Here is a 56680-nt window from a genome sequence, read left to right as displayed (position 1 = left end):
CGAACACGGCCAGGAAGTAGCCCTGGTAGCGGGCGCGCTCACGGGGAGAGACGATATCGCCCATGATGGTCAGCGCCAGCGACATCAGGCCGCCCGCGCCCAGGCCCTGGAAGGCCCGGTATGCGGCCAGCTCGTACATCGACGTCGCCATCGAACAGGCCAGCGAGCCGACCACGAAGATGGAGATGGCGGCCAGGTAGAACGGCTTGCGGCCGTACATGTCCGAGAGCTTGCCGTAGAGCGGTGTGGCCAGGGTCGAGGTGATCAAGTAGGCGGTGGTCACCCACGCCTGTGCCGAATAGCCGTGCAGCTCATCGGCGATGGTGCGGATGGAGGTCGACACGATGGTCTGATCCAGGGCGGCCAGCAGCATGCCCAGGAGCAGGCCGCTCATGATGACCAGGATCTGTTTGTGGGTGAAGCCCGCCGAATTGACTTCGGGCTCCGCCGCTTCCACTTGTGCAGTCACGAATTGTTCTCCGCCGGTGCGTAATAGGATTGAAGGTCTTTGTGGGCCGCCATATCGGCCAGCATGCGTTGCCGGGTCACCTCGTAGCCGTCGACGAAGCGCCGCAACAGATCCGAGAAGATGTCCCGTTCCCCGGGCGTCCAGCCCTCGAGCATCTGCCGCAGCGAGTCGTTGCGCCGCACCCGGATCTGGGCTGCCACCGTGCGACCGGCCTCGGTCACGTCGAGCACGCTGACGCGGCCGTCCGACGGGTCGGCGCGGCGCTCGATGAGTCCGCGCTTGACCAGGCTCGCGACCTGCCGGCTGATGGTGGAGGCGTCGGAGTAGAGCGCCTCGGCGAGTGCTCCCGACCGGACCGGGCCGGTGTGGATGAGCTGGAACAGGATGCCGAAGGCCGCCGGTTCGATCTCGCCGTGGGTCAGGGTCGCGATCTGCGCATTGGTGCGATCACGCAGTTTGGTGAGCCGGGCGATCTCGAATGCGATGGCGTCGATCTGGCCGTCGTCGATGTCGGTCTGGTCGGTAATCGCCGGGTCATCGTCGTTCACGGTCGGTCTCACCTCCTTGCGTAGGGCAACTTCTTGTATCTATCAACTAGTTGTACGACGCAAGTATCCACACATCGTTGCCCTTTGGCAAGTTTTTCCGGAGGTGACTTCTCCGGTATCAGGCCGAAGCGACGGGAGCGGTCACCGCATTCGTGAGTCGTACCAGGTCAGCGGGGGCGAGCTCGATTTCGAGCCCGCGCTTGCCCGCGCTGCACAGGACTCGGTCGAACCCGAGCGCCGACTCGTCGATGACGGTCGGCAGCTTCTTCTTCTGGCCCAGCGGCGACACCCCGCCCAGCACATAACCCGTCGTGCGTTCGGCCTTCGCCTTGTCGGCCATGGCGGCCTTCCCGCCGCCGAGCGCCGCCGCCGCAGCCTTCAGCGACAGCTTGGTCGGCACCGGCAGCACGGCCACCGCGAGTACGCCCGAACCCAGCTCGATCACCAGCGTCTTGAAGATCTGCCCGGCGGTAACCCCGAGCTGATCCGCGAGCGCCTCGACCGCCTCCGCTCCATACGAATCACTGCGCGGGTCATGGGTATACGCGTGTACCCGATGATCAACCTTTGCCTGCACCAGGGCCTTGATCGCGGGGGTCGAAGCAGCAGCCATGGGCTCACCCTAATCACCGAACGCAACCGGATTATCCGTGCTGGGAACAGGGCGGGGGCGGTGTCTGTTGCATGCGGTACGCGCATTCACGAAGGAGGAGTCGGTGACCGTTTTGGTCGAAGAGCGCCCGGCCGGTTTCCTGGTCGAATCCCTGTTCGCGGTAGATTCAATTGCTACGGCGATCGAAGGGATTAGCGTGACGAGCGACGACGAGATGGTCGATCGCCTGCGTGATGACGACTCGGACAGCGAGGGCATCGACGCCGGTGACGATCAAGCGGTCGATTACGACGAAGTGGACGAATCCGGTGCCAGGAGCACCGAATCCGTCGCGGAACTGGCCGCGCGGTTCGAGCGTGACGCGCTCCCGCTGCTGGACCAGCTCTACGGTGCCGCGTTGCGCATGACCCGCAACCCGGCCGATGCCGAGGACCTGGTGCAGGAGACCTTCGCCAAGGCGTATCAGGGTTTCAAGTCCTTCCGTGAGGGCACCAACCTGCGGGCCTGGCTGTACCGCATCCTCACCAACACCTACATCAACTCGTATCGGAAGAAGCAGCGCCAGCCCGCGCAGTATCCGACCGACGAGATCACCGACTGGCAGCTGGCCTCCACCGCCGAGCACACCTCCACGGGTCTGCGCTCGGCGGAGATGGAGGCGCTCGAGGCGCTGCCGGACGACGACATCAAGGCCGCTCTGCAGGAGCTTCCGGAAGAATTCCGGATGGCGGTGTACTACGCCGATGTGGAGGGCTTCCCCTACAAGGAAATCGCCGAAATCATGGGCACTCCCATTGGTACCGTCATGTCCCGACTGCACCGCGGACGCAAGCAGCTGAAGGGTCTGCTGGCCGACGTGGCGCGGGACCGAGGCTTCAACCGGTCGGGCAACGACGCGGCTCGTGAGGAGGTAACCCAGTGAGCGACGACATGGATGATCTGGACTGCTCGGCGGTGCTCGCCGATGTCTGGCTGCTCCTGGACAACGAGTGCGACGCGGCCGTGAAGGATCGGCTGCGCGCGCACATCGACCGTTGCTCGCCGTGCATCGAGGCCTACGGTCTCGAGGAGAAGCTCAAGTCGCTGCTGAACCGCAAGTGCGGCGGCGACCGCGCCCCGGACTCGCTCCGGCAGCGCCTGACCATGGAGATCCGGACCAGCTACACGGTGGTCGAGACCCGGACCGACGCGGCCGAATAAACGCATCCCGAATACAGCTGAGCGGCACCCTTCCCAGTCGGGAAGTGGTGCCGCTCAGCATTTTTCGAGCCAGTTACGGCAGCTCAGGCGTTAGGCCGCTTGCCGTGGTTGGCCGCATTCTTCTTGCGGCCACGCTTCTTACGTCCACGCTTACCCATAGGTAATCTCCCTTCAGTCGGCAGCCATTCTTTCACGTGTGGTTGGCTGTACCTTCAGGGGCTACGGGTCACTCGAACGCGAGAGGTGTACATGGCTGAGGAAGTGAAGGCCGAGATGGTGTCGACGGTGCAGGAGATCCTGGTCGCCGTCGGTGACGCGGTGCAGGCCGACGACCCGGTCGTGATGCTCGAGTCCATGAAGATGGAGATCCCGGTCATCGTCGAGGGCGCCGGCATCGTCGCCTCGATCAACGTCAAGCCCGGCGACGTCCTGCAGCCCGGCGATCTGATCGCCACCATCTCCTGAAGACACCCAGCCCGATCACAGCCCCCGACCTGCTCCTGACGCAGCCTGCCCGTGTCGCGTGGGAACATACACCCGACGTGGGAACCGAGGAGTGTGGGTGAATGTCGACACTGAGTGAGCTACTGGCCGAGCACACGGATCTACCGGGTGCGGCCGTCGATCATTTGCAGCGGGTGGTGGGGGACTGGCAGCTGCTGGCGGATCTGTCCTTCGCGGATCTGCTGCTGTGGGTGGGGACCGGACCGGTCGCCGAGGGCGCGGAGGTGGTGTGCGTCTCGCAGTGCCGCCCCACCACCGCACCCACCGTGCATCCGGAGGATCTGGTCGGCACCCTCGCCACCAAAGAGGCGAATCCGCAGGTGTTCGAGGCCCTGATGAACGCCGACATCGCCCGCACCGAGACCGATACCGCCCTCACCGGCGTCTATCACCCGCATCCGGTGCACGCCATGCGCGAGGCGATTCCGGTGCGGATCGGCGACGACATCATCGCCGTGCTCGGCCGCGATACCGATACCCAGCGCCGCAAGATGCGGTCCAGCCTGGAGATCGCCTACATGTCCTGCGCGGACGACCTGTGCCAGATGGTCGCCGACGGCACCTGGCCCGCGCTCGAGGACCGCACCGGTTCGCATTCCAGCCCGCGCGCCGGCGACGGTTTCATCCGCCTCGACACCGAGGGCACCGTCGTCTACGCCAGCCCCAACGCGCTCTCGGCCTATCACCGCATGGGTCTGCAGAACGATCTGGTCGGCCAGGATCTGGCGCTGACCACGCGCTCGCTCATCACCGACCCGTTCGACGCGCAGGAGGTGGTCGGCGATATCCAGGCGGCCCTGGCCGGAAAGGCCGGTCGCCGAATGGAAGTCGAGGCCCGGGGCGCGACCGTGCTGCTGCGCACCCTGGTGCTGCGCCCGCACGGTGAGCTGGCCGGGGCCGCGGTGCTGGTCCGCGATGTCACCGAGGTGAAGCGGCGCGACCGCGCGCTGCTGTCCAAGGACGCGACCATTCGCGAGATCCACCACCGGGTGAAGAACAACCTCCAGACGGTCGCGGCGCTGTTGCGGCTGCAGGCCCGCCGGACCGAGAACGAGGAGGCGCGGCTGGCTTTGACCGAATCGGTCCGCCGCGTCACCTCCATCGCCTCGGTGCACGAAATGTTGTCCATGTCGGTTGACGAAGAGGTCGATCTGGACGAGGTGGTGGACCGCCTGCTGCCGATAATGGCCGACGTGGCGACCGTCCACACCGCTCGCATCAAGGTGCGCCGCGCCGGATCCCTCGGCGTCTTCTCCGCCGAACGCGCGACGCCGCTGGTCATGGTGCTGACCGAGCTGGTCCAGAACGCCATCGAGCACGCCTTCGACGCCGGCGAGAACGGTACGGTCACAATCCGTTCCGAGCGTTCGGCCCGTTGGCTCGACGTCATCATCAGCGACGACGGCCGCGGTCTCCCGGACGGTTTCAGCCTGGAAGCCTCCGACCGGTTGGGCCTGCAAATTGTCCGCACACTGGTCACGGCCGAATTGGGTGGTTCCATCGGACTTCATCCGGGCGCCGATGTCGGCACCGACGCGGTCCTGCGAGTTCCGTTGGGCCGCCGGTCCGCTCGCTGAAATATAAACCTCGACGCATAAGTTCGGGCGTAGTGAAAAATCTGCGCCCGAACTTTCGTTCGAGAAGAGGGAATCCCGTTGATCGAGAATTTCGCTCTTTACACACTGAAGCCCGGCACCTGTATTGGTGCCGGGCCGAATTACGTTGCGGCCCCGAGGCTGGGATGGGCCGTAACGCCTGTCGTCTTAGCTGGTTAGACGACGGTGCGGGTACGCGTGCGAGCGTTGCGGCGCTTGAGAGCGCGACGCTCGTCTTCGCTCATTCCACCCCACACACCGGCATCCTGACCGGACTTGAGAGCCCAGGACAGGCAGTCGGCAGTGACGGGGCAGCGAGCGCAGACCAGCTTGGCATCGGCAATCTGCGCGAGCGCCGGACCACTGTTACCCACCGGGAAGAACAGCTCGGGGTCCTCGTCGCGACAGATGGCCTTGTGGCGCCAGTCCATTCCTCTGCTCCTTTGCTAGGGCGCGCGCATGGCGCTGCCCTTCGGGTTTGTGGTCCGTTCACTTGTGCGACTCGAATGTTTCCGCACGGTTGCTTGTGAATGCTTTCACGAACACCGTAGATGTCAATAGATACCTGGTGCACCGTGGGGAAGCTCACGCTGTAAGACCCCTACATGGGGGTCCGCCGTGTCATTTGTACTCGGTCGAGCGGGTTTTCGCAGCGCAACAGCTAGGTTTCTCAGGTGTGTCGAACCGGCTAGGGCTTCGGCGCGACCACATCGAGGATATCCGGGACTGCTGTGAAATTCACCATGTTGCGTCGACCGATGAAGTCGCCGTCGATTTGCAAGCCGATCGGTTCCTCCGCCGTGATGGTGACGGCCGGAACGTCGTCCTCGCGAAACAATTTGTGTCCCTTGGGATCCCCCTGGTCGGACAGCAACTGCCGCGCGATCATGAGGGTGGGCATGACGCCCATGGTGCGCATGGCAAACACCCCGAGACCCGATTCGAAGCTGGTGCCGGGGTTGGTGACCACGGGCGTGTTGTCGAGATAAGTCCACGGACTGGCATTGGTCACGAATGCGTAATGCACCTCCGTGACCGGTTCGTGACCTGGAATGTTCAAGGTCACTTGCGGGGCATGGCGTTTCGCGCGGAAGAACTGCTTGACCGTGGTGCGCAGATAACGAGCGGGCGTGGCGGCCTTGCCGTTCGCGCGTTTGTCGTCGATGGCCTCGCACACATCGGCGTCCAGGCCGACGCCCGCGCTGAAGCAGAACCAGCGATCGTCGGCGACGCCGAGACCGATGCGGCGGTCCGCCTCGTCGGAGAGCAGATCGATGAGCTGATTGGTGGCGGTCACCGGATCCGGTTCGATGCCCAGCGAGCGCGCGAACACATTCGCCGAACCGCCCGGAATGACGCCGAGCCGCGGCAGCCATTCGCGCTGCGGCTGACCGGGCAGCGGGAGGAAGCCGTTGATGGTCTCGTTCACGGTGCCGTCCCCGCCGTGCACCACGATCAGATCCATCCGGGTGTCGGCGGCCCAGCGCGCCAGCTCGGCGGCGTGCCCCCGGTGCTCGGTCTGGCGAACGGTGAGCTGGGTGCGGCTTTCCAGTGCGTGAGCGAGCAGATCCCGAGTGGACCGAGTGGTCGAAGTGGCATTCGGGTTCACGATCAGCAGCGTCCGCACCCCCGCAGCCTAGCGAGGTCCGTCGCGACACGACTGCCCGCGTCCCATCGGAAATACGTGGGCGGGTCCAGGATTCGACAACGACGCTCGGTCGTAGGCTGGGCGTCGTGGCTGAGCAGAACAACGGCGAGAACACCCCCGCGGGCGAGACCGAGGTCGTGCCGACGACGGTTCGCGTGGCGGGAGCGCTGGTCGCGCTCGAGGGCGCCCTGGGCCTGGTCGCGATGGTCGTGCTGATCATCGTGGGCGTGAGCGGGTCGGCGCAGAACGCGAAGAACAGCTATCTCACCGCCGGGTACGCGGCCATCCTGGGCGGCGCGGTGCTCGCGGCCGGGATCGGGCTGATGCGCGGGAAGCGGTGGGGGCGGGCGATCGCGACGCTCACGCAATTGCTGCTGCTGGGCGTCGCGTACTACATGTTCACCTCGGACCGGCCCGAGTTCGGTGCGCCGCTGGGGTTGCTGGCGCTGGGTGCGCTGGGGGCGTTGTTCGCGCCGGCGTCGAACAAGTGGATGGCCGCGGGGTACGGCTCGGTCGAGTGAGCGCCGGGCCGCGAAGGGCCGTAATGGTGGCTCAGTGGCTCGTAGACGGATTTTTGGTCGCCCGCCCACCATCCGGTGAGCGGGCGCTTTTCACAACGGCTCAGTCGTCCGCGTGGGTCGCGAGCCGCTTCAGCGCGTCGCCCGCCAGCCGGTAGCCGGTCCACTCCTCCTGGTTGACCGCCCCGATCGACTCGTAGAAGTCGATCGACGGGGTGTTCCACTTCAGCACCGACCATTCGAAGCGGGCGTAGCCCTGCTCCACGCACTCCCGTGCCAGCGCCGCGAGCAGATTCTTGCCCAGGCCGGTGCCGCGGGCCTCCGGCTTGACGTAGAGATCCTCCAGGAAGATGCCGTGCACGCCCTTCCAGGTGGAGAAGTTCAGGAACCAGATCGCGCAGCCGACGATGCCCCGATCGTTCTCGGCCACATGCGCGTAGGCCGCCGCCTTCGGGCCGAACAGGGCCTGCTCCAGCTGGTCCGCGGTGAGCGTGCACTCCTCGCGCAGCTTCTCGTATTCGGCCAGGTCGTAGACCAGCTCCACGAGCGCCGGGATATCGGCGGGGGTGGCGCGGCGGATCATTCTGCGGCTCCTTGCTGCGGGTCGAGCGGCGCAACCAGGTTGTGCGTGAGCACGGTTCGCGCCTGGTGATCGTGTCCCAAGACGGTAACCGCGGCGGTGGACATGAAGAATCGGCGGCCCTCGGTGACGTCGAATTCGCACCAGCGGGCGATGAGCGCGCGGGAGAAGTGGCCGTGGCCGACCAGCACCACATCGCGGGTGGCGAGTTCGGGGATGACGGTGGCCAGCACGTTGTCGGCGCGCTTGCGGACCTGTTCGGCGGTCTCGCCGCCGGGGGTCTCACCGGTCCAGATGGTCCAGCCGGGCGACACCTGCTGGATCTCTGGGGTGGTCAGGCCCTCGTAGTCGCCGTAGTCCCATTCGACGAGGTCGTCGTCGATGACGGCACCGTGCAGCCCGGCCAGTTCGGCGGTGTGCACCGCGCGCTGCCGGGGGCTGGTCAGCACCAGCGGGTTTCGCAAGTCCAAGTCGGACAGCAGCTTTCCGGCGGCGCGGGCCTGCGCCTCGCCGAGCTTCGTGAGCGGGCAGTCGGTGCGGCCGGTGTGGCGGCGCGCGGCCGACCATTCCGTCTCACCGTGTCGCAGCAATACCAGCCGGAATTCGCTACCGCTCATGGCAACGATCATGCCGGACGGGTCAGGGAGTGGGTCCGCCGACGCCGTACACCTGGCCGCCGCGGCGCTCCAGGAAGATGTTGCCCGAGACCGCCAGCGAGATCGGCTCGTTGTGATAGTCGCTGCGCTGCAGCGGGATTCGGCTGGTCTGCGCGCCGGTATTGGGATCCAGCACGGCCAGGCCGTCGGTCACCGGGACCAGCAGCTGCCCGGCCATGAACGCGGGCGTGCCGAGCACGTGCTGGGTGCCCCACAGCGGGTCGAGGGTGGTGGCATTGAGGGCGATCAGGTTCTCGCCGGTGAAGACGAAGAAGCCGGTGGACAGCCGGGCCACCATGGCGTCGTCCGCCAGCGGGGCCGAAAGCTGATGGGTGGCAAGCAGATTGCCGTTGACGTCGTAGATGGTCAGCACCGGCGGGGTGGTCTGGGTGCCGGGCAGGTAGAGCGCGATCCGGCTGTCGGACACCGCGATCACCCGCGCGCCGTCCACCGCGCCGCCGGGCTCGTTGAGCACGTGCGAGCTGTACTCCTCGGGCACCGTGCCGTCCTTGGGTGCGGGATTGAGGACGGTCAGCCGGTCGGCGGCATCCTTGGAGCAGCGCTCCAGCACCGCCACCCGGCTGGGCGCGGAGGAGGCCGAGATCAGCCGGCAGTCGGTGCGCGGCTGGGTGTGCGGATTCACCGGGGCGTCGACGTAGCCGTATTCGAGGGTGCGGACCATATCCGAACGCCACATCTCCAGCCGGTTGTCGCCGAGGGCGAGCACATACGTGCCGTCGGGCCAGAGGGTGATCTGCTTGTCCATGTAGCTGGACCGCGCGGCCACCCGGGAACCGTTCTGGGAGTTCAGCAGTGTGGTCTCGCTGCAGCCGCGATCGTCGCGGTAGGTCGCGATGACGGTCCCGAACTGGACCTCCACCGAGCACAGCGGCAGGTCCCGCTGATAGCTCCACACCGCCGCCCCGCTGCGCGGATCGCGCCCGGTGACGGTGCCGCCGTCGGCTGTCACGGCCACCCCGGCCACCACGAGCGAGCGCATGGCCGCCGCATCCGGCTGCCGCCACAGCTCCTTGACCTGGGTGGGCACCGTGCCGCCGGTGGTGGGCGCGGGCAGATCGATCTTGGCGGTCTCCGCGTGGGTACCGCGCACACTGCTGGTCAGCACCACCACCAATGTCGCGATCGCCACCAGAGCGGCGATCGCGACAGCGGTGAGAATATCGGCGCGCGTCCGCCGCTCGGGTGCGAGCACGACAGCGAGAGTAGCCGATCCGTGCGGCTACGCCGAGGCGGCGACCGCGTCATCGGCCACGATCACCGTGGCCTCGACCTTCTTGCGCCGCGTCCGCTTCACCGGCGCGGCGTCGACCGCCTCACCGGAACCGTTTGCGGCGGTGGCGTCCTTGGCCGCGGCGGCTTTACCGCCGACCGTGGCCTTGGTCGCCTTGCGGACGCGCTTCTTCGGAGCGGGCTCCGCATCGGCAGCGCCGTTCGCAATATCGCCGGCGCCGTTCGCAGCATCGGCTGCCTCGGTGGTGGCGACCGCCTTGCGAGTGCGCTTGCGGGCCGGGGCCTTCGGAGCCTCGGCTTCCGCGACGACCTCGGTGACCGCCTCGTCCTTGCTGACCGACTCGGCCTTGCTCGCGGCCTTGGTGGCGCGCTTGCGGGTCGCCTTCTTCGGAGCTTCCTCCGCGACGACAGCCTCCGTAGCGGTGGCTTCCGTGCTTGCCGCCTTGGCAGCGCGCTTACGCGGGGCCTTCAGCACCGGCTCGGCCGAATCACCTTCGGCAGCAGCCGATTCCGCCGGGGCGGTCTCGGTGGCCGCGGCCTTGGTGGCCTTCGTGGCCTTGCGAGTGCGCTTGCGCGGGGCTTCCTCGGCGGCCGCCGGAGCGGTCGCGTCCACGGTGGCCTCGACGGCGGTCGGCTCGACCGAATCCGCCACGGCCGGAGCGGATTCCGCCTTGCTGCGACGGGTGCGCTTGCGCGGCGCCTCCGCGGCGACCGGCTCGGCGGTGACCGGCTCGGCGGTGACCGGCTCGGCCGTCGTGGCGGTGACCGCGTCGACCGGTGCGGCGGTGCTCGTCACGGGGGATTCACTGTGCGAGAACAGCTGGCCCGGCGCGATGGTCTGCGGGGCCTGCACGGCCTCGGCGGAACCGGTGTTCTCGGCGGAGCCCCGGCCGCGGCGGTTGCGAGTGCGGTTGCGGCGCGAGCCGTTGCCGTTCTCCTGCGAGCCGTTGCCGCTCTCCGCCGGGTTTTCGTCGGAAACCGTTGCGGTCCGGTCATTTTCGACCTCGGCCTCGGTGGTGGCCACGGCCTCCACCGGGGTGTTGCCACCCTTGCCGCGGCGGCGGCGACGGCGGCGACGGCCGGACTTCTCCGGGTCGCCGGTCGAATCGCCTTCGGCCGCAACTGTTTCGGTGACCGTGGTGGTCGAGGTGGTGGCCTCGCCCTCGACGGCCTGGCCACCGCGGGTGCGGCGGCGGTTGCGGTTGCGCGGGGCGCGGGCCTCACGCTCGACGACGACGGCGTCCTCGTCGCGGGCGGCCGGGCGCTTGCGGATGACGCCGGTGATGCCCTCGGGGATGCCGAGTTCCGCGTACAGGTGCGGGGAGCGCGAGTAGGTCTCCACCGGCTCCGGGATGCCGAGCTCGAGGGCCTTGTCGATCGAGGCCCAGCGGTGCAGCTCGTCCCAGTCGACCAGGGTGACCGCGACGCCGGTCTTGCCCGCGCGGCCGGTGCGGCCGATGCGGTGCACGTAGGTCTTCTCGTCCTCGGGGCACTGGTAGTTGATGACGTGGGTGACGTCGTCGATGTCGATGCCGCGGGCGGCCACGTCGGTGGCGACCAGCACGTCGATCTTGCCCTCACGGAACTTCTTGAGCGCCTTCTCGCGCTGCACCTGTCCGAGGTCGCCGTGCACCGCGCCGACGGCGAAGCCGCGCTCGGCCAGATCGTCGGCGACCTTCTGCGCGGTCCGCTTGGTGCGCGCGAAAATCATTGTGGCGCCACGGGATTCGGCCTGCAGAATGCGGGCCACCAGCTCGCTCTTGTCGAGCGCGTGCGCCCGGTAGATGAGCTGCTGGATCCGGTCGTGCACCGCGGACTCGTGGTGCTCCTCGGCGCGGATGTGGGTGGGCCGGCTCAGGAAGGTGCGGGCCAGGGTGATGATCGGGCCCGGCATGGTGGCCGAGAACAGCATGGTCTGGCGCTGCTCGGGAACCATGGTGAGGATGCGCTCGATATCGGGCAGGAAGCCCAGGTCGAGCATCTCGTCGGCCTCGTCGAGCACCAGCACCTGGACCTTGCCCAGGATCAGGTGGTTCTGCTGCGCCAGGTCCAGCAGGCGGCCGGGGGTGCCGACGACCACGTCGACCCCGGCGCGCAGCGCCGCGATCTGCGTGTCGTACGGACGGCCGCCGTAGATGGCGTGGACCCGCACCTTGGTGCCGGTCTCGTCCTTCAGATACTTGCTGGCGTTCTCCAGGTCCGCGGTGACCTGCATGCACAGCTCGCGCGTCGGCACGATGATCAGCGCGCGCGGGGTGCCGTCGAGGGTCATGGTGCCGGAGTCGCCGGTGGCGATGCGGTGCAGCAGCGGCACACCGAAGCCGAAGGTCTTGCCCATACCGGTGCGGGCCTGGCCGATGAGGTCCTCACCGGCCAGCGCGAGCGGCAGGGTGAGTTCCTGAATGGCGAAAGTGCGTTCGATGCCGATGTCGGCGAGGGCCCGGACGATTTCCGGCCGTACGCCCAATTCGGCGAAAGTGGGAGCGAGGTGGGTGTCGTCGAGTTCTGCGGTCAGCAGTGTGTCGGCCACGCCGGGTTCCTGCTCTACGGTGATCTTGCTCAGGTTCTTGCCTTTCCTCGTTATCGCGTCTCGCGCGCACGAGGCGTGGGGCGGACCCGGACGGTCCGCGACGACCACTTGATCCGAGTTCTCGCCGCTGCTGGGATGCCTCTCCGGTGGATGGGCGTCGACCTGGCGCGGCGGTGCAGTGCTGCGGATCGGAGTGCGCGCACATTTTCCATGGACTACGGGCGTGAAATTTCCGCCGTCCGCGGAGATTGTAGCGTGATACGGCCTTCGCCCCGATTTCCGGCACCGCTAATGTGCGGCGTTATTGCGCTGGTAGGCGCGCATATCGCCGGAAAAGGCGGGCTGATCCGGGGTTTCGCATTGCCGTTAATGATTGCGGCGCAGCATAATTCGTCCGGGGGCTGCCGTGTCGGCGATCTTGCGGACAGTTGAGTTGCTCACATGTGTGTTACGCCGTGTACCACTATCTGCGAAGGTTGTGCCGTGAGCTTGGCAGACACCGTTTCCACCGCCGCCCAGAACCTGTGGGCACTGACCTTCGGCGAGGGCATCGAGGCCCCCGAACCGACACCCTCGACGGTGTTGTCGGACGCGCCGCACCGCGAACTGCGCCGCTACGACGGCGCGGGTGCCGACGATCCGGCCGTGCTGCTGGTGCCGCCGCTGGCCGCGCCCGCCTTCTGCTTCGATCTGCGCCCGGATCAGAGCCTGGCCCGCTTCCTGCTGGAGTCCGGCCGCGCGCCCTACCTGGTCGACTACGGCGAGATCGGTTTCGAGGACCGCCGCATGGGCTTCGAGACCTGGATCGACGACATCCTGCCCGAGGCCGTCCGCCAGGTGTCGGCCGATCGCGGCGGGCGCCCGGTGGATCTGGTGGGCTGGTCCATCGGCGGTGTCCTGGCCCTGCTGACCGCCGCGGCCGACCAGACGCTGCCCATCCGCTCGGTCACCGCGGTCGGCGCGCCCCTGAGCTACGACCACATGTTCGGCGCGCGCGAACTGCGCGCGATGGCCCGCATCGACGGCGGCCGCACCACGACCGCGGCCATTCGGGCCATCGGCGGGGTGTCCTCGCGCCTGACCCGGATCGCCTACCGCGCCACGGCCTGGGATCGAGAACTCAAGCGCCCCTTCTTCATTGCCAGCAATCTCACCGACACCGCGACGCTGGCGCGCATGGAGACCATCGACCGGTTCCAGAACGCGCTGCCGGGGTATCCGGGGCGCTTCTACAACCAGCTGTGGGGCCGTTTCATTCTCGCCAACGACATCGGCAAAGGCGTTGTGCACCTGGGTGATCGGGCCATCGCCCTGGCAGATATCACCCAGCCGGTGCTGCTGGTCGGCGGCCCGAACGACGCCATCACCGCGGCGGCCGCGGTGAAGCACGGTCTCGAGACGCTGACGGGTTCGCAGGAGGTGCGGTACGAGACCGCACCCGGTTCTCACCTCGGCATTCTCATCGCCCGCGACACCACGTGGACGTACCTGGACAAGTTCCTGCGCGATCTGGCCTGACGGACGGCCCGCTCGAAGCGGGAATCCCGTTCAGAGTCCGGGAATCCCGCGGAAGGGTCGCTGGTCGGGCCAGGACTCGGTGGTGAGCCGTCCGATCCGGTAGCCCTTCGCCAGCGCGGTATCCACGATCTGCCGTCCGATGAGCTCGTAGACCGCCTCGGTCGGATGGGCCAGATCGCTGGTGGTCAGCGCGCGGCGCAGTTCCGGATCGGGCATCGGCTCCTGCGCGCCGAGGTACCTCACCGGGCCGTGGCGTTGCGGGAGCGGCTTCAGGCGGAAGACGTCCGGCTTCTCGCCGACCACCCGCATCCAGTCGGACATGCGCACCAGGGTGATCTTGGCGGGATCGGCGCCGCCGATCGGGGTCACCTCGGCGGCGCCGAACGACGACTTCGGACCGTCGGGCACCCGGTGCCCCTCATTGGCCTTGGCGGCCTTCTTCTCGGCGCTGAACGACACTGCGGGAGTCTGGGATTCGGTGGCAGGCCAGTGCGCGGTCAGCAGGGCCAGCAACTCGTTGAATCGGGCCACCATGCGCACCTCCTTCGCGGCCACGCCCTCGCCCTTGTCCGCGATCCGCTCCTGGAATCGGACCGATACGCGGGGGTCGGGCAGGTCGATCAGGATGAAGTGCTCGTGCGCCGGGCCGAATTCGTCCGCGATCCGGTTCACCTCGGCATTGATCTCCGCGACGATCGGCGCGACGCCGGTTCCGGCGGTATTCACATCGGGCACCTTGGTCACGGGGTCGTGGGTCGTGGCGGCTTGCGCATCCAGATCCATGCCGTCCGGCCGCTTCGCGGTGACGATGTCGTTCAGGCCGATCCAGATGATGTGCAGGGTCTCGCCGGTGTAGGCCGCGCCCATCTCGCGGCGATGGCGAATATAACGATCGACCTGCTCTTTCAAGAATCCGAGCGCCCCTTCTTTGGGGCGTTTGGGCCAGTCCGAGGACGCGATCGCGCCGCCTTCGGCGAAATTGGCGTAGCGCACCGGGGCCAGATCACCGAAATCGGTGCGCAGCACCAGCGAATCCTTGGACAGGCTGCGATGCGGCAGGGTCGCGTAGTCGGTCTGCTTCAGGTCGCCGCGGATCAGCGGTTCGCCGCCCATCCATTCGACGAGGAAGTCGGTCCAGTTCTTGCCGTCGCTGTAGCGGCCGGCCTCGTTGGTGCGCATCAATCCCGCCGCGCGGGCGAACATTCCCGCGGGGGTTTCGCGCTTGTTACCGATGTCGGAGAGGCTGTCGCCGAGGACGATGAGGTTCTGGATTGCGGTGGGCATGGTGAACTCCGCGGTGTCGAATACCTATCGGGAGCCCCACCAGCGCGTAGCGCTGCAATGGCACAGCGACCGGTAGGTTTGTGAATAACTAAGTGGCACAAGGCCATTCGAACTTTTCGAGCGTACGCTTCATACGGTTGGTCCGATGGGTGAATGCCCGTCATTTTCTGCCGCTAGGGTGGGTCCCATGGGAGCCCCTTTCGCAGCGTCCGCTGACGGCCGTATCTCCGCCGAACACCCCGGCGTCACCGATCTGTTCGCCGTGCTCGCCTACGGCGAAATCTCCGCCTTCTACCGGCTCGCCGAGGAGGCCAAGCTGTCGCCCACGCTGCGCGGCAAGGTGGCCGTCGCCAAGATGGCGGGCAACGAGTCCGAACACTTCAAGACCCTCGAACAGGCCCTCGCCGATCGCGGCGTGGACGTCTTCGACGCCATGGCCCCCTTCGTGCGCGCCCTGGACGCCTATCACGCCTCCACCGACCCCTCCACCTGGCTGGAGTCGATGGTGAAGTTCTACGTCGGCGACGGCATCGCCGCCGACTTCTACACCGAGATCGCCGGCGCCCTGGCTCCCGAGGTCGCCGACGTGGTGCGCGATGTGCTGGCCGAGACCAGCCACTCCGAGTTCGTCATCGAGGAGGTGCGGACCGCGGTCGCGCAGAACCGCTCCGAACGCGACCGGCTCGCGCTGTGGGGCCGCCGCCTGCTGGGCGAGGCCATCACCCAGGCGCAGTACGTGATGGCGCAGCGGGACGAGCTCACCGAGTTGGTGCTCACTGCCACCGGCGACCTGAACGGCATCGCGACCCTGTTCGAGCACATGCAGAACAGTCACGCCGAGCGCATGCGGGTTCTCGGCCTGGGCTGAGATTGTTCCGCCTGTGCTGAGAGCGGCGCTCCCGTACTTGTTCGCTGACAGCGCAGGCGGTGGCCGCCGGGCGCTGTCCCGGCTCCACTAACCTGATCAAAGACATCACAGGACTCTAGGTTCGGAGGTTGGCCGTGGAGGTCAAGATCGGCATTTCGGATAGCCCGCGTGAGCTCATCATCAACAGCTCGCAGACCCCTGCTGAGGTCGAGGCGCTCGTGACCGGCGCGCTGTCGGGCGAGGGCGGCGTCGTGGCGCTGACCGATGAGAAGGGACGCAAGTTCCTGATTCAGGCTTCCAAGGTCGCCTACGTCGAGATCGGCACCCCGTCCTCCGGGCGCGTCGGCTTCGCGGCCGTCTAAATCTCCCGAACGAAAGGAATTGCCCCGCCGAGCAACTCGGCGGGGCAATTTCTATTTGACTGTGCGAGAGAGAATTTCTCTCAATCGATCGGGTGCAGGGGCACGTGCTTGAGTCCACCCCAGCACAGCGCCACCGTCGTATCGACGGCGTCATCCTTCGGAATCGGACGATCCGCCTCCAGCCAGTAGCGCGCGCTCAGCTGGCTCGCGCCCACCAGGCCGACCGCCAAAACCCGGGCGCGGTAGGGATCCAGCCCCGAGTCGTGGGCGACCAGGTCGAAGACCGCGTCCACGCACGCCTCGGTGGCCTGCTCGACCCGGCGCTGGACCTGCGGCTCATTGGTCAGATCGGATTCGAAAACCAGTCGGAAGCCCTGGGTTTCGTGATCGACGAAATCGAAGTAGGCCTGCACGGCGGCGCGCACGCGCTGCTTGTTGTCCGTGGTGGAGCGCAGCGCCTGGCGCACGCTGGAGACCAGCGCGTCGACGTAGTTCTGCAGCACCGCCAGGTACAGCTCGAGCTTGCTCGAGAAGTGCTGGTAGAGCACGGGTTTGCTCACACCGGCGCACTGCGAGATCTCGTCCATGCCGCTGGCGTGATAGCCGCGTTGGACGAAGACCTCGCTGGCTGCGGCGAGTAGCTGGGCACGGCGTGCCTCGCGGGGCAGGCGGGTGCCGCGCTTGCTCGTCGCCTCGGATGACATGCGGTGCGAAGTCATCCGGTCCACGAGGTCAGTCATTTCCGATCTCCCAGTTGATTCCCGGCGGGAAGGATGTCACCGGGCGGTATCCACCGAACGATACTCGCTCGGGGGGCCGGTGCCGATCCAGGTTCCGAATATTGTGGCGTCGATTATGCGAGGCCGATCACAACTGTGTAGCACATGTTCCGATTTGTGAGATCTGCCGCATTAGCGTGAGATATCTCGCAGCAATACGAGCGGCCTCGACGGCGCCCGCGTGCTCGAGCCCGCGCTGTGAGAGTCTGTCAGACGTGACCGACCATGGGGGCAGCAATTCCGGCGGGCGGGATTCACGCCGTCCCGTGGCTGCCGGTGCGCCGCGAGCCGCCGGCTCCAAGCGACGGGGAAGACCCAGCGGGCCGATCTACGATCCGCTCGGTTTGTACTCCGACAGCGGCACACCGCAGACCGGCCCGTCGGTATCACCCGCTTCGCAAGGACCCGCCTCGCATCAACCCCTGCGGGCGCGCTGGGATCCCACCGCACCGCCCGCCGACGGCCCGAATCGGCAACGCCCGGACCGCGAGACCAAGAAGCAGAGCCCGCTCGGGCGTTTCGTGAGCACCTACGGCTGGCGCGCCTACGCGCTGCCGGTGCTGCTGGTGATCACCATCGTGGTGGCCGTGGACGCCCTGCGCCACACCGGCGACAGCGATGCGGGACTGCCCGGCTTCGGGCACTTCAGTGAGCACACCGACAAGCCCAGCGGCATCATCGGCGGTGCGCCGCGCGGGGACGGAAAGTACGCCGCGGACCTGCCTTCCGGTGCGGTGCCCGCGGGCGGCGCGTACACCGACACCGGCAAGGACACCTGGCATGTGGTGCCGGGGACGACCGGGCAGGTGGGCACCGGTTCCGAGCACGTCTTCAACTACACCGTCGAGGTGGAGGACGGCGTGGACACCGCCAGCCTCGGCGGCGATGACGCCATCGGCAAGATGATCGACGCGACGCTGGCCAATCCCAAGTCCTGGACCCATGATCCGCGCTTCGCCTTCCGCCGCGTCGACACCGGCAATCCGGACTTCCGCATCTCGCTCACCTCGCGTGACACCACCCGCAAGGCCTGCGGATTCGAGATCCCCGTCGACTCCTCCTGCTACAACGCCGATCTCGGCCGCGTCCTGCTCTCCCAGGTGCGCTGGGTCCGCGGCGCGCTCTCCGACGAGGGCGACGTCGGCTCCTACCGGCAGTACCAGATCAACCACGAAGTCGGCCACGCCATCGGCTACCACGAACACCAGCCGTGCGAGATCGACGGCGGCCTGGCCCCGGTCATGATGCAGCAGACCTTCGGCATCAAGAACAACGACATCGCGAAACTGGACCCCGAGGGCGTCGTCCCCATGGACGGCAAAACCTGCCGCTTCAACCCCTGGCCCTATCCGCGCGGCTGAATCGCGAAATGGGCGTGGGGGACACCCGAGATCGCGCGCTGACACGCCGAATTCCGGCGCGCCGCAGGGCACGTCGGAATAGCGGATAGGGGGTTGCGCCGACGGCGGGGGATTACGCCGCCGCAACGGGGACCGGTGCAGTCGTGGGCTTGGCGGAAACCCGCTGCCGCGCAATGACACCCAGCCCCGCGAGCGCGCCGAGGCCCGCGCTGGCCGCCGTGGCGAGGATCGCGGCGCGGAAGCCGTGCTGGACGGCCGTGGTCGAGGTGTAGCCGCCCGCGACGGTGAAAACCGCTGAGGTGATCGCGATTCCGAGACTGCCGCCCAGCTGGCGGCTGGCGTTGTAGATGCCCGAGGCGGTGCCGATGGATTCCGGCCCGACCGAGCTGATGGCCGAGTTCTGCACGGCGGGCATGGCGGCCGAGATGCCGACTCCGGCCAGCAGCATGGGCACGATCAGCGCCGGGTATCCGGCCCCGGTTCCCGCCGCGAGCGCGATCCAGCCGAAGCCCGTCGCCGCGACCAGTAGTCCGCCCACGATCAACCGTCGCTCACCGATCCGGCTCATGTACGTGCCGGAGAGCGGCGCGATGACGAAAAGTGTTGCGGTCCAGGGCAGCAGTCGCACTCCCGAGCCGAGCGGGCTGTTGTGCAATCCGGCCTGCAGGTACTGCGCGAAGAAGAACGCCGTGCCGAACAGCGCGGCGGTCATGAGGATTCCGGCCAGATTGGCGGCGCTGAACCCGCGATGGGTGAACAGACCCATGGGAATCATCGGCGCGCGGGCCCGCAGTTCCCATCCGACGAAGGCCGCCAGCAGCACCGTGCCGCCGATCAGTCCGCCCAGTACCTCGGCGCTGGTCCAGCCGCTGGTGTTGCCGCGCACCAGCCCGATCACCAGTCCCAGCACGCCGAGCCCGGACAGCATCACCCCGAGTGCATCGACCGGGCGTGCGGGCCCGGTGCTTTCGGCCACGAACCGCCGCACCAGCGGAATCAGCGCAATGCCGATGGGCACGTTCAGCCAGAAGATCCACTCCCAGGTCAGGCCCTGCACGACCGCGCCGCCGACCACGGGCCCGCCGAGAATGGCCAGCCCGATGATCCCGGCGAAAATCCCCATGGCCCGGCCTCGCTGCTCGGGCGGGAAGGCCACTCCGACCAGCGCGAACGACGCGGGCATGATCATCGCCGCCCCGACGCCCTGCACCGCCCGCGCCGCGATCAGCCAGCCGATATCGGTGCACAGCGCGCAGGCCGCCGATGCCGCGGTGAACAGCACCAGCCCCGTGACGAGCAGATTCCGCCGCCCGAACCGATCGCCGAGCACCGCCGCGGTCAGCAGCAGCACGGCCAATGCGAGTGTGTATGAGTTGAGCGTCCACCCGAGCGCCTCCAGCGACGCTCCGAGTTTGACGCGAATCGTATTGAGCGCGGTGGTCACGACGAGCGCGTCGAGCCCCACCATCAAGGACGCCACCGAGGCAAGGGCGAGCGTCCACCGTTGATGCGTGGTCATGATTTTGACCTTCCGAAGATGATCCGAGGGTGTCGCAGATACGTACTCACCGCCCCGCGAAAACTCATCGCTCGACGGTGGGGCGGGGGCGTGCTAGCAAGGTGGGATGACCGCTGTTGTCGACGACGTGGTCGCCGTCGCTGAATCGCATCGCTCGGAATTGCTGGCTTACTGCTATCGGATGACCGGGTCGCTGCATGATGCGGAGGATCTGGTGCAGGAGATTCAGGTTCGGGCCTGGAAGGCGGCGGAATCGTATGACCCGCAACGGGCTTCGATTCGGACGTGGTTGTATCGGATCGCCACGAATGTGTGTTTGACGGCGTTGAAGACGGCGGAGCGGCGGGCGTTGCCGGTGGATTTGGCGGAGCCGAATCCGGTGGTCGGGCCGGGGCATCTGGAGAAGTCGCCCGAATTGCCTTGGCTGGAGCCGTTTCCGGACGCGTTGCTCGGGGAGGGCGATCCGGCGGCGGTGGTCGCGGCCCGGGAGAGTGTGCGGCTGGCGTTCGTGGCCGCGCTGCAGCATCTTCCGCCGATGCAGCGGGCGGTGCTGATTCTCCGCGATGTGCTGGCGCTGCGGGCGAACGAGGTGGCCGGTCTGCTCGAGACCAGCACCGCGGCCGTCAACAGCGCCCTGCAGCGGGCGCATGCGGGTTTGGCCGGGCTCGAGGCCGCACCGGCGGAGCTCGCCGATGCCGAGCAGCGCGCACTGCTGGACCGCTACGTCGAGGCCTTCGAATCCATGGACGTGGACGCCCTCAAGCGCATCCTGCGCGAGGACGCCCTGCTGCAGATGCCGCCGTTCCTGGCCTGGTTCCTGGGCCGCGATGCCGTGGCGGCCTTCATGACCCGCGTCTTCACCCGCGGCGAGGCGTTCCGGCTGCTCCCCACCCGCGCCAACGGCCGCCCCGCCGTGGCCGCCTACGTCCGACGCGGCGGCGACGTCTTCGAGGCGGCCAACCTGCACATCCTCACCCTCGACGGCGACGGCATCGCCCGCATGGATCTGTTCCACGACCCGGACCTGTTCCGCTTCTTCGGCCTCCCCGCCTGGCTGTGACCCCGGTCCAGGCCGCCCGGAGCCCCGCGATTTCCGGGGTTCGAGGGGCGGAGCCCCTCAATTCTTTAGGGGTTTCAGGGACGAGTTGAATCTCCCTTAGGCTGGGGAAGAACGCCGCGCGCCCCGGTGTTGCAGAAGTGGCCGCGAGTATCCGGCGAATTCGATTGAGGAGTCCGAAGACGTGTCATCGCATCCCTCCCTGCCGCCCCTGGTGGAGCCGGCGGCGGAGCTGACCCGCGACGAGGTCGCCCGCTACAGCCGCCACCTGATCATTCCCGACCTGGGCACGGTCGGGCAGAAACGCTTGAAGAACGCGCGCGTGCTGGTGATCGGCGCGGGCGGGCTCGGCTCCCCGGCGCTGCTGTACCTGGCCGCCGCGGGCGTGGGCACGCTGGGCATCGTCGAGTTCGACGAGGTCGACGCCTCCAACCTGCAGCGCCAGATCATTCACGGCGAATCCGATATCGGCCGCTCCAAGGCCGACAGCGCCCGCGACTCGATCCTGGAGATCAACTCCGGAATCAATGTGGAGCTGCACAAGATTCGCCTCGAGCCCGACAACGCCATCGAGCTGTTCCGTCAGTACGACCTGATCGTCGACGGCACCGACAACTTCGCCACCCGCTACCTGGTCAACGACGCCGCCGTGCTGGCGGGCAAGCCGTACGTGTGGGGCTCGATCTACCGCTTCGAGGGCCAGGTCTCGGTCTTCTGGGAGGACGCCCCCGACGGCCGCGGCATCAACTACCGCGATCTCTACCCCGAGGCCCCGCCGCCGGGCATGGTCCCCTCCTGCGCCGAGGGCGGCGTGCTGGGCGTGCTGTGCGCCTCGATCGGCTCGATCATGGTGACCGAGGCGATCAAGCTGATCACCGGCATCGGCGACCCGCTGCTGGGCCGTCTGATGGTCTACGACGCATTGGACATGTCCTACCGGACCATCAAGCTGCGCCGCGATCCCGAACGCCAGCCCATCACCGAACTCATCGACTACGACGCCTTCTGCGGCGTGGTCTCGGAGGAGGGCCAGGCCGCCGCGATCGGTTCCACGATCACCGCGCGTGAGCTGAAGGACATGCTGGACGCGGGCAAGGACGTCGCCATCATCGACGTCCGCGAACCGGTCGAGTGGGACATCGTCCGCATCGAGGGCGCGACCCTGATTCCCAAGGACCGCATCCTCTCCGGTGAGGCCCTGGTCGAGCTGCCGCAGAACACCCCGATCGTGTTGCACTGCAAGACCGGAATCCGCTCCGCCGAGGCGCTCGCCGCCCTGAAGAACGCGGGCTTCGCCGATGCCACGCATTTGCAGGGCGGAATCATCGCCTGGGCCAACCAGGTTGATCCGTCGCTTCCCGTGTACTGAGTGAATCGGGGTTCGGGAGCTTGGCTTTCGGACCCCGACACCCGGTCTTTCCGGGCAAAATTCTGGGCAACTTATCGACTTGGTGCCAGCTGGTCTGTTACCGGTGTGGCGTCTGATTCCCGCGTCTTTACGGCGGTACCGTACGCGCGTGACCATGACTGCTGTGGAGCCTCCTGAGCATGTGCGCTCGACCTTCGGGTTGCGCGAGGAAGCGCCGGTTCCGCTCGGGAACTGGGACGGTGGCTGGCGACTGGGTGACGTGGTGCTGAGCCCGGTCACCGATCACGCGCGCGCGGCCTGGTCCGCCAAGGTGCGCGAGACGCTGCGGGTGGACGGCATTCGCCTGGCCCGCCCGGTCCGCGCCACCGATGGGCGGTATGTCGTATCCGGTTGGCGCGCCGACACCTATCTCGAAGGTGTCCCCGAACCCCGCCACGACGAGGTCGTTTCGCTGTCCCTGCGACTACACCAGGTGACCGCGAAGCTCGAACGCCCCCGCTTCCTGGCCGCGCAGCCGGTCGCCCCCTGGGTGGATGTGGACGTCTTCGCGGCCGCGGATCGCGCTGCGTGGGAAGCGGTTCCGCTGCGCAGCCTCAAGATGGGCGGCCTGCTGCCCGCCACCTCACCCGACGGCGACCGCAGCCTGACCCTGATCACCCAGCTCTCGACCCTGCGCAAACCGGTGGTCACGCCCTCGCAGCTGGTGCACGGGGACTTGTTCGGAACCGTCCTGTTCTCCGGCAATTTCGCGCCGGGCCTCACCGACATCACCCCGTACTGGCGGCCCGCGCCGTGGGCCGCGGCGGTCATCGTGGTGGACGCCCTGTCCTGGGGCGGCGCCGATGACGGCCTGCTCGACCGCTGGCGTGACCTGCCCGAATGGCCGCAGATGCTGGTGCGCGCGGTCATGTTCCGGCTCGCCGTGCACGCCCTGCACCCGCGTTCCACGCCCGAGGCGTTCCCGGGCCTGGCCCGGACCGCGGACATGATCCGCCTGCTGCTCTAACTCTGTCAGAACGAACGAAAGGCTGTGCCGAACAGGCGAAAGGCCGCGCCGGGCGACGAATCCGGCGCGGCCTTCGCGCTCCCCGAGGGGTGGGGAGCCCTTGAGAGACCGTGGCTCCCAAAGCTTTCGAGCGTTGGGCTCCTACACGTTGGCGTGCGCCAGCGAGGGCGCGCGTCCGACCGCGAAGGAGGACCGCAGGTAGAACCACCAGCACAGCGCACCCATGGCCAGGTAGGCCACGACGTAACCCCAGAACGCGGGATTCATGGTGTGGTAGTGCGTATTCGACAGCCGCAGCGCCTGCTGCAGCACCCACCCGCCCGCGGCGCCGATCGCGCCGATCACACCGATGGCCGCACCCGCCTGCCGCTTCGCGGACACCAGCGCCTCACCGATGTCCTGCCCGGTCTCCGAGGCGTGCTTGCGCGCCTCGGCGGTGAAGATCATCGGAATCATCCGGTAGGTCGACCCGTTGCCGATGCCGCTGAACACGAACAGCAGCAGGAACGAGATCAGGTAGAGCGGAAAGCTCTTGGCCGACAGCGACGCCACGATGAGCGCGGCCGAGACCGCCATCCCGCCGAACACGTACAGGGTGATCTTCGCGCCGGTGAGCTTGTCGGCGATCCAGCCGCCGAACGGCCGGCTCATGGATCCGACGAGCGCGCCAAGGAAGGCGAGGTTGCCCAGCGTGCCCATCCAGCCGATCTTGGCCAGGCTCGGGAAGTTGGCCTTGAGCAGGGTGGGGAAGGCGAAGGAGAAGCCGATGAACGAGCCGAAGGTGCCGATGTAGAGGACCGCCATCACCCAGGTGTGCCGGTTGACGAGCGCCTTCTTGTAGGACGTGCCATCGGATTTCGCGCCCGAGAGCGAATCCATGTAGCACAGCGCGCCGAACAACGCGATCAGGATGAACGGAATCCACACCAGCACGGCGAGGGTGATGCCGAAGCGGTAGCCGCCCGGGTTCTTGGCGAAGATGTGGGTGCCCAGGGTGATCAGCAGCGGCACGAACAACTGGGTCTGTGCCACACCGAGATTGCCGCCCGCGGCATTGATGCCCAGCGCCGCACCCTTCTTGCCCTCGGGGAAGAAGAAGTTGATGTTCGCCATCGAGGACGAGAAGTTCCCGCCGCCGACACCGGCGAGGGCCGCCAGCACCATGAACACCCACATGGGGGTGCTCGGGTGGTTGATGAAGTAGGCGATGCCCAGGGTGGGGATCAGCAGCATGGCGGCGCTGAAGGCGGTGAAGGCGCGGCCGCCGAAGCGCGGGATGGCGAAGGTGTAGGGGATGCGCAGCGCCGCGCCGACCAGGGTGGGGGTGGAGGTGAGCAGCAGGGCGTTGTTCACCGCGTCCGGATTCTTCGCGCCCAGGAAGGCGAATCCGGCCGAGCCCATCGCGGTCACGATGCTGGCCCAGATGACCCAGATGCTGAATCCCAGATTTTCGGCGAAGACCGAGAAGATCAGATTCTTGCGGGCGGTTTGTTTTCCGCCGTTTTCCCAGAATTCAGCGTTATCCGGTTCCCAGTGGTCGATCCACCGTCCCCGTCTCTGGAAGGTGAAGGTGGTTTCGGGGGCCTCTACTACGGATGCCATGAGCAGCTGTCCTCTCGGCTGTCGCGACCGTCCTCATCAAGGGCTCCCGGTCAGTCGTGGAGCCGCTGCGGTCGGGATCAACCGTAGGAAGCATGTTTTACGCCCGAATGTTTTTCGGTGACGGGAACGGTAATTCCGGCTCACCTCGCGACGATTCGGGCGGTGACCTTTCGGTTACTCGAAATTCGTATCAAGCGTCCGGTATTCGGCCATGAGCGAGTCGAGGAAGCAGTTGGCCACCCGCGCGGCCCGGTCGGGATCACCGTCGATCACCGCCTGCACGAGTTCGGCGTGCTCGTCGTGATACGTCGCGCCGTCCTGTTCGGACCGGAAGCGGATCCCGGCCGCGATGACGGGCAGCAGCGAGTCGTAGAACTCCAGATATACCGCATTGTGGCTGGCGACGACGATGGCGCGGTGAATTTGCACATCGGCCTCGATGGCGGCATCGAAGTCGGTGTCCCAGAAGCGGGTTCGATCATCGAGCAGTCGCCGCAGGGTCGCCATATCGGTCTCGTCGCGGCGGGTGGCGGCGAGCCGGGCGGCGGTGGTGTCCAGTGCCTGGCGCAGCTCCAGCAGATCGCGCTGGTGGGCGTCGGCGAAGTACTCCGACAGGGTGCCGCCGAGGCTGGAGGTGGAGATGACATAGGTGCCCGAGCCCTGTCTGCGCTCGAGCATGCCGGCATGCACGAGCGCCTGGACGGCCTCGCGCACGGTATTTCGACCGGTGCCGGTGAGCTCGGTGAGCTCGGGCTCGGTGGGGATACGTGAGCCGACGGCCCAACGGCCGGAACGGATTTCGGCACGAAGCTGCTCTGTCACCTGAGCGATGAGGCTCGTGCGCCGGACTGGTTGCACGGATGACAGCGTACCCTGCCTCACATTCGTTGCATCACATCATCGGGTCATCCTATGATTTTCGGGTGACTGCGACGATGGATGAGACGATGGCCCCGGAGAGGGGCCTTATTGCTGCTGCGAGCCGGACAACCGACCAGGCTCGCCCCGAACTCGCCCACCCCCACCCCGAACTCTCCAAGCGCGCCCTGCTCGAGGGCCGCCTGCTCGTGCTCGTCGCCATCGTCGTCTCCGCTCTCACCCTCCGCGTCGCCGTCACCGCGTTCACCCCTCTGGCCGCCCGCATCGGCGAGGACATCGGCTATTCGACCGCGGTGGTCGGCGTGTTCGGCATGCTGCCGACCGCCATGTTCGCCCTCGGCGGCCTGCTGACCCCGCTGTTCTCCCGCCGCCTCGGCCTGGAACTGACCGCATTGGTCGCGATGCTCATGACCGGCGTCGGCTCTGCGCTGCGCGCGCTCGTGCCCGACACCTGGGAGCTGCTGGCCTTCTCGGCGCTGGCGCTGGGCGGCATGGGCATCGGCAATATCGTGATCCCGCCCCTGGTCAAGCGGTACTTCTCGGATCGGCTGGCGCTGCTGAGCTCGGTCTACATCGTGATGGTGCAGCTGGGCACGGTCTTCCCGGCGCTGATCGCGGTCCCGATCGCCGACGCGCACGGCTGGCGGCTCTCGCTGGGCATGTGGGCCGCGCTGGCCTTCGCCGCGGCGCTGCCGTGGATCGGCGTGCTGCGGGTGCGCCGCGATCGCGCGCTGCACGATTCCACCGAAATGCCCACCGAGGCGGTCGAATCCACCGGCAAGGTGTGGCGCTCGCCGCTGGCGTGGGGCATGGCCTTCATGTTCGGCATGACCTCGCTCATCACCTATTCGCTGTTCACCTGGATGCCGACGATCTTCGGCGATGCCGGGGCCAGCGCGTCCTTCGGCGGCACCATGGTCGGCGTCTTCGCGCTGATCGGCCTGGTGGCGGCGCTCGGCGCCCCGATCGTGGTGGGTCGCATGGCCAATCCGTTCCCGGTGGTCATCGGCTGCGCGGTGTTCTTCTTCATCGGCTTCGCCGGGCTGCTGTTCGCGCCGATGGCCGCGCCGCTGGTGTGGGTGCTGGCCCTGGGCCTGGGGCCCTCGACCTTCCCGATGGCCCTGACGCTGATCAATCTGCGCACCCGCACGGGCGCCGGTTCGGCCGCGCTGTCGGGCTTCACCCAGGGTGTCGGCTACTCCGTGGCGTGCACCGGTCCGCTGGTGTTCGGCGCGCTGCACACGATGACCGGAGAGTGGCTGGCCCCGTTCGGCTTCCTGGTGCTCGCCGTGGTGGTGCTGATGGTCGGCGGCTGGGTGGCGTGCAAGCCGCAGCTGCTCGAGGACACCTGGAACTAATTCGCTCCAAGAAATTTCACCGCTCGAGTTGCCGAGCCGTGAGGTTGAGGCCATGCTGTGTGGCAAGCCTCTCACCTCACGGCTCGTTTTCTCGTTTCCAGGCGATTTGTCATCGCCGGAAACCGTTGTGTCACACGGACGAAACATAACGCCGGTTCTCACGCCGAATGGTCGGATTTCGTGAGCAACCGTTGATTTAACGGTCATTTCGCGCAGCATCGACGCAATACCCGTTTCCTACCTTGGGGCCATCCAGATTTCAGGAGGGCCTCTTGTTGAGCACGCTGACCCGCAAGCGCGACATCGAGCATTGGGATGCCGAGGATGTCGAGGCTTGGGATGCCGGTGGTAAGGACATCGCGCGCCGCAATCTGATCTGGTCGGTATTCGCCGAGCATGTCGGATTCTCGGTGTGGTCGATCTGGTCGGTCATGGTGCTGTTCATGCCGACCGCGGTGTTCCACATCGATCCGGCCGGAAAGTTCTTCCTGGGCGCGGTGCCCACCCTGGTCGGCGGCCTCGCGCGGATCCCCTACACCGTGCTGACCGCGAAGTTCGGCGGCCGCAACTGGACCATCGTGAGCGCGCTGCTGCTGCTCATCCCGACGCTGCTGGCGCTGTACTTCGTGAACCAGCCGGGCACCTCCTACACGACATTCCTGGTCGTGGCGGCCTTCGCGGGCCTGGGCGGTGGCAACTTCTCCTCGTCGATGTCCAACATCAACGTCTTCTACCCGCAGCGGCTCAAGGGCTGGGCGCTGGGCATCAACGCGGGCGGCGGCAATATCGGCGTGCCGGTGGTGCAGCTGATCGGCCTGGCGGTCATCGCCACCCTGGGCAACGCCTACGGCAACGCGACGGTGGTGTGCGCGATCTACCTGGTGCTCATCGCGGCGGCGGCGATCGGCGCGGCGCTGTACATGGACAACGTCAAGAACCAGAAGGCCGATCTGTCGTACATGATCAAGGCGCTCAAGGTGCCGCAGTCGTGGGCCATCGCCTTTCTCTACATCGGCACCTTCGGTTCCTTCATCGGCTACTCCTTCGCGTTCGGCCAGGTGCTGCAGATCAGCTTCAAGGCGGGCGGCGCGAGCGTCGCCGCGGCCACCCTGCATGCCGCGCAGATCGCCTTCATCGGACCGCTGCTGGGTTCGCTGGCCCGACCGTACGGCGGCAAGTGGGCCGACCGCCTCGGCGGCAGCAAGGTCACCCTCTACACCTTCGTGGCCATGACCGCGGCGGCCGTGCTGGTCGCGGTGGCCTCCACCATGGGCGACCACGCCGGATACCCCAAGGGCGGCGTGATGATCGCCATGATCGCCGGTTTCACCCTGCTGTTCGTCATCTCGGGCATCGGCAACGGTGCGGTCACCAAGATCATCCCCTCGGTTTTCGAGGCCAAATCCCGCTCGCTGGAAGGTGATTCGGCCTTCCGGGCGGCGTGGGCCCGCAATACCTCGGGTGCGCTCATCGGTTTCGTCGGCGCGATCGGCGCGCTGGGCGGTGTCGGCATCAACCTGGTGCTGCGCTCCTCCTACGCCTCCACCAAGTCCGCGACCACCGCGTTCTGGGTCTTCATGGCCTTCTACGTGGTGTGTGGCCTGGTCTGCTGGGCGGTCTTCATGCGCCGCCCGAGCCTCAAGGCCCCGGCCACCGACTCCGACGTCGTCGTCGAGGCGGAATCGCTTGTGCTGCAAGCGGAGTCCGCTACCGATCTTGCGTCCAACCCAGCTCAGTCCGCCGCGTCGGCTCGCGCCTGACCCGTCCATTCTCGAAGGGGACCGTCATGACCCACAGCATCGAACGCAAGACCGTCGTCGTGGTCGGCCACGGCATGGTGGGCCACCGCTTCGTCGAGGCGCTGCGCTCCCGTGACGAGGCCGGGACCTGGCAGGTCATCGTGCTCAGCGAGGAGAAGCTGGCCGCCTACGACCGGGTCGGCCTGTCCTCCTACGTCGGTATCTGGGAGACCTCCGCGCTGGCGTTGCCCGGCAACGACTACGAGGGCGACGACCTGGTCGAGGTGCGCCTGGGCGTGAAGGCCGACTCGATCGACAAGACCGCCCGCAAGGTCACCACCTCCACCGGCGACGTGATCGCTTACGACGCACTGGTTCTCGCGACCGGCTCCTACGCCTTCGTGCCGCCGGTGCCGGGTCACGACTTGGAGGGCAACTTCGTCTACCGCACCCTCGAGGACCTCGACGGCATCCGGGCCACGGCCGAGGCGGCCGGTCCGGGCGCGGTCGGCATCGTGGTCGGCGGCGGTCTGCTGGGCCTGGAGGCGGCGAACGCGCTGCGCCTGCTGGGTATGACCCCGCACGTGGTCGAGTTCAACAAGTGGCTGATGCCGGCCCAGATCGACGAGGGTGGTGGCGCCATCCTCGAAAAGCTGGTCACCGAACTGGGTTTGACCGTGCACACCGGTGTCGGCACCTCCTCGATCGAGGAGGTCGAGGGCGCGCCTTTGGCCGAGCGCCTGTCGGTGAAGTTCTCCGACGACACCGAATTGCGCGCTGCCATGGTGGTTTTCGCCGCCGGTGTCCGTCCCCGCGACGAGATCGCCAAGACCGCCGGGCTGGAGGTGGGCCCGCGCGGCGGTGTCATCACCGATCTGGGCCTGCAGACCTCGGACCCGAACATCTATGCCATCGGTGAGGTCGCCGCGGTCGAGGGTGTCTGCTACGGCCTGGTCGCCCCCGGTTACAGCACCGCCGAGGTGGTCGCCGACCGCCTGCTGGGCGGCGCGGGCGAGTTCCCGGGCGCGGACCTGTCCACCAAGCTGAAGCTGCTCGGCGTGGATGTGGCGAGTTTCGGTGACGCGCACGGCAAGACCGAGGGCGCGCTCTCGGTGGTGCTGCACGACGCCGCCAAGGGCACCTACGCGAAACTCGTCGTCTCCGATGACGCCCAGACCCTGCTCGGCGGTGTGCTGGTCGGTGACGCCACCCAGTATTCAGCGCTGCGCCCGCTGGTCGGCCGCCCGCTGCCGGCGGATCCGGCCGCGCTGATCTCCCCGGCCGGCGCCGAACTGGGCGCGGACGCGCTGCCCGACGACGCGCAGATCTGCTCCTGCAACAACGTCTCCAAGGGTTCGATCTGCGGCGCCATCGCCGACGGCGCCTGCGACGTGCCCGCCATCAAGAGCTGCACCAATGCCGGAACCTCCTGCGGCGGTTGCGTTCCCATGCTCAAGAAGCTCCTCGAACAGTCGGGTGTGGAGGTCTCCAAGTCGCTGTGCGAGCACTTCTCGCAGTCGCGCGCCGAGCTGTTCCACATCATCCAGTCGACCGGCATCCGCACCTTCTCGGGCCTGATCGCCAAGTACGGCAAGGGCACCGGCTGCGATATCTGCAAGCCGACCGTGGCCTCGATCCTGGCGTCCACCTCGAGCGACCACATCCTCGACGGCGAGCAGGCCTCGCTGCAGGACACCAACGACCACTTCCTGGCCAACCTGCAGAAGAACGGCACCTACTCGGTGGTGCCGCGCATGCCCGGCGGTGAGGTGACCGCCGAGCAGCTCATCACCATCGGCGAGGTGGCCAAGGAGTTCGGCCTGTACGTGAAGGTCACCGGCGGCCAGCGCATCGACCTGTTCGGCGCGCGGGTCGAGCAGCTGCCGCTGATCTGGAAGCGCCTGGTCGACGCGGGCATGGAATCCGGTCACGCGTACGGCAAGTCGCTGCGCACGGTGAAGTCCTGCGTCGGTTCCACCTGGTGCCGCTACGGCCAGCAGGATTCGGTCGGCATGGCCGTGCTGCTCGAAAAGCGTTACCGCGGACTGCGTTCCCCGCACAAGCTGAAGCTGGCGGTCTCGGGTTGCGCCCGCGAATGCGCGGAGGCGCGCGGCAAGGATGTCGGCGTCATCGCCACCGAGCACGGCTGGAACCTCTACGTCGGCGGCAACGGCGGCCTGACCCCCAAGCACGCGGTGCTGCTGGCCGGTGACCTCGACGACGAGACCTTGATCAAGTACATCGACCGCTACCTGATGTTCTACATCCGCACCGCGGACCGCCTGCAGCGCACCGCGCCCTGGCAGGAGGCCCTCGAGGGCGGCATGGACTACCTCAAGCAGGTCATCTGCGAGGACAGCCTGGGCATCGCCGACGATCTCGAGGCCGCCATGGCCAAGCACGTCGACGGCTACAAGGACGAGTGGGCGGCGGTCCTCGAGGACGAGGGCAAGCTCTCGCGTTTCGTGTCCTTCGTGAACGCGCCCGAGGAGTCCGATCCGACCATCGGGTTCGACGACAGCGGTGAGCGCAAGGTTCCGGTGCTCCTCGGCATTCCGGACATTCCGGTCGGTGTCGCCAAGGTCACCGAGTCCGCCACGAACGGGAAATGACCGCTTAACCGCTTGGAAACAGGACGTCGGTACCAATAGGTACAGGCCGTTCGGAGGAGAGTTACCGATGACCGTAATCGACACACCCGGCACCGCGACCAGCACTTCCGGCTGGACCCAGGCTTGCCGACTGGATTATCTGATTCCGGGCCGCGGCGTGGCGGTTCTGCTCAAGGGTGGCCGGCAGGCGGCCCTGTTCCTCAGCACCGACGCGACGCTTTTCGCCGTCGGCAATATCGATCCCTTCGGCCGGGCGGCGGTGATGTCGCGAGGCCTGGTGGGCGACCGCGGCGGCGTGCCGGTGGTGGCCTCGCCGCTGCTCAAGCAGGCGTTCTCGCTCATCGACGGGCGTTGCCTCGACGACGACTCGGTATCGCTGCCCGTCTACGCGGTGCGTGTGGTGGACGGTGTGGTCGCCGTCGCCAACGAACCCATGATCTTCCCCGGTGGTACCGCATGACCGAGGTCGACGGCGGTACCCCGCTCGCTGGATTCACGGTCGGCATCACGGCCGCCCGCCGCGCCGATGAGCTCGGCACCCTGCTCACCCGCCGGGGCGCGAATATCGTTGCCGCCCCGGCCATCCGGATCATTCCGCTCTCCGACGACACCGAGCTGGAGCGGGTGACGCGCCAGCTGGTCGCCGCTCCGCCGCAGATCACCGTGGCCACCACCGGAATCGGCTTCCGCGGCTGGATGGAGGCCGCCGAAGGTTGGGGCCTGGCCGAACAGCTGCGCTCCACGCTCGCCTCGACCCGCCTGCTGGCCCGCGGCCCCAAGGCCAAGGGCGCCATCCGCGCGGCCGAGCTGCGCGAAGAATGGTCACCCGCTTCGGAATCCAGCGCCGAGGTGCTCGATCACCTGCTGGCCGAGGGCGTCGAGGGCGTGCGCATCGCGGTGCAGCTGCACGGCGCGACCACCGAATGGGAGCCGGTCGCCGACTTCTGCGAGGTGCTGCGCTGTGCCGGAGCCGATGTGGTTCCGGTCCCGGTCTACCGGTGGACGCCGCCGGAGGACCGCACCCCGATGGATCGCCTCATCGAGGGCATCGTCACCGCCGGACTGGACTGCGTGACCTTCACCAGCGCCCCGGCCGTGGCCTCACTTCTCATGCGCGCCAAGGAAACCGGACTGCTCGAAGCGGTCCTGCACGCTTTCCGCACCCGGGTGCTGCCCGCCTGCGTCGGCCCCATCACGGCGGCCCCGCTGGAGGAGCTCGGCGTCTCGACCTCCATGCCCGGCCGTGCCCGCCTGGGTGCGCTGGCCCGCCACGTCGCCGAGGAACTTCCGCGGCGCGCCAACCGGATTCAGGCCGCCGGGCACATGCTCAGCGTCCGCGGCGGTTGCGTCGTGGTGGACGGCCAGGTGCGCCAATTGGCCCCCGCGCCAATGGCTTTGATGCGTTCGCTGGCTCGCCAGCCCGGCCGCGTCGTCTCCCGCGAGGACCTGCTCGCCGCCCTCCCCGGCGGCGGTGACGACACCCACGCCGTGGAAACCGCCATCGCCCGCCTGCGCGCGGGCCTGGGCACCCCCAAAGCCATCCAGACCGTCGTCAAGCGCGGCTACCGCCTGGCCCTGGACCCGGCCGAGTGCATCGACAACCCGCACCCGGAACCACAGGGTCCGGCTGCCCGCCAAGGCTTGCCGGCCAGATCGCAGGGCCTGGGCGCGCGCCGCGAGGTAGTGCCGCCCCGTACTCCGGGCAGCCGCCCGCTCCCGCCCGAGGCGCCGCCCTCCGCGACGGTCCGCCACCCGGCCCCCGTCACCGGAGTCGCCCGCCCGGTCGCGCTTCCGGTGCAGGCCACGCCCCCGGTGCGGCCCGCCGCCGTGCCCCCGCCGCGGCCCGCAGCCGTGCCCAATCCCGCGAGCGCTCGATCGGCGGCCAACGCCCGCGCGGTCGCCGCCACGCGACCGTTCGGCGCGCCGATCGTTGCTCCCGGTTCCGCCAACGCGGTTCGTCCCGTTCGCCCGCCGCGGGGTGCGTGGTGAGCGCGCCGGCCCTCGTCCTGGTGGCGCACGGCACCCGGAGCGCACGGGGCGTGGAGATGATCGCCGAGCTGGCGGGAGCCGTGGCTCGGGAACTGGGTGCCGCGGCGTTCGCGCACGGCATCCGCAACGGGGGTGCCCAGACAGGTGCCGGTGCCGATTTCGGGGCCGCATCGGCATCGTTGCGTGAGTTGGCGATCACGGAGCCGCCGCGGGTGCGGACCGCGTTCGTGGATGTGCTGGGGCCGTCCCCGGCCGAGGTGTTGCGGGACCTGGATCAGGTTCCCGCAGTGGTGGTTCCGGCGTTTCTCGCCTCGGGCTACCACGTGTATCAGGATGTGCCGCGAGAGGTGGCCGCGAGTGCGCACGATGCGGTCGCGGTCACCCAGGCCATGGGCCCGGATCCGGCGCTGGCCGAGGTCATGCACCTGCGGCTGCGGGCCGCGGGCTGGCGTCCGGGTGACGCGGTGGTGTTCGCCGCCGCGGGCTCCTCGGATTCCCGTGCGCGCCAGGATGTTCAGCGCGCCGCGAACCTGCTCTCGGACCGCATCGGAACCCCGGCGCACCTGGCCTACATCGCCACCGGCGAGCCGAGGGTGCCGGAAGTAGTCGCGTCCGTGCGCGCCGCGGGCGCGCGCCGGGTCTTCGTCGCCTCCTACCTGCTCGCGCACGGCCTGTTCCATCAGCGCCTGCACGAGGCGGGCGCGGACGGGGTGGCCGAGCCGATCGGCGTGCACCCGGCCGTGGTCGGCTTGCTGACCGATCGCTACTACGCGGCCATCGAGACCGTGGCGGCCGCCCGGGTCGCCTGATTCCTTCCCGGATGCACCGTTTCGGGGCCGAGCTCATTAGGGGCTCGGCCCTAATCTTTTCCCGAATTACCGTATCGCTTGGCGATTTTGGATTTCGCGTGGCAACCTTTACCGGATTCGGTTACCACTCGGAGGATTCCACGTGAAGAAGATTGTCGTCGCCGCTCTGATCACGGGCGGTCTGGCCGCCCCCATGGCCACCGCCGCGGCCGACTACCCGTCGATGGTCGACCCCTGGCAGGCCTGCATGGCCGCGGGCCAGACCTACGACCAGTGCAAGGCGCTCGCCGACAGCACCCAGCCCACCGACCAGGGCGCGGGATTCGGCTACACCGGCTCGTCGTACAGCCGCTGAATTTAAACAATTCAATTTCAGATTTCCGCTCACCGGTATTCACGGGTTCAGTTCCCTCCGGTGGCGATGAGGATGGCGGGATGTCGTTCGAACATCCCGCCCGCCGCGCCGGTCTCGCCTCGCAGGATGCGGTGCGGGCAAAGCGCAGGGATGAATGGCTGAGCCTGTTCGCGGATGATGCGCGGGTCGAGGATCCGGTGGGGATTTCGCCGTATGATCCCGTGGGGGAGGGGCATTCGGGTTACGCGGCCATTGCGGCGTTCTGGGACAAGGCGATCGAGCCCAGTGCTATCGAATTCTTTTGGGCCGATTCGTTCGCGTGCGGCGACGAGGCGGCGTTCACCGGGACCATTCGAAGCGCCCGCGCCGATGTCGTCGTCGAGGTCGATCTGGTCGCGGTGTACCGGGTGAACGCCGCCGGGAAAATCGTTGCGCTGCGGGCGTTCTGGGAACTGGCGCGCGCCCGCGTCACGCCCGTGGAGAACTAGCCCTTCGGGGTTCGGCCGGGCGTCTGCAGTGCCGGGAACCAGATGTCGGTGAGGACGCTGGCGGCCTCCTCGGCCGAGACATCGATCGTCCCCTGCATGGCCCAGCGGGTGAAGAACCGCTCCAGCTGAGCGACCAGCAGTTCGACGCGCAGGCGCGCCTCCTCCTGCCGGTCCGCGGGCCAGCGGGACAGATACGAGCTCATGACATTGGGCAGCGCCATGATCCCTTCGCGCGCCACTTCCCGGAATTCGGGCTCCAGTGCGGTCGCCTCGTCCCAGGCGGGCAGCAGATCCTTGTACTCCTGGAACCAGTCGATGGCCCGCCGCATCCAGGCCGCGAACTCCTCCCGCGAACCACTGTCGAGCACGTGGTCGAGGTCCTCGTAGAAGTGCTGGACGCTGGGCAGCGTGCCCTGTTCGGCAATGGCGCGCAGCACATCCGGTTTCCCGGTGAAGTGCAGGTAGAAGGTGGCGCGGCTGCAGCCGACGGCGGCGGCGATGTCATCGACGCGGACCGGCGCGTAGCCCTGGGTGGTGAACAGCTGGGTGGCCGCCTCGATGAGTCGGCCGCGGGTTTGCCGCTTCTGTTCTTCGCGCAGTGAAGGTCGGGTCACGCCTGAATGATAGACGTAAGTCGACTCACTAGACACGGTGTCTAGTGAGTGTTAGCGTGTGTGGCACATCACGTCCGGCAGGGGAATGTGACCCGTCGCCGAACCAGGAGAGTGAAATTGGCTGCGCCATCTGCACAGAACCGTGAATTGCCCAGGGTTGCCATCATCGGCGCGGGCCCGTCGGGCATCACCGCCGCGAAGCGGCTGGCCGAATACGGCATCCCCTTCGATTGCTACGAAGCCTCCGACGAGGTGGGCGGCAACTGGTACTACAAGAACCCGAACGGGATGTCGGCCTGCTACCAGAGCCTGCACATCGACACCTCGAAGTACCGGCTGCAGTTCGAGGACTTCCCCGCCCCGGAGGAGTGGCCGGACTTCCCGCACCACAGCCAATTGCACCGGTACTTCAAGGATTACGTCGATCACTTCGGCATCCGCGATCGAATCGTCTTCAACAACAAGGTGATCTCGGCCGAGCGCGCCGTGGACGGCCTGTGGACCCTGACCACCGATCAGGGCCGGGTCGAGACCTACGACGCGCTGATCGTGGCCAATGGCCACCACTGGGATCCGCGCACCCCCGACTACCCGGGCGAGTTCGACGGCGTGCTCATGCACTCGCACTCCTACAACGACCCGTTCGACCCGATCGATATGCGCGGCAAGCGAATCGTGGTGGTGGGCATGGGCAATTCGGGCCTGGACGTCGCCTCGGAGCTGTCGCAGAAGTTCATCGCCTCGAAGCTGTGGGTCTCGGCCCGCCGCGGCGTGTGGGTGCTGCCGAAGTACGTGGGCGGCAAGGTCGGCGACACCCAGGTGGTGCCGGCGTGGATGCCGCCGAAGGTGGCGCTCAAGCTCAAGCAGCGCTTCGTGGTGAAGAACCGCGGCCGCATGGAGGATTACGGCCTGCCCAAGCCGGATCACCTGCCCTTCGAGGCGCATCCCTCGGCCAGTGAGGAGTTCCTGCACCGGGTCGGTTGCGGCGATATCGATTTCAAGCCCGCCATCACCCGACTCGACGGCAAGACGGTGCATTTCGCGGACGGCTCGTCCGAAGAGGTGGACGTGATCGTGTGCGCCACCGGCTATCACATCAGCTTCCCGTTCTTCACCGATCCGGCGCTGCGCCCCGATGCGAGCAACAAGCTGCCGCTGTGGCGGCAGATGGTGAATCCGGAGATCGACAATCTCTTCTATCTCGGTCTGGCACAGCCGATGCCGACGCTGGTGAACTTCGCCGAGCAGCAGTCCAAGCTGGTCGCGGCGTACCTGACCGGCAATTACCGGCTGCCGTCGGCGGCGGAGATGAACGCGGCCACGGCGAAGGCGGAGGCGGAACGCGCTGAGCGGTACTACAACTCGCCGCGGCACACCATTCAGATCGACTTCGACATCTATGTCCGCGAGCTGAAGAAGGAACTCGCCGAGGGTGCGCGCCGCGCGGATGCGGCGGGGAACGCGCTTCCGGTGCCGGGTCGTGCCTTGGTGAAGGTCTAGGGAGTAGGACGGAATGAGCAACGTCGCTGGATTCTGTTCCGATGAATTCGCCGCGGTCCGTGCGGCTTTCACCGAGCAGGTGGAATCGGGCGCGGAACTGGGCGCGTCGGTCTGCGTGACCGTGGACGGCGAGACGGTGGTCGATCTCTGGGGCGGCTACGCCGACCCGGAAAAGACCAGGCCGTGGGAGGCCGACACCCTGGTCAACACCTTCTCCATCACCAAGACCATGGTCGCGCTGAGCGCCCTGCTGCTGGTCGAGGCCGGGGAACTGGATGTGCACCAGAAGGTGGCCCACTACTGGCCGGAGTTCGCCGCCAACGGCAAGGCGGATATCGAGGTGCGGCACCTGCTCTCGCACACCTCGGGCGTCTCCGGCTGGGAGGCCCCGATCGAGCTGCGCGACATCTATGACACCGAGGCGGCCTCGGATCGCCTTGCGGCACAGGAACCCTGGTGGGTTCCGGGAACCGCCTCGGGTTATCACGCCCTGAACTACGGGCATCTGACGGGCACGGTGATCAAGCGCATCACCGGTCGCTCGCTGGGGCGGTTCTTCGCCGAGGAATTGGCGCGGCCGCTGGACGCGGACTTCCATATCGGCACACCCGCGGCCGATCTCGGGCGCATCGCCACCCTGGTGCCGCCGGAGTTCCTCGAGTTCGACCAGTCGCAGCTGCCGCAGGACAGCGTCCTGTACAAGACGCTGTTCCAGCCGCTGCTGGATTTCGCCGAGTGCGGGACGCCCGAGTGGCAACAGGCCGAGCTGGGCGGCATGGGCGGGCACGGCAATGCCCGCTCGATCGCCCGGGTGCAGTCGGTGATCAGCAACGGCGGGGAGCTCGGCGGTCGGAAGTTCCTGTCGGACAAGACGATCGACCTCATTTTCGATCAGCAGTGCGACGGCTTCGATCTGGCCATCCTGCAGCCGGTGCGTTTCGGCATCGGTTACGGACTGCCGCAGCCGCAGATCGGACCGCAGGTGCCCGACGGCAAGGTGTGCTGGTGGAACGGCCTGGGCGGCGCGCACGTGGTGAACGACCTGGACCACCGCGTCACCTTCGCCTACGCCATGAACCGCATGGCGCCGGGTCTGATCGGCTCCGATCGTGCCGACGCCTATATGAAGGCGACCTTCGACGTGGTCCGGGGGCGGGCGTGAGGCGCGCGGCGTGGTGTCCGGCGGCGTCCCGCCCCGTCATCCCAGAAAGTGGTACGGCGGCACCAAAAGATTGCGGTTCCCTCCCGCGCCCCCGGCTCGCTGCGGCAAGCTGCGGAGGTTGGCGCATCGACACCCGAGGACTTGACTCATGACCAATGCCATTGATCTTCAGGCACTCGCGGCCCAGGTCGCCGGGAAGTTGACCGGGCCTGGTGGTCCGTTCGAGATCGCGGTCGAGCAGGTGCTGGGTGCGCCGCAGCCGGTGTTCAAGCATCGCCGCGGCTCGCTGCTCGAGCTCCTGGAGGCCTCCCGTGAGCTGGGCGATCGCGATTATCTCGTCTCCGAGCGCACCCGCTACACCTTCGCTGAGCATTACGCGGCCGCGGGCGCGCTGGCCGCCGCGTTGGCGGAACGCTACGGCGTCGGCAAGGGCGATCGGGTCGGCATCCTGGCTGCGAACACCCCGGAATGGGTGCTGACCTTCTGGGCGGCGCAGCGTCTCGGCGCGATCCCCGTCGGCTACAACGCCTGGTGGGCGCCGCGCGAGATCGAGTACGGCCTCGAGCACTCCGCGCCGAAAGTTGTTGTCGCGGACGCGAAGCGGGCGGCGCTGGTAGCGGAGACCGGCACCGACATTCCGGTGCTCACCATGGAGACCGATCTCCCCGCGCTGTTCGCGGAGTTCGCGGGCGGCAATCCGGCGAATGCGGTGTCCGCGGACGATCCGGCGATCATCCTCTACACCTCCGGCACCACCGGTCGTCCCAAGGGCGTCGTGCACACCCAGCAGAACCTGATCGCGGTCGCCGACTACCACCGTTTCATGGACGCGCTGGCGGCCGGATTCCGTGGCCAGGCGTGGGACGGTTCCCCGCAGGGCCGCCGCTACCTGGCGACCATGCCGCTGTTCCACATCGCGAGCCTGCACAATCTGTCGATTCCGCGACTGACCACCGGTGACGCCGTGGTGTTCCCGTCCTCGGGCGCGTTCGACGCCGAGTCGCTGCTGCGTCTGGTCGAGGCGGAGCGGGTCACCAACTGGGCGGCCGTGCCGACACTGGCGAGTCGCATTCTGGCCGTGGACATCTCGAAGTACGACCTGTCCTCGCTGACCGCCTTCTCGCTGAACTCCGCCCCGGCCTCGCCCGCGCTGGTGCAGCGGCTGCGCGAGCGGTTCCCGGTCGCGTTGCAGGGCCTGACCACCAGCTACGGCTGCACCGAATCCGGCACCGCCGCGACCGTGGCCACCCCGCCGGAGTTGGCCGCCGACAACGAGACCGTGGGCCGCGCCGTCATCGGCGTCTCGCTCGAAATCCGCGATCCCGACGGCAAAGTCGTCCCCGACGGTGAGGAGGGCGAGATCTGCATCCGCTCGCCCTACGTCATGCTCGGCTACTGGAACAACGAGGCCGCCACCAAGGCGGCCATCGACGAGAACCGCTGGCTGCGCACCGGTGACTTCGGCACCCTGCGCGAGGGCAAGCTCTACATCTCCGGCCGCCGGTCGGATCTGATCCTGCGCGGCGGCGAGAACGTCTACCCGCAGGAGATCGAGAACGTCCTGGACGAGCATCCGGCGGTGCGGGAGTCGGCCGTGATCGGCGTCCCGCACGAGGACCTCGGTCAGGAGGTGGCCGCCATCGTCGTTGTCGACCAACCGGATTCGACGATCGAGGACGAGTTGCGCGATCACGTGGCCAGGCAGCTGGCCTACTTCAAGGTGCCCGCCCGCTGGCTGGTCACCGCGGAACCCCTGCCGCGCAATGCCACCGGCAAGGTGCTGCGCCGCGACCTCTCATTGGGGGAGTGAATTCCTGTGTACGACACCATCATCAAGAACGGCCGCTGGTTCGACGGCACGGGCGCGCCGTCGGCCATCCGCAATCTGGGGATCCGCGACGGCCGGGTGGCGACGGTCTCGGCCACGCCGCTGGACGAGACCGGATGCGGCCGGGTGATCGACGCGACCGGGCGCTGGGTCATGCCGGGCATGATCGACATCCACACCCACTACGACGTGGAGGTGCTGCTGGATCCGTCGCTGTCGGAGTCGTTGCGGCACGGGGTGACCACGCTGCTGCTGGGATCTTGCTCGCTGTCCACGGTGCATGTGGAGGGCAGCGATGCCGGTGACCTGTTCGGCCGGGTGGAGGCCATTCCGCGCAAGCATGTGGTCGCCGCGGTCGACGGGCTCAAGACCTGGAACAGCGCGCACGGCTACGTGAACGCGCTGGAGTCGCTGCCGCTGGGCCCGAATATCGCCGCCTTCATCGGTCATTCGGATATCCGCACCGCGCAGATGGGCCTGCAGCGCGCCACCGATCCGGAGGTGACGCCGACCGAGTCGGAGCTGACGGCCATGGAGCACAAGCTGCGCGAGGCCCTCGACGCGGGCTTCGTCGGCATGTCTTCGCAGCAGCTGCTGTTCGACAAGCTCGACGGCGAAGTGTGCCGCTCTCGGACGCTGCCGTCCACCTATGCCACCGCCAAAGAACGGCGACGGCTGAATCGTGTTCTGCGCGACCGCAAACGGGCATTGCAGGGCGGTCCGGATGTGGCCCGGCCACAGAGCCTGGTCGGCATGGCGGCCAGCAGCCTGGGCTTCTTCCGGCCCAACCTGAAGGTGAGCCTGCTCTCGGCGGCCGACATCAAGGCGATTCCCGGTGTGGTGAAGGTCTTCCCGCTGATCGGCAAGATCATCAACCGGCTCGGCGGCGACTTCCGCTGGCAGCATCTGCCGGTGCCGTTCGAGGTGTACTCCGACGGCATCGACCTGCCGGTGTTCGAGGAATTCGGTTCCGGCGCGGCGGCATTGCACCTGTCCAACCAGCTGGAGAAGCGGCACGAACTGTTCCAGGATCCCGCCTACCGGCGCGCGTTCCGCAAGGACTACGACAAGAAGTGGGGCCCGCGCGTCTGGCACCGGGACTTCTTCGACGCCGAGATCACCGAATGTCCCGACCCGAGCGTGGTGGGCAAGACGTTCGGTCAGGTCGGGCTGGATCGCGGCGGCATCCACCCGGTGGACGCCTTCCTCGACCTGCTGGTCGAGCACGGCTCCGGGGTGCGCTGGCGCACCACCATCTCCAACCACCGGCCCGACGTGCTGAACGCGCTGGCCGCGGATCCCAGTGTGCAGCTGGGCTTCTCGGACGCGGGCGCGCATCTACGGAACATGGCCTTCTACAACTTCGGGCTGCGGTTCCTGAAGCGGGTGCACCGGGCGCAGCAGGCAGGCAAGCCGTTCCTGACGGTCGAGCACGCCGTGCACCGGGTCACCGGTGAACTGGCCGACTGGTACGACCTCGACGCCGGCCACCTGCGCGAGGGCGACCGGGCGGACGTGCTGATCATCGATCCGGCGCATCTGGACGACAGCCTGGAGTCCTACTCGGAGAACCCGATTCCCGAATTCGACAACCTCTCCCGCATGGTCAACCGCAATGACGACACCGTGACCGCGGTCCTGGTCAACGGCGAGTTCGTCTTCGGGCTCGGCGAGAAGGTGGCCACCCTCGGCAAGGAGCGCACGGGCGAGTTCCTGCGCGCCGGACGGCATTAGGAGCGAAACACAGTGAACGCCAGCAGATTCGACGGCCGTACCGCGGTCGTCACGGGTGCGGCGTCCGGCATCGGCGCGGCCATCTCGGCCGCGCTGATCGCCGAGGGCGCGAACGTGGTCGGGCTCGACATCGACGAGGCCGGACTTCAGAAGAAGGCGGCGGAGCTGGGCGATTCCTTCGTCCCGGCGGTCGCCGACGTCACCGACGAGGCGCAGATCGAAGCCGGAATCGGTGTCGCCGCAGAGCGTTTCGGCCGACTGGACGCCGCCTTCAACGCCGCGGGCGCATCCCGCATCGGCGCGGTCACCGACCTCCTGGAGGCCGACTGGGACTTCACCATCGACCTCATCCAGAAGTCGGTCTTCCTCTGCACCAAACATGAAGCGCGCCTGATGAAGTCGACCGGTGGCGGCGCGATCGTGAACATCTCCTCCCTCGACGCCCGCGTCCCCATGCCCGGCGGCAGCGCCTACTCCACCGGCAAGGCGGGCGTGGTGATGTTCACCAAGACCGCCGCCCTGGAACTGGCCCAGCACCGCATCCGGGTCAACGCCATCCTGCCGGGCCTGGTGGACACCCCGCTGGTGGCCCCCATCATGGGCTACGAACCGGCCAAACAGATGTTCCTGGACCGCATTCCGATGGGTGCGCCCGCCACCCCGGAACAGATCGCCGCCCCCAGCCTGTTCCTCGCCTCCGACGACGCCTCCTACATCACCGGCATCGACATGGTGGTCGACGGCGGCTGGGAACTGTCCAACTTCCCCAACCTGGCGAAGCTCGCGGGCTGAGCTGGCAGGCCAACCGACGGCGCGCCGATCTACCCCGTCGCGCCGTCGGCGAAGTGGCTCACCAACCGCCCGACAAAATCGAGAACGTGTGCCCGATCGTCGTCGGATCGGGTGGCGGCGTACCAGGCTCGGGTATCGCCTCGCTGTCCGATCCGCACCGCGGTGACCTCGCCCCGGGTCAGGTACGGCGCGATCACCCAGGACGGCAGGATGCCGACTCCTTCGCCCGCCGCGACCAATTCGACAACCAGTTCGGTGAGCATCGGGACGATGGTGATCCGGTCCGGGCGTGCACCCGGTGGAATCGGCAGCGGCAACGCGTTCGGGCGGCTCTGGTCGTAGCCGTCGTACAGGATCAGGTTCTCGGTGGCGAAATCGGGTCCCGTCACGTACTTCCTGGTCGCCCAACGATGTTCGGATGCCACCACGGCCAGCATCTCGTCGTCCATGAGATGGGTGAGCTTGACCTGCGCGGCCGCCGGGGTCAGTTTGGTCAGCACCGCCACATCGATGAGCTGTGTCAGTAGCGCATCGGCCAGGTCATCGTCGCTGGCGTTGACCACTCGGATCGCGCTGTCGGGACGGGCTTTGCGCATCTCGCGCATGACCGGCGTCAACCAGGACACGGTGGTGGAGCACTGCGTCGACAGTCGAATGTGCCGATCCCCGTTGCGCGCCACCTCACCCACCTCACGTTCGGCGGCGGCCAGATCCGCCAGAATCCGTGACGCCCGAGGCAACAGCCGCGCCCCGGCCTGATTGGGCACCAGCCGCCGCCCCACCCGATCGAAGACCGGTGTGCCCAGTCGTTCCTCCATCCGCAGCAGGCGCTGACTCAGCGCCGGTTGGCTCACGAACAGCCGGTCCGCGGCCTGCTGCAGCGTCCCGCCACCGGCCAGAGCGTCCAGTAGTTCCAGATCGCGCACATCCAGATTCATAAGTGGAGTCTAGTAATACGCACAAGACTGCGTCGTGGACTAATGTGTTTCCGGGACCGAAGCTTTCCTCATGAGAACAACGACTTCCCGCACCGCGATCGTCACCGGCGGCTCCAGCGGCATCGGCTACGCCATCGCGGAAGCCCTGCTCGCGCGTGGCGACAATGTGGTGATCAATGGCCGCGACGCCGACAAACTAGCCACCGCCGCAGCCCGGCTCGGCACCGACGAGCGGCTGCGTTGGACCGTTGCCGACCTCACCGACCCGCAGGCCGGCACCGCCCTGGTCGACACGGCGACAGACGCCTTCGGCGGCGTCGACATCCTGGTCAACAATGCCGGCACCTTCGCCCCCGCCCCCTTCCTCGACGTCGCCGCGGCCGACCTCGACCATTTTCTGAGCGGAAACCTGCGCGGCACCTACCTGATCACCCAGGCAGTGGCCCGCCGCATGATCGACCAAGCTCGTGGCGGTGCGATCGTGAACATCACCACCGTGCTGCTCTCCCACGCCATCAGCGGGTTCCCCGCCTCCGCCCCGCTGGTCTCCAAGGGCGGCGTCCGCGCCCTCACCGTGGCACTGGCCGCCGAACTCGCCCCCTACGGCATCCGCGTGAACGAGGTCGCTCCCGGCATCGTCCGCACCCCGCTGCACGCGGACTCCGACCTCGATGCGCTGGCCGCTCTCGCCGTCCTGAACCGAGTCGCCGAACCCGCCGACATCGCCGAGTCCGTCCTGCACCTCGCCGACGCCACCTTCCTCACCGGCACCGTGATCGGAGCCGACGGCGGCTACGTCACCACCCGACCCTGACCCGCACCCCGACGAACTCCAGGACCCCGAAATGCCTTACATCAACGTCAAAGTCACCCGCGAAGGCGTCACCCCCGCCCAGAAGTCCCAGATCATCGCCCGCATGACCAACGTCCTCGTCGACATCCTCGGCAAAGACCCCCGCACCACCTTCGTCGTGATCGACGAGGTCGACTTGGAAGACTGGGGCGTCGGCGGCCTACCTGTCACCGAATACCGCGCGCAGCAACAGAACTAGCCGAAACCTTCCTCGTCACATCGCACCAGACCGGCCGAAATAGTCAGGTGAAATTCGACCACCCACGACCAGCTGGCGCGTTCGAAGATTCGGCACTCCCGCCACTCAACCCGACGCAAGCCCCCGTCCAAATCGCCAATCCGAAAGGTCCCCAGACGAACTCGTGGGGTTGAATCGCTCCCTCGCTGGAGGCAAACAGCATCGTGGTGTGGTGACACCCCGGGCCAATTGTCACCACCGCACGCTGAAAGCGTATGCCCGCCAGGCTCCGGGAGCCAGCTTCGGCGGACTCGAGTGCACACTATTACCCGGCCCTCGACCCGCGCCATTCGCCGCGACCACCACTTTGCCGAAGATCAACGGCCCCACAGCATCTCGGGGCTATCCTGGCATCCGAGAACGTTCGTTCATGCCGATTCCGTACATATTCGATGACGAGGCGGAAGGTGCTGGGGGGCAGCGCTACCTCGAGCCGGACGAACCCCTTTTCAGCCACTCCCGACACGGTGTCCGGCGGGAGGCATGCCAAAAGAGAGCCACACCAATGACACCGGTGAACGGGCCAGACGCCGGGTGGGTTCCAGGTGCCGTCGAGGCTAGACCTCCGCACCCGTCCGATCGGAACACTTCACGCTCGCGCCGCGACGCTCAGGAAGGCACTCGAGCGCGTGACCGACCCTGCCTTCGACGACTGACCCGGCCAGATTGTTTCCGATACCGCCGACGGGGCCCTACCTGCAGGTCGGCGGAGGGTCACTCGGAGAGCCGAACGATCAGGGCTGATCGCGTCGCATGAATGCCAACGTGTACGCGAAGTTGTTCTGCTCCCTGTCGCGATCGAGCAGGCTCACCAGACTCCAACCTTGACGCTCCAGCCATTCGATGGCGTCCGTCATGGCCACGATCGGCCCGAAGAACGCCTGATCGAAGTCGGCCATGGTCGGTATGAACTTCTGCTGGAGCGGCGCCCTCGTGCTCAGTACCAGGTATCGCCGCGAATACGACCGCAAATCGAACGCGCCGTTCAGCAATGCGTAGACATCGACAATCGGCGATTGCGGGTGCGGAGTGGTCATGGCCCCATCCTGCATCACGATCTCCCACCGGATGCGCGCGTTGGTTGGTGTGGGCTCAGGACCGCATGGGGTCGATCCTGCCAGGTACCCCGAGGCCAGCAGACGACCGCCGTCGAGATTCACCGATGAGCGGCATCATGATTCGCCGATGTAGCCACCTTTCAGTTCCCGCCACAGGCAACAGCGTTGGGTATCTCGCCAGTGTCGGGCCGCCTCAGCGGCGTGGGCACGGTCGGCGAAGCCGAGTAGTTCGACAGCCTCGGCGGACCGGCCCGCAGACACACCGACACCCGGTCCACCAGCGCATCTTGTCACCGCCTCCACGGGGCCTGTCACGCCAGCACTGTCGCACGGCTAGGCAACCATGCCCAGTCCTCGGCGACCGAGCCGTGACGACGCGCTCGGCCTCACCATGCGCCCAGCAACGAGATCGCCCCCAGCCCAAGCGCATCCACTATTGCCGAGTTTCGTGCGTTGACGATCTCAGTTGGAGCTCGGCAGCTGGAGGCGGTCGAGGATGGATGCGATCTCGGCCGGATGTAGATGGACACCCATGTGACTGGTGTCCACGGTGTGAGTGTCGAACAAGTTGTCAGGGGTCAGCGCGTCGGCCTCTGCGATCATTTGGTCCTGTAGATCGATGGGGATAGCGCGATCGCTGGCGAAGCGGATGTAGGAACGTGGGATCTGGCCCCAGGTGGATGCGTGCACTCGGCAATCGGCGGTGAGAACCTGAGCGGAATCGGCAGGTTCCAGGGTGTTCAGACAGGCCCGGAACTGTTCGTCGGTGCCATCGGCCAGCAGCCCTTCCTTCAGCGCCGCAAGGGTTTGCGGGTCGGCGGTACGCCAGTTGACCATGGACGCAGCGACGCCATGATGGCCGAGGGTTTCCAAGTACGCTGCGACGCTGGGCAGTTCGACGCAACACCATGCCGAGATGTAGACGATCCGCGCCACCAGATCGGGCGCGCGGTTGCCGACACCACTGATCGTCGCGCCGCCGCCACTCGTCCCGGCGAGAACAACCGGCCCGTACTGAGCAACCCTGCGGACTGCCGCCTCGACATGAGCCACGTTGTCTTCCAAAGTCACGTGAGCCAACGGAGAGGGCTGCCCGGAGAACGCCGCCAGGTCCTGTGGCGACTGATATGCCATCGGGAAGGATGCATCGATTCCATGGCCGGGCAGATCGACCGCGAGCGCGCGATGGCCGAGGAAGGCGAGTTCACGCAGCACTCCGGACCAGGCAGCAGCATTGGCGTGCGCGCCGTGCACGAACACGAATGTTGGCCGTCCATCCCAGCCTGCGTGATCGCTCCGACCCTGCGAATCCATCTTGACCTCCCCACTATTGACGAGTAGCAACCCAGTCACCCTGCCATGCCCGGCCCGGCCACACAGGCAAGGGGCACGCCAGTGTTCGAGCGAGAGTGATTGATACTCAGGAGATTTAGATGTCCCCTGCTTGTGCTGCAAGTGCCGCGGCGACCGGTAATGGACGTCCTGTCATGCCGCTGCCCGCGCTGACCCGACCGGCCAGCGCGGGTGGGGCGAAGGTCAACGGGCCGAGTCGATCTGGGGCCGACCGAACGCACCATATTGCCGAGATCAGGTCGATGGGCCTATTCCTACATAAACCGGTGCCAGCGAGCAGGTTCCTGCGAAATGCGGTGCCAAAATGTAGGAATAGGCCCATCCGTGCCCGCCGAGCCGATCACCGAACGAAGCAATCATCTGCCGCGACCCGCGCTGTTTCGTCCGGACACGGAGTGTCATCGGGGTGACCGTGTCTGTGGGACGCATGATCAGCACGTGCCAACTGAACCGCCGAAGGACGAGCAGTTTCGGTTTCGAGTCGAGAGCGTCTTCACGCTGACCGGTCGCGGTGTGAGGGTGATTGTTGGCTACATCGAGGGAGGTCGTGTATCGGTCGGTGATCGCCTACAGCTGCTGCGAACCGGTGGTGAGTCGGGAGCCTCGGGCACCTGCGAGGCAGTGGAATACGTCGACAGGGTGGGCTGGCGGCCGGGGGAGCCGGTCACGATGGGGCTGATCGTGCCCGAGCTTGATGAAACCGAGGTTGGTTCAGGCGATTTCCTTATCGGTGAATGCGCTGGCGCGTAGGTTCCCGCCGCACGGTGTCGCGTTCTTACAATCGCGGGCGGCGTCGGGGTTGCAGACTGGGCTGACAGCAATGTTGTTGCGGAGAGGAAAGATTCATGGCAATTGCCACGCTGAAGATGCTCACCCTGGACAGTGCCGACGCGCGGCGGGATGCGGAGTTCTGGGCGGCTGTGCTCGGTTGGGAGATTGCCCATCTGCAGGACGAGTACGCCATGCTTACCGGTCCAGATCACGCGCTGGGATTCGGCACGGTCGCGGATTATCGGCCGCCCACCTGGCCGAACGAGAATGGAACCAAGCAGTTCCATCTGGATTTGGCGGTCGAAGACCTCGAGCTGGCCAGTAAGCAACTGGTCGAGTTGGGCGCTACGGTGCCCGAGTTTCAACCGGGTGAAAGCTGGCGGGTGCTGCTTGATCCGAGCGGCCACCCGTTCTGCCTCACCCTCGCTGCCAACTGGGGCTAGCTGACGGGCCCGGCCGTTTGGGGCCAAGCTTGGTCTCGATCCGGGCGTCAGCCTTCTGCGACGAGGGAGACCTGCGGTGTGTTGGCCTGTCGGGCCCGCGAGGTGCTTCGGACCCGCTGGGGTGTGGTGCCGAACCAGCGGCGGACCACGCGGGTCAGGGCGGACTGTTCGCGTAGGCCGACGAGGGTGGTGATTCGGCTCATGGGTAGGTCTGTCTCACACAGTAGGCGGTAGGTGACGTCGCGGCGGGCGGTGTCGAGGACCTCGGTGAAAGTTGTTCCCTCGGCGGCCAAGGCGCGTTGCAGCGTGCGCTCGTGCACGGTGAGCATGCGGGCCACGGTCTCGATATCGGCCCGCGATTCGAGCAGGGCGCGGTCGATGGCCAGGCGCACCCGCGTGGTCATGCCGCGGTCCGGTTCCGGATAGTGGCGCTCGAGAAAGTCCATCGCGAGCTTGTGCAGCATCGGATTGCGGCCCCGGGTCGGGCGCTCGAGCACACTCGCCGGGAATCGGAACACGGTGGTGGGCATGTCGAAACGCACTTCGGCGCCGAAGAATTCGGCATAGCGCGCGGCGGGTGCGCGCGGTGGATGCGGCAGCTGGATCGACCGCAGCCCGTAGTCGCCGGCACTGCGCAGCGCGATGCGGTGGATGAGGCCGGTCGCGTGGCCGATGCCCTGGCAGAAGCCGCCGACCTCGGCGATGTCCTCGTAGTGCAGCCCGACGATTCCGGTCTGTCCCTGCGGATCCGGGACGAGCCGCAGGGCGACGCCTTCGTGCTGCACGGCCATGAATCTGGAGGCGCAGGCGAGCGCGTCCCCGACGGTAGCGGCGGTGGTCGTGGCGACGCCGAGCAGGCCCAGGACATCGCTGTCCTGCCGAGCCGCCAGTCGCAGGCCGAAGTCGGGGCAGTCCAGTTCGGTGGCGGCGATTTCGAGGGCCCAACCCAGCGATTCGGCGGGAGCCAAGGCATCGTCGCTGGCCACCGCCTCGAGCGTGATGCCGAATCGGCCGAGCATCGCCTCGCCATCTCCGCCCAGTTCGTCGACGAGCTCGCGGTAGCCGCGCATGGCCGCCGTGCGTCCCATGATCGCCATCGGCCGGTCACCTCCCCACCGATTGCCAATTCCAGCCGGGACCGTAACCTAATCCGCCAATTGTCTGGGACGCAACGTTTTGGCCAAGGCTGTCGCCCAGGGGTAAAACGATGTCGCCCTGGGGCGAGTCCTTATTACTCGCCGGTAGCAACAATCTGGCCCATGGAATTCGTGAAGCTCGCCGCGAAGGGGTTGGTCGCCGCCTCCGCGGTGATCGCGTGTACGCCGTTTCTCGCACCAATGGCCTTGTCCGACACCGCGTTCACCGGCATCGACGGCGGCGCGTACGCGGCGGGCTGGACCGCGGCGGTCGACGGCCCGCAGCCCTACAACGGGATCGCGCCGGATCTGGCGGTGCCGATCACCATGGATGACGGGACGGTCCTGAAGGCCGACATCATCCATCCGGCGAGCAACGGCCGGATCGCGGGTGGGCAGCGGCCGGTGGTCCTGCAGATGCAGGGCTACGGGAAGCTGCCGATGCTGGTCGGGCAGGCGGTGCTGAACGCCGCGGATGGCCTGGGAATCAAACAGCCCCTGGAGAATTGGATCGGGTCGCTGAATCTGCCGGGCGTCGGGCTGGACGGGATTTTCGACATCACCCGGCAGGCCGATTCCGGTGCGATCGAGGCCGCGGTGCAGGATTGGGCGTTGGCCGAGGCGGGCTACACCCTGGTGCAGGTCGATCTGCGCGGCACCGGCACCTCCGGCGGCGACTGGCAGGTCTTCGGCGATCGCGAGAAGCAGGACATCGCCGAGGTCATCGACTGGATCACCCGGCAGCCCTGGAGCGACGGCAATGTCGGCACCATGGGGATCTCCTTCACCGGGATCAGCGCGCTCGAGGCCACCGATCGGATGCCCCCGGGGTTGAAGGCGGTCTTCGCCTTCGAAGGCAGCGGCGACATCTTCGGCGATATCGCGGGCACCGGCGGCGGGATCGGGGCCGGGTTCCTGGTGCCGTGGCTGATCGGGGTCAACGCGCTCAAGATGATTCCGGACGTGACCTCACTGCTGGTCGGAAAGTTCGATCCCGCACAGCAATTGCAGTGGCTGAAGGACCGGATCGCGGATCCGCTGACCATGGTCGACGTGGTGATCAACGGCTACACCGCCATGAGCCCGGACCAATTGACCTCGCGCACAAAGCAACTCGTCGATCCGAACTCGCCCTTTCGCAAGGGATTGAAGGCAGACGTCACCCACATCCAGGTGCCGACGTTCATGGTCGGCGGCTGGTTCGACATCTTCGGCACCACGCCTACCGACACCTTCAACTCGATTCCGCTGCCGGAAGAGCAGAAGAAGCTCATCATGGGCGACGGCTACCATCTCGGCACGGGCGTGGCCGGTTTCGGCCATCCGGGCATGCCTCCGCGCCTGGATGTGTTGCAGCGGGCCTGGTTCGACCACTGGCTGCGCGGAATCGACAACGGCATCGAGAAATTCACGCCGCTGACCGTCAAGCAGCAGGGCGGCGGCTGGACCGACGCGCCGGAATTCCCGCGCAACGAGGTCGTGTACCGGCGCATGTATCTCGATGACATCCCCTCCGGCACCAGCCCCGGCTCCCGTTACGACGGTGGCCTGTCGGAGAATTCGCGGCAGGCGGGTATTCGCGACCTAACCGTCGCGCCCGGTCTGGCGAGTCTGTGCAGCCGGGACGCCGCCCGCATCACGGCGGGCGCGACCTCGATCATCCAGGCCTGCACCGGCGATTCGCGGATCTGGGAGAGCGAGGGGCTGACCTTCACCAGCAGCCCGGCGGCCGCGGCGACCACCATCTCCGGTCCGATCAACGTGCACCTGAACGTCGTCGAGGACGCCGCCGACGGCTACTGGGTCGCGACCGTCAATGATGTTGCCCCCGACGGCAGTTCGCGCGAGATCGCCACCGGCCAGCTGGTCGCGTCGCTGCGGCAGATCGACGAGGACGCCAGCAAGAAGTCATCCAATGGCGATTACACCGAGCCGCAGTACTTCCTCGACCTGGCCAAGCGGGAGCAGACGGTTCCCGGTGTCCCGGTCACCCTCGATATCGGCGTGACCCCGATCGACGCTGTCCTCCAGCCGGGCCACCGCCTGCGAATCGACGTGTACGCCAGCAACTTCCCGAAGGGCCTGCCGCCGATGATCGTCCTGGCCGACTCCGGTCTGAAGCCCCAGCACCTGCGCCTGGATCCGGACGCGCCGAGCTGGGTCAATATCCCCCTGACCGGTTCGATCCCCGACTGACGCCGGGGTTCGAACCGACCGCGGGACCGCCTAGATCAGTCCCGCGGTGAACTCCGCCGGGTCCGGGCCGACGCGGGTGCCGCTGTCCAGTGCGGTGATGGCGCGCACCTGCTCGTCGGTCAGCTCGAAGGAGAACACGTCGAAGTTCTCCCGAATCCGGCTGGGCGTCACCGACTTCGGGATCACCACATTGCCGAGCTGCAGATGCCAGCGAATGATCACCTGCGCCGGGGTGCGCCCGGTCTCGGCCGCGATGGCGGCAATGGTCGGATCCGTCAGCGCCGCCCCGCGCCCGAGCGGACTCCAGGCCTCGGTGGCGATCCCGTGCTCGGTGTGGAAGGCCCGCAACTCCGCCTGCACCAGATTGGGACTCAACTCGATCTGGTTCAGGGCCGGCGTCTCCCCGGTCTCCGCGATCAGCCGCTCCAAATGATCGCGATTGAAGTTCGACACCCCGATCGAGGTGACCCGGCCCTCCGCCTTCAGCTTCTGGAATGCCCGGAAGGTATCGACGAACCGATCGGCCTGCGCCACCGGCCAGTGGATCAGATAGAGGTCCAGCCGATCCAATCCCAGCCGCTCCAGGCTGGCGTCGAAGGCGCGCAGTGTGGAGTCGTAGCCTTGCTCGGAGTTCCACAGTTTGGTGGTGACGTATACCTCGTCCCGCGCCACCCCGAACTCCCGGATGGCCCGCCCCACCTCGGCCTCGTTGCCGTAGATGGCGGCCGTGTCGATGTGGCGGTATCCCGTCTCGAGCGCGGTGGTCACGGCCCCGAAGGTGTCCCCCTCCTCGACCAGGAACACCCCGAAACCGAGCGACGGAATCGTCTGCCCGTCATTGAGGACGGTGGACGGAACTGAGCTGCTCTCGCTTCGAAAGGTCATGTTTTCCGACATTACGCTCGGAGGGGATGTCGAGAACGTCCGAGCGGCTCCGTCCCAGGGGTACGAGCACCCCACACGGGCCTCGTGAACATCGACGAAGGAGCGACCACCATGGGACCGAACGAACTCACCGAGATCCTGAACCGCCCACTCAGCCAGGAAATGCTGGCCCGCGACCTGCTGCGCATGGCGTATGTCGCCAAGGACGGCACGCCCCGCAATATCCCCATCGCCTTCACCTGGAACGGCTCGCAGATCGTGCTCTGCACCACCCGCAACGCCCCGAAACTGCATTCGCTGCGGCACAATCCCCAGGTCGCGCTGACCATCGACACCGAGGTGCACCCGCCCAAGATCCTGCTCATCCGCGGCACCGTCGAATTGGACGACGTGGACGGCATCCCGGAGGAGTACCTGCAGATGAACGGCAGCTACCAGATGACGGCCGAGCAGCGCGTCGAGTGGGAGGCCGAGGTCCGCTCGCTCTACGACGGCATGGTCCGGATCATCGTCACCCCGACCTGGGCCAAACTCATCGACTTCGACACCACCCTGCCGACTCCGGTCGAGGAACTGATCGCCCAGCGCGCCGAGCGTCAGCGCGCCTGAATCCCGAAGCCCGAGAAAGACAGCGAGGAGACCATCATGCCGAAATACCTGCTGCTCAAGCACTATCGTGGCGCGCCCGCCCCGGTCAACGACGTGCCCATGGATCAGTGGACGCCGGAGGAGGTGACGGCTCACATCCAGTACATGCGCGACTTCGGGAAGCGGCTCGAGCAGACCGGCGAATTCGTCGAACACCAGGCCCTGTCCCCGAACGGCACCTGGGTCCGCTCCGACGGCGAGGGCCGCCCGCCCGTCACCGACGGTCCGTTCGCGGAGACCAAGGATCTGATCGCCGGCTGGACCATCATCGACGTCGAATCCTACGAGCGGGCCCTCGAATTGGCCGCCGAGCTGTCCGCGGCCCCGGGCGCGGGCGGGAAGCCGATTCACGAGTGGCTCGAGATCCGGCCGTTCTTCACCGAAATGCCCACGGTGACAGAGTGAATGACGCCCTGCTCCGCGAACTTGTCCCCGCGGTGATCGGCGTCCTCGTCCGCCGCGGGGCCGAGTTCGCGGAGGCCGAGGACGCGGTGCAGGAGGCGTTGATCCGGGCGCTGGAAACCTGGCCGGAGGATCCGCCGCGCGACCCCAAGGGCTGGCTGGTCACGACCGCCTGGCGCAAGTTCCTCGACTCCGTCCGCTCCGAAACATCCAGGCGGGGACGGGAACTGGCCGTGGAGATCGAGCCGGAGGCGGGTCCGGTGCCCGGCACGGACGACAGCCTGTGGCTGTACTTCCTGTGCGCACACCCCTCCCTGCCGCCCGCCTCGGCCGTCGCCCTGACTCTGCGCGCGGTCGGCGGCCTCACGACCCGCCAGATCGCCGCGGCCTACCTGATCCCCGAAGCGACCATGGCGCAACGGATCAGCCGCGCCAAGAAGCGCCTCACCGGCCTGCCCCTCGACCGCCCCGGCGATCTACCGACCGTGCTGCGCGTGCTCTACCTGGTCTTCAACGAGGGCTACGGCGGCGATATCGACCTCGCCGCCGAGGCCATCCGCCTCACCCGCCAGCTCGCCGCCTCCGCCGACGATCCCGAAGTCTCCGGCCTGCTCGCCCTGATGCTGCTGCATCACGCCCGCCGAGTCTCACGTACAGGCCCGGACGGCAGCCTGATCCCGCTCGCGCAACAGGACCGATCCCTGTGGGACACAGCCCTTATCACCGAGGGAGTGGCGATCCTTCAAGCCGCACTGGCCCGCCACGGCCTCGGTGAATACCAGGCCCAGGCGGCGATCGCAGCCCTGCACGCGGACGCCCCTACCGCCGCCGACACCGACTGGTCCCAGATCGTCGAGTGGTACGACGAACTGCTCGACCTCACCGCCAGCCCGATAGTCCGCCTCAACCGCGCCGTAGCGGTCGGCGAGGCCGACGGCCCCCGCGCGGGCCTGGCCGCCCTGTCCGACCTGGACCCGAACCTGCCCCGCCACACCGCCGCTCGCGCCTACCTCACCGAACGCACCGGCGACCTCGAACAAGCCGCCATCTTGTACGCCGAAGCGGCCCGAGCAGCCACCACCATCCCCGAACGTGACCACCTCACCCGCGAGGCCGCCCGCCTCCACCGGTCACTGCACACCTGACCAATATCCCCGAGCCATCTCGCGGCCCGCCCCCTAAGGTGGACCGATGACGTCCGTCAGAACGGTCCAAGTCACCTTCGACTGCAAAGACCCCGAACGCGTAGCCCGCTTCTGGTGCGAGGTCCTCGGCTACGTCATCCCCCCGCCCCCGCCCGGCTTCGCCGACTGGTCCGAATTCGACGCCTCCCTCCCGCCCGACCGCCAGGGCTCCGCCTTCGCCTGCCTCGACCCCAACGGCGTAGGCCCCCGCCTGTACTTCCAACGGGTCCCCGAGGGCAAGGTCGTCAAAAACCGTGTGCACCTGGATGTCCGAGTAGCCACCGGCCTGAAGGGCGAGGAACGCCTAGCCGTCCTGGAATCCGAATGCGCCCGCCTCATCGCCTTGGGCGCAACCCGCTACCAACTCCTCCTCGCCGACGAATTCAACGAATCCTGCCTGGTGATGCAGGACGTCGAAGGCAACGAATTCTGCCTCGACTAGTTCCTGATCGACGAGAATGCACTGGTGCAGGTAAACGTCGAGAAGACGTGTGCACCAGTGCATTCTCGTGGGATTCGTAAATGGGATTTGTGAGCTAGAGGCCGATGCAGGAACTACCCAGGTTGAGGCCGTTGCCGACGGTTACGACGATGGTCTTGTCGGTGGGGTCGCCGTTCACACGGGCCATAAGGGTGTGGGTGCCCGTGGTGGTGGGCGTCCACGGCTGGGTCATGACCGACCCGTTCACGGTGCCCTCGGTCGGGACGGCAACGCCGTTGTCCCAGATCCGGGCGTAATAGGCGTACATGCCGGTGACTGTCACCGTGTACGTGCACCCGGTCCCATAGTTCCCGGTGGCAGCCGAGACTGTAATGCTGTCGAGCTCATAGGCGGACGCGGTCGGAGCGAAGGCGATCATGGTCGCGCCAACGGCGATCGGGAGCATGAATTTTCGCATGCAATCGATCTTCGTCAACACCCCAGTTCCGGGGTAGCCCCGGATAACCGGGGCTTCGTTCACCCCAGATCGAACCGACCGCCCTGAATGGTGAAGATCTTGTCGGTCGACTGTATTACGGGTAACGAATTCTGCTTGGACTGACCGGACAAACGAACCGGAGGGTTTGGGCTGGTTCGGTGTGGTGGCGACGGCGATCGCCACACCGATCATCGGATACTGCGTCGAGCGATGGCGCCGACGGTTCGGCGGCAGGCACGAGATGCGCCGGTTCTACGAGGCCCTTCACGCGGGCGAATTGCCAACGCTCACTTCGGCCGACGAGATCGTGCGCTGGAACCAGATGATCGTCAACGAACGTAAGGATCGCCAAGTGCGGCGCAGCCTTGCCTGGCCGATGCTGGGTTTGGGTGCTCTCTATCTGACAATCACCGCCTGGCACGCGCTCATCGGCACCTATACCGACGGCCTCGCTTTCCCGGCGTACGGAGTCCTCATGATCGCCGCCTTCACCTGGACCCTACGAGTCCACCCCCGCATCCTCGCCGCCCTTGCCGAGCAGGGAACCGAGCGCGGCTACGGCAGGTCACTCCCGGGTCACTGAGGGGACGTATCGAACCGCCCGGCCCGAATGGCCCCGGTGAACACATCCCAATCGCCGGGGGCGAAAACCAGTGCGGGGCCGGGGTTCTTGGAATCACGAACGGCGACGAGGCCGTCGTCCAAGTGGGCCGCTTCCAGGCATTCGCCCTGAGAGCTGCTGCGAGTCGATTTGAACCACTGGGCTTCGGATAGGTCGATGCTCACTCGCCGTACTCCTTCGCTACCGACAGGATGAGCTGTCGGCTCGTGTCGTGATCCAACGCTACCCGGCTGATCTCGGCGAATGCGTCGCGATAGCGCTTCACTTCGGCCTCGCGCTCCAGGTAGAGGTCGCCAGCATATTCTTCCACGAAGACCACGGGCGGCTCGATCAAACC

57 protein-coding genes and 2 pseudogenes (1 of these 59 cut by a window edge) are annotated in these 56680 nt (G+C 67.2%); 35 read left to right on the top strand and 24 right to left on the bottom strand.

Annotation, left to right across the window (positions count from 1 at the left end; genetic code table 11):
• The 3 genes from ON43_RS26775 to ybaK all read right to left on the bottom strand — a co-directional run.
• Nucleotides 1-394: the 5' portion of an MDR family MFS transporter gene (locus tag ON43_RS26775; protein ID WP_051179294.1), read on the bottom strand. Its footprint begins 1229 nt before the window's first position; 394 of the gene's 1623 nt are visible here — the first part of the coding sequence; it begins with the start codon at nucleotides 392-394; its stop codon lies off the left edge, out of view.
• A 71-nt stretch (nucleotides 395-465) separates the two neighbouring features.
• A complete protein-coding gene (locus ON43_RS26770) occupies nucleotides 466-1017 on the bottom strand; it encodes a MarR family winged helix-turn-helix transcriptional regulator (RefSeq protein WP_245568762.1) in 552 nt (183 codons plus the stop codon).
• A gap of 118 nt (nucleotides 1018-1135) precedes the next feature.
• Entirely contained in the window at nucleotides 1136-1630 is a 495-nt protein-coding gene (gene ybaK / locus ON43_RS26765) for a Cys-tRNA(Pro) deacylase (protein WP_040811806.1), read from the bottom strand.
• A 190-nt stretch (nucleotides 1631-1820) separates the two neighbouring features.
• Between ybaK and ON43_RS26760 the strand changes: the two genes are divergently transcribed.
• On the top strand, nucleotides 1821-2552 hold the full coding sequence (locus tag ON43_RS26760) for a sigma-70 family RNA polymerase sigma factor (protein ID WP_373283487.1): 732 nt from the start codon (nucleotides 1821-1823) through the stop codon (nucleotides 2550-2552).
• Nucleotides 2553-2560: 8 nt separating this feature from the next.
• Nucleotides 2561-2830: a mycothiol system anti-sigma-R factor gene (gene rsrA / locus ON43_RS26755; protein WP_040811840.1), complete on the top strand. Its 270-nt coding sequence runs from the start codon at nucleotides 2561-2563 to the stop codon at nucleotides 2828-2830.
• Nucleotides 2831-2913: 83 nt separating this feature from the next.
• Here the strand turns inward: rsrA and ON43_RS47215 are convergent, their stop codons facing one another.
• Complete coding sequence (locus ON43_RS47215) at nucleotides 2914-2988, bottom strand: 50S ribosomal protein bL37 (protein ID WP_153805149.1); 75 nt, start codon at nucleotides 2986-2988, stop codon at nucleotides 2914-2916.
• A gap of 91 nt (nucleotides 2989-3079) precedes the next feature.
• Between ON43_RS47215 and ON43_RS26750 the strand changes: the two genes are divergently transcribed.
• Complete coding sequence (locus ON43_RS26750; RefSeq protein WP_063712633.1) at nucleotides 3080-3295, top strand: biotin/lipoyl-binding carrier protein; 216 nt, start codon at nucleotides 3080-3082, stop codon at nucleotides 3293-3295.
• Nucleotides 3296-3396: 101 nt separating this feature from the next.
• Nucleotides 3397-4911 carry a sensor histidine kinase gene (locus tag ON43_RS26745; protein WP_040811802.1) on the top strand — a complete coding sequence of 505 codons (1515 nt, stop codon included), beginning with the start codon at nucleotides 3397-3399 and terminating at the stop codon, nucleotides 4909-4911.
• 194 nt (nucleotides 4912-5105) lie between these two features.
• On the opposite strand, the gene ON43_RS26740 is transcribed toward ON43_RS26745, so the two are convergent.
• Together ON43_RS26740 and ON43_RS26735 are read right to left on the bottom strand one after the other, a co-directional pair.
• Nucleotides 5106-5360: a WhiB family transcriptional regulator gene (locus tag ON43_RS26740; protein ID WP_011211115.1), complete on the bottom strand. Its 255-nt coding sequence runs from the start codon at nucleotides 5358-5360 to the stop codon at nucleotides 5106-5108.
• Between the two features lie 257 nt (nucleotides 5361-5617).
• Nucleotides 5618-6556, bottom strand: a complete 939-nt coding sequence (locus ON43_RS26735) for a diacylglycerol/lipid kinase family protein (protein WP_040811800.1) — start codon at nucleotides 6554-6556, stop codon at nucleotides 5618-5620.
• A 107-nt stretch (nucleotides 6557-6663) separates the two neighbouring features.
• Here ON43_RS26735 and ON43_RS26730 point away from each other — a divergent pair, with 107 nt between their 5' ends.
• Nucleotides 6664-7098, top strand: coding sequence for a hypothetical protein (locus tag ON43_RS26730; protein WP_051179282.1), 435 nt, complete (start codon nucleotides 6664-6666; stop codon nucleotides 7096-7098).
• A gap of 100 nt (nucleotides 7099-7198) precedes the next feature.
• Here ON43_RS26730 and ON43_RS26725 read toward each other — a convergent pair whose 3' ends face one another.
• From ON43_RS26725 to ON43_RS26710, 4 genes and pseudogenes are all read right to left on the bottom strand, one after another.
• A complete protein-coding gene (locus ON43_RS26725) occupies nucleotides 7199-7678 on the bottom strand; it encodes a GNAT family N-acetyltransferase (protein ID WP_040811799.1) in 480 nt (159 codons plus the stop codon).
• Nucleotides 7675-8292 carry an acid phosphatase gene (locus ON43_RS26720; protein ID WP_040811798.1) on the bottom strand — a complete coding sequence of 206 codons (618 nt, stop codon included), beginning with the start codon at nucleotides 8290-8292 and terminating at the stop codon, nucleotides 7675-7677. Before ON43_RS26720 ends, ON43_RS26725 begins: the two co-directional genes overlap by 4 nt.
• Nucleotides 8293-8314: 22 nt before the next feature.
• The gene (locus ON43_RS26715) at nucleotides 8315-9544 is read right to left on the bottom strand and encodes an Rv3212 family protein (protein ID WP_040811796.1); all 1230 of its coding nucleotides are present in this window, start codon (nucleotides 9542-9544) and stop codon (nucleotides 8315-8317) included.
• A gap of 1041 nt (nucleotides 9545-10585) precedes the next feature.
• Nucleotides 10586-12166: pseudogene (locus ON43_RS26710) on the bottom strand (DEAD/DEAH box helicase); the annotation flags it as partial.
• Between the two features lie 429 nt (nucleotides 12167-12595).
• Here ON43_RS26710 and ON43_RS26705 point away from each other — a divergent pair.
• Nucleotides 12596-13630 carry an alpha/beta fold hydrolase gene (locus ON43_RS26705; RefSeq protein ID WP_040811794.1) on the top strand — a complete coding sequence of 345 codons (1035 nt, stop codon included), beginning with the start codon at nucleotides 12596-12598 and terminating at the stop codon, nucleotides 13628-13630.
• A 30-nt stretch (nucleotides 13631-13660) separates the two neighbouring features.
• Here the strand turns inward: ON43_RS26705 and ON43_RS26700 are convergent, their stop codons facing one another.
• Nucleotides 13661-14914 (bottom strand): SGNH/GDSL hydrolase family protein, encoded by a 1254-nt coding sequence (locus ON43_RS26700; RefSeq protein WP_040811792.1) that lies wholly within the window; start codon nucleotides 14912-14914, stop codon nucleotides 13661-13663.
• A gap of 187 nt (nucleotides 14915-15101) precedes the next feature.
• Between ON43_RS26700 and ON43_RS26695 the strand changes: the two genes are divergently transcribed.
• Entirely contained in the window at nucleotides 15102-15782 is a 681-nt protein-coding gene (locus tag ON43_RS26695) for a ferritin-like fold-containing protein (protein WP_040811833.1), read from the top strand.
• A gap of 134 nt (nucleotides 15783-15916) precedes the next feature.
• Nucleotides 15917-16144 (top strand): DUF3107 domain-containing protein, encoded by a 228-nt coding sequence (locus tag ON43_RS26690; protein ID WP_040811831.1) that lies wholly within the window; start codon nucleotides 15917-15919, stop codon nucleotides 16142-16144.
• 80 nt (nucleotides 16145-16224) lie between these two features.
• On the opposite strand, the gene fasR is transcribed toward ON43_RS26690, so the two are convergent.
• Nucleotides 16225-16884 carry an HTH-type transcriptional activator FasR gene (fasR, locus tag ON43_RS26685; RefSeq protein ID WP_040811791.1) on the bottom strand — a complete coding sequence of 220 codons (660 nt, stop codon included), beginning with the start codon at nucleotides 16882-16884 and terminating at the stop codon, nucleotides 16225-16227.
• Between the two features lie 254 nt (nucleotides 16885-17138).
• Here fasR and ON43_RS26680 point away from each other — a divergent pair, with 254 nt between their 5' ends.
• Nucleotides 17139-18284, top strand: coding sequence for a DUF3152 domain-containing protein (locus ON43_RS26680; RefSeq protein WP_373283486.1), 1146 nt, complete (start codon nucleotides 17139-17141; stop codon nucleotides 18282-18284).
• A gap of 112 nt (nucleotides 18285-18396) precedes the next feature.
• On the opposite strand, the gene ON43_RS26675 is transcribed toward ON43_RS26680, so the two are convergent.
• On the bottom strand, nucleotides 18397-19803 hold the full coding sequence (locus ON43_RS26675; protein WP_040811788.1) for a DHA2 family efflux MFS transporter permease subunit: 1407 nt from the start codon (nucleotides 19801-19803) through the stop codon (nucleotides 18397-18399).
• Between the two features lie 106 nt (nucleotides 19804-19909).
• Between ON43_RS26675 and ON43_RS26670 the strand changes: the two genes are divergently transcribed.
• The 3 genes from ON43_RS26670 to ON43_RS26660 all read left to right on the top strand — a co-directional run bounded on the left by ON43_RS26670 (nucleotide 19910) and on the right by ON43_RS26660 (nucleotide 23235).
• Complete coding sequence (locus ON43_RS26670; RefSeq protein WP_040811787.1) at nucleotides 19910-20863, top strand: sigma-70 family RNA polymerase sigma factor; 954 nt, start codon at nucleotides 19910-19912, stop codon at nucleotides 20861-20863.
• 181 nt (nucleotides 20864-21044) lie between these two features.
• Nucleotides 21045-22229, top strand: coding sequence for an adenylyltransferase/sulfurtransferase MoeZ (moeZ, locus tag ON43_RS26665; protein WP_040811785.1), 1185 nt, complete (start codon nucleotides 21045-21047; stop codon nucleotides 22227-22229).
• A gap of 154 nt (nucleotides 22230-22383) precedes the next feature.
• On the top strand, nucleotides 22384-23235 hold the full coding sequence (locus ON43_RS26660; RefSeq protein WP_040811829.1) for a TIGR02569 family protein: 852 nt from the start codon (nucleotides 22384-22386) through the stop codon (nucleotides 23233-23235).
• A gap of 141 nt (nucleotides 23236-23376) precedes the next feature.
• On the opposite strand, the gene ON43_RS26655 is transcribed toward ON43_RS26660, so the two are convergent.
• A complete protein-coding gene (locus ON43_RS26655; RefSeq protein ID WP_040811784.1) occupies nucleotides 23377-24837 on the bottom strand; it encodes an MFS transporter in 1461 nt (486 codons plus the stop codon).
• Between the two features lie 174 nt (nucleotides 24838-25011).
• Nucleotides 25012-25695: a FadR/GntR family transcriptional regulator gene (locus tag ON43_RS26650; protein WP_040811783.1), complete on the bottom strand. Its 684-nt coding sequence runs from the start codon at nucleotides 25693-25695 to the stop codon at nucleotides 25012-25014.
• A gap of 89 nt (nucleotides 25696-25784) precedes the next feature.
• Here ON43_RS26650 and ON43_RS26645 point away from each other — a divergent pair, with 89 nt between their 5' ends.
• The 8 genes and pseudogenes from ON43_RS26645 (at nucleotide 25785) to ON43_RS26610 (ending at nucleotide 35066) form a co-directional block, all read left to right on the top strand.
• Nucleotides 25785-27074 carry an MFS transporter gene (locus ON43_RS26645; protein WP_083913750.1) on the top strand — a complete coding sequence of 430 codons (1290 nt, stop codon included), beginning with the start codon at nucleotides 25785-25787 and terminating at the stop codon, nucleotides 27072-27074.
• A 272-nt stretch (nucleotides 27075-27346) separates the two neighbouring features.
• Entirely contained in the window at nucleotides 27347-28834 is a 1488-nt protein-coding gene (locus ON43_RS26640; protein WP_040811781.1) for an MFS transporter, read from the top strand.
• Between the two features lie 38 nt (nucleotides 28835-28872).
• On the top strand, nucleotides 28873-31425 hold the full coding sequence (gene nirB, locus ON43_RS26635) for a nitrite reductase large subunit NirB (RefSeq protein ID WP_086008024.1): 2553 nt from the start codon (nucleotides 28873-28875) through the stop codon (nucleotides 31423-31425).
• A gap of 67 nt (nucleotides 31426-31492) precedes the next feature.
• On the top strand, nucleotides 31493-31885 hold the full coding sequence (gene nirD / locus ON43_RS26630; protein ID WP_040811779.1) for a nitrite reductase small subunit NirD: 393 nt from the start codon (nucleotides 31493-31495) through the stop codon (nucleotides 31883-31885).
• A pseudogene (locus ON43_RS26625) lies at nucleotides 31882-33027 on the top strand (uroporphyrinogen-III synthase); the annotation flags it as partial. The gene nirD and the pseudogene ON43_RS26625, both read left to right, overlap by 4 nt.
• A 383-nt stretch (nucleotides 33028-33410) precedes the next feature.
• Complete coding sequence (locus tag ON43_RS26620) at nucleotides 33411-34223, top strand: sirohydrochlorin chelatase (RefSeq protein ID WP_040811823.1); 813 nt, start codon at nucleotides 33411-33413, stop codon at nucleotides 34221-34223.
• 142 nt (nucleotides 34224-34365) lie between these two features.
• Nucleotides 34366-34578 carry a hypothetical protein gene (locus tag ON43_RS26615; protein ID WP_040811777.1) on the top strand — a complete coding sequence of 71 codons (213 nt, stop codon included), beginning with the start codon at nucleotides 34366-34368 and terminating at the stop codon, nucleotides 34576-34578.
• A gap of 80 nt (nucleotides 34579-34658) precedes the next feature.
• The gene (locus tag ON43_RS26610; RefSeq protein WP_040811776.1) at nucleotides 34659-35066 is read left to right on the top strand and encodes a nuclear transport factor 2 family protein; all 408 of its coding nucleotides are present in this window, start codon (nucleotides 34659-34661) and stop codon (nucleotides 35064-35066) included.
• Here the strand turns inward: ON43_RS26610 and ON43_RS26605 are convergent.
• A complete protein-coding gene (locus ON43_RS26605; protein WP_040811774.1) occupies nucleotides 35063-35680 on the bottom strand; it encodes a TetR/AcrR family transcriptional regulator in 618 nt (205 codons plus the stop codon). The genes ON43_RS26610 and ON43_RS26605 overlap by 4 nt on opposite strands.
• Nucleotides 35681-35797: 117 nt before the next feature.
• Between ON43_RS26605 and ON43_RS26600 the strand changes: the two genes are divergently transcribed.
• The 5 genes from ON43_RS26600 to ON43_RS26580 all read left to right on the top strand — a co-directional run bounded on the left by ON43_RS26600 (nucleotide 35798) and on the right by ON43_RS26580 (nucleotide 42696).
• Nucleotides 35798-37180 carry a flavin-containing monooxygenase gene (locus tag ON43_RS26600; protein WP_051179284.1) on the top strand — a complete coding sequence of 461 codons (1383 nt, stop codon included), beginning with the start codon at nucleotides 35798-35800 and terminating at the stop codon, nucleotides 37178-37180.
• A gap of 13 nt (nucleotides 37181-37193) precedes the next feature.
• Complete coding sequence (locus ON43_RS26595; protein WP_040811771.1) at nucleotides 37194-38342, top strand: EstA family serine hydrolase; 1149 nt, start codon at nucleotides 37194-37196, stop codon at nucleotides 38340-38342.
• 148 nt (nucleotides 38343-38490) lie between these two features.
• Nucleotides 38491-40152, top strand: a complete 1662-nt coding sequence (casG, locus tag ON43_RS26590; RefSeq protein WP_040811770.1) for a steroid-24-oyl-CoA synthetase — start codon at nucleotides 38491-38493, stop codon at nucleotides 40150-40152.
• Between the two features lie 6 nt (nucleotides 40153-40158).
• Complete coding sequence (locus ON43_RS26585; RefSeq protein WP_040811768.1) at nucleotides 40159-41904, top strand: N-acyl-D-amino-acid deacylase family protein; 1746 nt, start codon at nucleotides 40159-40161, stop codon at nucleotides 41902-41904.
• 12 nt (nucleotides 41905-41916) lie between these two features.
• Complete coding sequence (locus tag ON43_RS26580; protein WP_040811766.1) at nucleotides 41917-42696, top strand: SDR family NAD(P)-dependent oxidoreductase; 780 nt, start codon at nucleotides 41917-41919, stop codon at nucleotides 42694-42696.
• 29 nt (nucleotides 42697-42725) lie between these two features.
• Here ON43_RS26580 and ON43_RS26575 read toward each other — a convergent pair whose 3' ends face one another.
• The gene (locus ON43_RS26575) at nucleotides 42726-43634 is read right to left on the bottom strand and encodes a LysR family transcriptional regulator (RefSeq protein WP_051179274.1); all 909 of its coding nucleotides are present in this window, start codon (nucleotides 43632-43634) and stop codon (nucleotides 42726-42728) included.
• A gap of 70 nt (nucleotides 43635-43704) precedes the next feature.
• On the opposite strand from ON43_RS26575, the gene ON43_RS26570 reads away from it, so the two are divergent.
• Complete coding sequence (locus ON43_RS26570) at nucleotides 43705-44448, top strand: SDR family NAD(P)-dependent oxidoreductase (protein ID WP_040811764.1); 744 nt, start codon at nucleotides 43705-43707, stop codon at nucleotides 44446-44448.
• Between the two features lie 31 nt (nucleotides 44449-44479).
• Nucleotides 44480-44686, top strand: a complete 207-nt coding sequence (locus ON43_RS26565; RefSeq protein ID WP_040811763.1) for a tautomerase family protein — start codon at nucleotides 44480-44482, stop codon at nucleotides 44684-44686.
• Between the two features lie 773 nt (nucleotides 44687-45459).
• Here ON43_RS26565 and ON43_RS26560 read toward each other — a convergent pair.
• Both ON43_RS26560 and ON43_RS26555 read right to left on the bottom strand, forming a co-directional pair.
• Entirely contained in the window at nucleotides 45460-45762 is a 303-nt protein-coding gene (locus ON43_RS26560; RefSeq protein WP_157514202.1) for a hypothetical protein, read from the bottom strand.
• Between the two features lie 483 nt (nucleotides 45763-46245).
• Nucleotides 46246-47097, bottom strand: a complete 852-nt coding sequence (locus tag ON43_RS26555; protein WP_051179272.1) for an alpha/beta fold hydrolase — start codon at nucleotides 47095-47097, stop codon at nucleotides 46246-46248.
• 477 nt (nucleotides 47098-47574) lie between these two features.
• On the opposite strand from ON43_RS26555, the gene ON43_RS26550 reads away from it, so the two are divergent.
• Both ON43_RS26550 and ON43_RS26545 read left to right on the top strand, forming a co-directional pair.
• The gene (locus tag ON43_RS26550; protein WP_040811760.1) at nucleotides 47575-47886 is read left to right on the top strand and encodes a hypothetical protein; all 312 of its coding nucleotides are present in this window, start codon (nucleotides 47575-47577) and stop codon (nucleotides 47884-47886) included.
• Between the two features lie 95 nt (nucleotides 47887-47981).
• Nucleotides 47982-48350, top strand: coding sequence for a VOC family protein (locus tag ON43_RS26545; RefSeq protein WP_040811759.1), 369 nt, complete (start codon nucleotides 47982-47984; stop codon nucleotides 48348-48350).
• 47 nt (nucleotides 48351-48397) lie between these two features.
• On the opposite strand, the gene ON43_RS26540 is transcribed toward ON43_RS26545, so the two are convergent.
• Entirely contained in the window at nucleotides 48398-49447 is a 1050-nt protein-coding gene (locus tag ON43_RS26540) for an AraC family transcriptional regulator (protein WP_040811758.1), read from the bottom strand.
• A 162-nt stretch (nucleotides 49448-49609) separates the two neighbouring features.
• Here ON43_RS26540 and ON43_RS26535 point away from each other — a divergent pair, with 162 nt between their 5' ends.
• Nucleotides 49610-51682 (top strand): CocE/NonD family hydrolase, encoded by a 2073-nt coding sequence (locus ON43_RS26535; protein WP_063712632.1) that lies wholly within the window; start codon nucleotides 49610-49612, stop codon nucleotides 51680-51682.
• Nucleotides 51683-51712: 30 nt separating this feature from the next.
• Here the strand turns inward: ON43_RS26535 and ON43_RS26530 are convergent, their stop codons facing one another.
• Nucleotides 51713-52567 carry an aldo/keto reductase gene (locus tag ON43_RS26530; RefSeq protein WP_040811817.1) on the bottom strand — a complete coding sequence of 285 codons (855 nt, stop codon included), beginning with the start codon at nucleotides 52565-52567 and terminating at the stop codon, nucleotides 51713-51715.
• 111 nt (nucleotides 52568-52678) lie between these two features.
• Here ON43_RS26530 and ON43_RS26525 point away from each other — a divergent pair, with 111 nt between their 5' ends.
• The 4 genes from ON43_RS26525 to ON43_RS26510 are packed head-to-tail and all read left to right on the top strand — an operon-like array spanning nucleotide 52679 to nucleotide 55243.
• Nucleotides 52679-53176 (top strand): pyridoxamine 5'-phosphate oxidase family protein, encoded by a 498-nt coding sequence (locus ON43_RS26525; RefSeq protein WP_040811816.1) that lies wholly within the window; start codon nucleotides 52679-52681, stop codon nucleotides 53174-53176.
• Nucleotides 53177-53212: 36 nt separating this feature from the next.
• Nucleotides 53213-53620: a YciI family protein gene (locus ON43_RS26520; RefSeq protein WP_040811757.1), complete on the top strand. Its 408-nt coding sequence runs from the start codon at nucleotides 53213-53215 to the stop codon at nucleotides 53618-53620.
• Nucleotides 53617-54762: an RNA polymerase sigma factor gene (locus ON43_RS26515; RefSeq protein WP_040811756.1), complete on the top strand. Its 1146-nt coding sequence runs from the start codon at nucleotides 53617-53619 to the stop codon at nucleotides 54760-54762. Before ON43_RS26520 ends, ON43_RS26515 begins: the two co-directional genes overlap by 4 nt.
• Before the next feature lie 46 nt (nucleotides 54763-54808).
• Entirely contained in the window at nucleotides 54809-55243 is a 435-nt protein-coding gene (locus ON43_RS26510; protein WP_040811755.1) for a VOC family protein, read from the top strand.
• 94 nt (nucleotides 55244-55337) lie between these two features.
• Here ON43_RS26510 and ON43_RS26505 read toward each other — a convergent pair whose 3' ends face one another.
• The gene (locus ON43_RS26505; protein ID WP_157514201.1) at nucleotides 55338-55700 is read right to left on the bottom strand and encodes a hypothetical protein; all 363 of its coding nucleotides are present in this window, start codon (nucleotides 55698-55700) and stop codon (nucleotides 55338-55340) included.
• 184 nt (nucleotides 55701-55884) lie between these two features.
• Here ON43_RS26505 and ON43_RS26500 point away from each other — a divergent pair, with 184 nt between their 5' ends.
• The gene (locus ON43_RS26500) at nucleotides 55885-56304 is read left to right on the top strand and encodes a hypothetical protein (protein WP_157514200.1); all 420 of its coding nucleotides are present in this window, start codon (nucleotides 55885-55887) and stop codon (nucleotides 56302-56304) included.
• Here the strand turns inward: ON43_RS26500 and ON43_RS26495 are convergent.
• Both ON43_RS26495 and ON43_RS46400 read right to left on the bottom strand, forming a co-directional pair.
• A complete protein-coding gene (locus tag ON43_RS26495; protein WP_040811752.1) occupies nucleotides 56298-56507 on the bottom strand; it encodes a DUF397 domain-containing protein in 210 nt (69 codons plus the stop codon). The two genes, ON43_RS26500 and ON43_RS26495, sit on opposite strands and share 7 nt — an antisense overlap.
• A complete protein-coding gene (locus ON43_RS46400; protein ID WP_281033345.1) occupies nucleotides 56504-56662 on the bottom strand; it encodes a Scr1 family TA system antitoxin-like transcriptional regulator in 159 nt (52 codons plus the stop codon). Before ON43_RS46400 ends, ON43_RS26495 begins: the two co-directional genes overlap by 4 nt.
• Nucleotides 56663-56680 lie beyond the last annotated feature (18 nt).

Origin of the sequence: Nocardia concava NBRC 100430, assembly GCF_000308815.1 — a bacterium.
Taxonomy (GTDB): domain Bacteria; phylum Actinomycetota; class Actinomycetes; order Mycobacteriales; family Mycobacteriaceae; genus Nocardia; species Nocardia concava.
Note: the sequence above shows the minus strand (reverse complement) of the source record. Positions and strands in the feature narration are given on the sequence as shown.

Coding starts and splice junctions, on each gene's coding strand:
- ON43_RS26655 (WP_040811784.1), bottom strand. CDS start 24,837: ATGGCATCCGTAGTAGAGGCCCCCGAAACCACCTTCACCTTCCAGAGA.
- ON43_RS26675 (WP_040811788.1), bottom strand. CDS start 19,803: ATGACCACGCATCAACGGTGGACGCTCGCCCTTGCCTCGGTGGCGTCC.
- ON43_RS26700 (WP_040811792.1), bottom strand. CDS start 14,914: ATGCCCACCGCAATCCAGAACCTCATCGTCCTCGGCGACAGCCTCTCC.
- ON43_RS26505 (WP_157514201.1), bottom strand. CDS start 55,700: ATGCGAAAATTCATGCTCCCGATCGCCGTTGGCGCGACCATGATCGCC.
- ON43_RS26535 (WP_063712632.1), top strand. CDS start 49,610: ATGGAATTCGTGAAGCTCGCCGCGAAGGGGTTGGTCGCCGCCTCCGCG.
- ON43_RS26645 (WP_083913750.1), top strand. CDS start 25,785: ATGGCCCCGGAGAGGGGCCTTATTGCTGCTGCGAGCCGGACAACCGAC.
- ON43_RS26545 (WP_040811759.1), top strand. CDS start 47,982: ATGGCAATTGCCACGCTGAAGATGCTCACCCTGGACAGTGCCGACGCG.
- ybaK (WP_040811806.1), bottom strand. CDS start 1,630: ATGGCTGCTGCTTCGACCCCCGCGATCAAGGCCCTGGTGCAGGCAAAG.
- ON43_RS26555 (WP_051179272.1), bottom strand. CDS start 47,097: ATGGATTCGCAGGGTCGGAGCGATCACGCAGGCTGGGATGGACGGCCA.
- ON43_RS26740 (WP_011211115.1), bottom strand. CDS start 5,360: ATGGACTGGCGCCACAAGGCCATCTGTCGCGACGAGGACCCCGAGCTG.
- ON43_RS26595 (WP_040811771.1), top strand. CDS start 37,194: ATGAGCAACGTCGCTGGATTCTGTTCCGATGAATTCGCCGCGGTCCGT.
- ON43_RS26660 (WP_040811829.1), top strand. CDS start 22,384: ATGACTGCTGTGGAGCCTCCTGAGCATGTGCGCTCGACCTTCGGGTTG.
- ON43_RS26610 (WP_040811776.1), top strand. CDS start 34,659: ATGTCGTTCGAACATCCCGCCCGCCGCGCCGGTCTCGCCTCGCAGGAT.
- ON43_RS26520 (WP_040811757.1), top strand. CDS start 53,213: ATGCCGAAATACCTGCTGCTCAAGCACTATCGTGGCGCGCCCGCCCCG.
- ON43_RS26560 (WP_157514202.1), bottom strand. CDS start 45,762: ATGACCACTCCGCACCCGCAATCGCCGATTGTCGATGTCTACGCATTG.
- ON43_RS26525 (WP_040811816.1), top strand. CDS start 52,679: ATGGGACCGAACGAACTCACCGAGATCCTGAACCGCCCACTCAGCCAG.
- ON43_RS26575 (WP_051179274.1), bottom strand. CDS start 43,634: ATGAATCTGGATGTGCGCGATCTGGAACTACTGGACGCTCTGGCCGGT.
- ON43_RS26510 (WP_040811755.1), top strand. CDS start 54,809: ATGACGTCCGTCAGAACGGTCCAAGTCACCTTCGACTGCAAAGACCCC.
- rsrA (WP_040811840.1), top strand. CDS start 2,561: ATGGATGATCTGGACTGCTCGGCGGTGCTCGCCGATGTCTGGCTGCTC.
- casG (WP_040811770.1), top strand. CDS start 38,491: ATGACCAATGCCATTGATCTTCAGGCACTCGCGGCCCAGGTCGCCGGG.
- ON43_RS26540 (WP_040811758.1), bottom strand. CDS start 49,447: ATGGCGATCATGGGACGCACGGCGGCCATGCGCGGCTACCGCGAGCTC.
- fasR (WP_040811791.1), bottom strand. CDS start 16,884: ATGACTGACCTCGTGGACCGGATGACTTCGCACCGCATGTCATCCGAG.
- ON43_RS26530 (WP_040811817.1), bottom strand. CDS start 52,567: ATGACCTTTCGAAGCGAGAGCAGCTCAGTTCCGTCCACCGTCCTCAAT.
- ON43_RS26670 (WP_040811787.1), top strand. CDS start 19,910: ATGACCGCTGTTGTCGACGACGTGGTCGCCGTCGCTGAATCGCATCGC.
- ON43_RS26565 (WP_040811763.1), top strand. CDS start 44,480: ATGCCTTACATCAACGTCAAAGTCACCCGCGAAGGCGTCACCCCCGCC.
- nirD (WP_040811779.1), top strand. CDS start 31,493: ATGACCGTAATCGACACACCCGGCACCGCGACCAGCACTTCCGGCTGG.
- ON43_RS26725 (WP_040811799.1), bottom strand. CDS start 7,678: ATGATCCGCCGCGCCACCCCCGCCGATATCCCGGCGCTCGTGGAGCTG.
- ON43_RS26695 (WP_040811833.1), top strand. CDS start 15,102: ATGGGAGCCCCTTTCGCAGCGTCCGCTGACGGCCGTATCTCCGCCGAA.
- ON43_RS26745 (WP_040811802.1), top strand. CDS start 3,397: ATGTCGACACTGAGTGAGCTACTGGCCGAGCACACGGATCTACCGGGT.
- ON43_RS26570 (WP_040811764.1), top strand. CDS start 43,705: ATGAGAACAACGACTTCCCGCACCGCGATCGTCACCGGCGGCTCCAGC.
- ON43_RS26720 (WP_040811798.1), bottom strand. CDS start 8,292: ATGAGCGGTAGCGAATTCCGGCTGGTATTGCTGCGACACGGTGAGACG.
- ON43_RS26750 (WP_063712633.1), top strand. CDS start 3,080: ATGGCTGAGGAAGTGAAGGCCGAGATGGTGTCGACGGTGCAGGAGATC.